53 protein-coding genes and 1 tRNA gene (1 of these 54 only partly in view) are annotated in these 57,671 nt (G+C 32.6%); 20 read left to right on the top strand and 34 right to left on the bottom strand.

All coding sequences use genetic code 11. The annotated features are described in order from the left end of the window. Positions 1-127: 127 nt before the first annotated feature. From EOV51_RS04490 to EOV51_RS04480, 3 genes are all read right to left on the bottom strand, one after another. Complete coding sequence (locus EOV51_RS04490; RefSeq protein ID WP_128150276.1) at positions 128-1,099, bottom strand: 2-hydroxyacid dehydrogenase; 972 nt, start codon at positions 1,097-1,099, stop codon at positions 128-130. A gap of 70 nt (positions 1,100-1,169) precedes the next feature. Beyond that, a complete protein-coding gene (locus EOV51_RS04485; RefSeq protein ID WP_128150274.1) occupies positions 1,170-1,889 on the bottom strand; it encodes a 3-ketoacyl-ACP reductase in 720 nt (239 codons plus the stop codon). Between the two features lie 9 nt (positions 1,890-1,898). After that, on the bottom strand, positions 1,899-2,882 hold the full coding sequence (locus EOV51_RS04480; protein WP_128150272.1) for an aldo/keto reductase: 984 nt from the start codon (positions 2,880-2,882) through the stop codon (positions 1,899-1,901). Positions 2,883-3,263: 381 nt separating this feature from the next. Between EOV51_RS04480 and EOV51_RS04475 the strand changes: the two genes are divergently transcribed. Both EOV51_RS04475 and EOV51_RS04470 read left to right on the top strand, forming a co-directional pair. Next, positions 3,264-5,456, top strand: coding sequence for a glutamine synthetase III family protein (locus EOV51_RS04475; protein ID WP_128150270.1), 2,193 nt, complete (start codon positions 3,264-3,266; stop codon positions 5,454-5,456). Positions 5,457-5,713: 257 nt separating this feature from the next. Continuing rightward, positions 5,714-7,360 (top strand): fumarate hydratase, encoded by a 1,647-nt coding sequence (locus tag EOV51_RS04470; protein ID WP_128150268.1) that lies wholly within the window; start codon positions 5,714-5,716, stop codon positions 7,358-7,360. A 161-nt stretch (positions 7,361-7,521) separates the two neighbouring features. Here EOV51_RS04470 and EOV51_RS04465 read toward each other — a convergent pair whose 3' ends face one another. The 4 genes from EOV51_RS04465 to EOV51_RS04450 all read right to left on the bottom strand — a co-directional run bounded on the left by EOV51_RS04465 (position 7,522) and on the right by EOV51_RS04450 (position 11,840). Continuing rightward, on the bottom strand, positions 7,522-8,448 hold the full coding sequence (locus tag EOV51_RS04465; RefSeq protein ID WP_128150266.1) for a carbohydrate kinase family protein: 927 nt from the start codon (positions 8,446-8,448) through the stop codon (positions 7,522-7,524). A gap of 10 nt (positions 8,449-8,458) precedes the next feature. After that, positions 8,459-9,466: a substrate-binding domain-containing protein gene (locus EOV51_RS04460; protein ID WP_128150265.1), complete on the bottom strand. Its 1,008-nt coding sequence runs from the start codon at positions 9,464-9,466 to the stop codon at positions 8,459-8,461. 35 nt (positions 9,467-9,501) lie between these two features. Further along, the gene (locus EOV51_RS04455) at positions 9,502-10,839 is read right to left on the bottom strand and encodes a sugar porter family MFS transporter (RefSeq protein WP_128150263.1); all 1,338 of its coding nucleotides are present in this window, start codon (positions 10,837-10,839) and stop codon (positions 9,502-9,504) included. 431 nt (positions 10,840-11,270) lie between these two features. Further along, complete coding sequence (locus EOV51_RS04450) at positions 11,271-11,840, bottom strand: DUF4136 domain-containing protein (protein WP_128150261.1); 570 nt, start codon at positions 11,838-11,840, stop codon at positions 11,271-11,273. Between the two features lie 164 nt (positions 11,841-12,004). Between EOV51_RS04450 and EOV51_RS04445 the strand changes: the two genes are divergently transcribed. From EOV51_RS04445 to EOV51_RS04430, 4 genes are all read left to right on the top strand, one after another. Continuing rightward, positions 12,005-12,778: a threonine/serine exporter family protein gene (locus tag EOV51_RS04445; protein WP_128150259.1), complete on the top strand. Its 774-nt coding sequence runs from the start codon at positions 12,005-12,007 to the stop codon at positions 12,776-12,778. Further along, a complete protein-coding gene (locus EOV51_RS04440) occupies positions 12,765-13,340 on the top strand; it encodes a threonine/serine exporter family protein (RefSeq protein WP_128150257.1) in 576 nt (191 codons plus the stop codon). Before EOV51_RS04445 ends, EOV51_RS04440 begins: the two co-directional genes overlap by 14 nt. Before the next feature lie 85 nt (positions 13,341-13,425). Continuing rightward, positions 13,426-14,643, top strand: coding sequence for a GNAT family N-acetyltransferase (locus EOV51_RS04435; RefSeq protein WP_128150255.1), 1,218 nt, complete (start codon positions 13,426-13,428; stop codon positions 14,641-14,643). Positions 14,644-14,848: 205 nt separating this feature from the next. Continuing rightward, entirely contained in the window at positions 14,849-15,829 is a 981-nt protein-coding gene (locus EOV51_RS04430; RefSeq protein WP_128150253.1) for an alpha/beta hydrolase, read from the top strand. A gap of 73 nt (positions 15,830-15,902) precedes the next feature. Here the strand turns inward: EOV51_RS04430 and EOV51_RS04425 are convergent, their stop codons facing one another. The 13 genes from EOV51_RS04425 to EOV51_RS04365 all read right to left on the bottom strand — a co-directional run bounded on the left by EOV51_RS04425 (position 15,903) and on the right by EOV51_RS04365 (position 25,989). After that, entirely contained in the window at positions 15,903-16,508 is a 606-nt protein-coding gene (locus EOV51_RS04425) for a DUF4352 domain-containing protein (RefSeq protein WP_128150251.1), read from the bottom strand. Then, positions 16,492-16,983: a hypothetical protein gene (locus tag EOV51_RS04420; RefSeq protein WP_228427723.1), complete on the bottom strand. Its 492-nt coding sequence runs from the start codon at positions 16,981-16,983 to the stop codon at positions 16,492-16,494. The genes EOV51_RS04425 and EOV51_RS04420 overlap by 17 nt, the downstream gene beginning before the upstream one ends. Positions 16,984-17,421: 438 nt before the next feature. Continuing rightward, positions 17,422-17,495 (bottom strand) — tRNA-Met (locus tag EOV51_RS04415). 64 nt (positions 17,496-17,559) lie between these two features. Next, entirely contained in the window at positions 17,560-18,507 is a 948-nt protein-coding gene (gene ctlX / locus EOV51_RS04410; RefSeq protein WP_128150249.1) for a citrulline utilization hydrolase CtlX, read from the bottom strand. After that, entirely contained in the window at positions 18,497-19,420 is a 924-nt protein-coding gene (locus EOV51_RS04405; protein ID WP_128150247.1) for a dimethylarginine dimethylaminohydrolase family protein, read from the bottom strand. Before EOV51_RS04405 ends, ctlX begins: the two co-directional genes overlap by 11 nt. Positions 19,421-19,426: 6 nt before the next feature. Beyond that, positions 19,427-20,542, bottom strand: a complete 1,116-nt coding sequence (locus EOV51_RS04400; RefSeq protein ID WP_128150245.1) for a glycosyltransferase — start codon at positions 20,540-20,542, stop codon at positions 19,427-19,429. Positions 20,543-20,550: 8 nt separating this feature from the next. After that, positions 20,551-21,099 (bottom strand): serine O-acetyltransferase, encoded by a 549-nt coding sequence (locus EOV51_RS04395; RefSeq protein WP_128150243.1) that lies wholly within the window; start codon positions 21,097-21,099, stop codon positions 20,551-20,553. Positions 21,100-21,105: 6 nt separating this feature from the next. Next, positions 21,106-22,260, bottom strand: coding sequence for a glycosyltransferase (locus EOV51_RS04390; protein WP_128150241.1), 1,155 nt, complete (start codon positions 22,258-22,260; stop codon positions 21,106-21,108). Further along, positions 22,260-22,658: a DapH/DapD/GlmU-related protein gene (locus EOV51_RS04385; protein ID WP_228427721.1), complete on the bottom strand. Its 399-nt coding sequence runs from the start codon at positions 22,656-22,658 to the stop codon at positions 22,260-22,262. The genes EOV51_RS04390 and EOV51_RS04385 overlap by 1 nt, the downstream gene beginning before the upstream one ends. A 147-nt stretch (positions 22,659-22,805) precedes the next feature. After that, positions 22,806-23,342 (bottom strand): serine O-acetyltransferase, encoded by a 537-nt coding sequence (locus EOV51_RS04380; RefSeq protein ID WP_128150237.1) that lies wholly within the window; start codon positions 23,340-23,342, stop codon positions 22,806-22,808. A gap of 2 nt (positions 23,343-23,344) precedes the next feature. Continuing rightward, entirely contained in the window at positions 23,345-24,268 is a 924-nt protein-coding gene (locus tag EOV51_RS04375) for a glycosyltransferase family 2 protein (protein ID WP_128150235.1), read from the bottom strand. An 18-nt stretch (positions 24,269-24,286) separates the two neighbouring features. Next, on the bottom strand, positions 24,287-25,438 hold the full coding sequence (locus EOV51_RS04370; protein ID WP_128150233.1) for a glycosyltransferase: 1,152 nt from the start codon (positions 25,436-25,438) through the stop codon (positions 24,287-24,289). After that, complete coding sequence (locus EOV51_RS04365; RefSeq protein ID WP_128150231.1) at positions 25,438-25,989, bottom strand: glycosyltransferase; 552 nt, start codon at positions 25,987-25,989, stop codon at positions 25,438-25,440. Before EOV51_RS04365 ends, EOV51_RS04370 begins: the two co-directional genes overlap by 1 nt. Before the next feature lie 119 nt (positions 25,990-26,108). Here EOV51_RS04365 and EOV51_RS04360 point away from each other — a divergent pair, with 119 nt between their 5' ends. From EOV51_RS04360 to EOV51_RS04340, 5 genes are all read left to right on the top strand, one after another. Next, positions 26,109-28,298, top strand: a complete 2,190-nt coding sequence (locus EOV51_RS04360) for a patatin-like phospholipase family protein (RefSeq protein ID WP_128150229.1) — start codon at positions 26,109-26,111, stop codon at positions 28,296-28,298. Positions 28,299-28,307: 9 nt separating this feature from the next. After that, positions 28,308-28,727, top strand: coding sequence for a pyridoxamine 5'-phosphate oxidase family protein (locus EOV51_RS04355; RefSeq protein WP_128150227.1), 420 nt, complete (start codon positions 28,308-28,310; stop codon positions 28,725-28,727). A 3-nt stretch (positions 28,728-28,730) separates the two neighbouring features. After that, positions 28,731-29,147: an rRNA maturation RNase YbeY gene (gene ybeY, locus EOV51_RS04350; RefSeq protein WP_128150225.1), complete on the top strand. Its 417-nt coding sequence runs from the start codon at positions 28,731-28,733 to the stop codon at positions 29,145-29,147. 45 nt (positions 29,148-29,192) lie between these two features. Beyond that, positions 29,193-31,061: a tRNA uridine-5-carboxymethylaminomethyl(34) synthesis enzyme MnmG gene (mnmG, locus tag EOV51_RS04345; protein WP_128150223.1), complete on the top strand. Its 1,869-nt coding sequence runs from the start codon at positions 29,193-29,195 to the stop codon at positions 31,059-31,061. A gap of 68 nt (positions 31,062-31,129) precedes the next feature. Continuing rightward, positions 31,130-31,945, top strand: coding sequence for a class I SAM-dependent methyltransferase (locus EOV51_RS04340; RefSeq protein ID WP_128150221.1), 816 nt, complete (start codon positions 31,130-31,132; stop codon positions 31,943-31,945). Between the two features lie 69 nt (positions 31,946-32,014). On the opposite strand, the gene EOV51_RS04335 is transcribed toward EOV51_RS04340, so the two are convergent. The 4 genes from EOV51_RS04335 to EOV51_RS04320 form a co-directional block, all read right to left on the bottom strand. Beyond that, positions 32,015-33,208, bottom strand: a complete 1,194-nt coding sequence (locus tag EOV51_RS04335) for a phosphoglycerate kinase (protein WP_128150219.1) — start codon at positions 33,206-33,208, stop codon at positions 32,015-32,017. A 610-nt stretch (positions 33,209-33,818) separates the two neighbouring features. After that, a complete protein-coding gene (locus EOV51_RS04330) occupies positions 33,819-34,550 on the bottom strand; it encodes a metallophosphoesterase (protein ID WP_128150217.1) in 732 nt (243 codons plus the stop codon). 61 nt (positions 34,551-34,611) lie between these two features. Continuing rightward, the gene (locus EOV51_RS04325) at positions 34,612-36,447 is read right to left on the bottom strand and encodes a GNAT family N-acyltransferase (protein ID WP_128150215.1); all 1,836 of its coding nucleotides are present in this window, start codon (positions 36,445-36,447) and stop codon (positions 34,612-34,614) included. Between the two features lies 1 nt (position 36,448). Next, positions 36,449-37,693: an aspartate kinase gene (locus EOV51_RS04320; RefSeq protein ID WP_128150213.1), complete on the bottom strand. Its 1,245-nt coding sequence runs from the start codon at positions 37,691-37,693 to the stop codon at positions 36,449-36,451. A gap of 211 nt (positions 37,694-37,904) precedes the next feature. Here EOV51_RS04320 and fbp point away from each other — a divergent pair, with 211 nt between their 5' ends. Continuing rightward, on the top strand, positions 37,905-38,912 hold the full coding sequence (gene fbp / locus EOV51_RS04315; RefSeq protein ID WP_128150211.1) for a class 1 fructose-bisphosphatase: 1,008 nt from the start codon (positions 37,905-37,907) through the stop codon (positions 38,910-38,912). Continuing rightward, complete coding sequence (locus EOV51_RS04310) at positions 38,902-39,366, top strand: GNAT family N-acetyltransferase (RefSeq protein ID WP_128150209.1); 465 nt, start codon at positions 38,902-38,904, stop codon at positions 39,364-39,366. Before fbp ends, EOV51_RS04310 begins: the two co-directional genes overlap by 11 nt. A 63-nt stretch (positions 39,367-39,429) precedes the next feature. Here EOV51_RS04310 and EOV51_RS04305 read toward each other — a convergent pair whose 3' ends face one another. The 5 genes from EOV51_RS04305 to EOV51_RS04285 form a co-directional block, all read right to left on the bottom strand. Beyond that, a complete protein-coding gene (locus tag EOV51_RS04305) occupies positions 39,430-41,958 on the bottom strand; it encodes a TonB-dependent receptor domain-containing protein (protein WP_128150207.1) in 2,529 nt (842 codons plus the stop codon). A gap of 479 nt (positions 41,959-42,437) precedes the next feature. After that, positions 42,438-43,976, bottom strand: coding sequence for a hypothetical protein (locus EOV51_RS04300; RefSeq protein ID WP_128150205.1), 1,539 nt, complete (start codon positions 43,974-43,976; stop codon positions 42,438-42,440). 496 nt (positions 43,977-44,472) lie between these two features. Then, positions 44,473-44,634 carry a hypothetical protein gene (locus tag EOV51_RS14630; RefSeq protein ID WP_164875244.1) on the bottom strand — a complete coding sequence of 54 codons (162 nt, stop codon included), beginning with the start codon at positions 44,632-44,634 and terminating at the stop codon, positions 44,473-44,475. 9 nt (positions 44,635-44,643) lie between these two features. Further along, the gene (locus EOV51_RS04295; RefSeq protein WP_128150203.1) at positions 44,644-45,162 is read right to left on the bottom strand and encodes a hypothetical protein; all 519 of its coding nucleotides are present in this window, start codon (positions 45,160-45,162) and stop codon (positions 44,644-44,646) included. Between the two features lie 305 nt (positions 45,163-45,467). Next, on the bottom strand, positions 45,468-45,962 hold the full coding sequence (locus tag EOV51_RS04285) for a metallophosphoesterase family protein (protein ID WP_128153289.1): 495 nt from the start codon (positions 45,960-45,962) through the stop codon (positions 45,468-45,470). Positions 45,963-45,989: 27 nt separating this feature from the next. Here EOV51_RS04285 and truA point away from each other — a divergent pair, with 27 nt between their 5' ends. Next, on the top strand, positions 45,990-46,745 hold the full coding sequence (truA, locus tag EOV51_RS04280) for a tRNA pseudouridine(38-40) synthase TruA (RefSeq protein ID WP_128150200.1): 756 nt from the start codon (positions 45,990-45,992) through the stop codon (positions 46,743-46,745). Here the strand turns inward: truA and EOV51_RS04275 are convergent. Next, positions 46,729-47,772: an XAC2610-related protein gene (locus EOV51_RS04275; protein ID WP_164875243.1), complete on the bottom strand. Its 1,044-nt coding sequence runs from the start codon at positions 47,770-47,772 to the stop codon at positions 46,729-46,731. The two genes, truA and EOV51_RS04275, sit on opposite strands and share 17 nt — an antisense overlap. A gap of 144 nt (positions 47,773-47,916) precedes the next feature. Here EOV51_RS04275 and EOV51_RS04270 point away from each other — a divergent pair, with 144 nt between their 5' ends. From EOV51_RS04270 to EOV51_RS04255, 4 genes are all read left to right on the top strand, one after another. Beyond that, a complete protein-coding gene (locus tag EOV51_RS04270; protein ID WP_128150196.1) occupies positions 47,917-49,692 on the top strand; it encodes an ABC transporter ATP-binding protein in 1,776 nt (591 codons plus the stop codon). Between the two features lie 219 nt (positions 49,693-49,911). Then, the gene (locus EOV51_RS04265) at positions 49,912-51,072 is read left to right on the top strand and encodes a pyridoxal-dependent decarboxylase (protein ID WP_128150194.1); all 1,161 of its coding nucleotides are present in this window, start codon (positions 49,912-49,914) and stop codon (positions 51,070-51,072) included. 274 nt (positions 51,073-51,346) lie between these two features. Further along, complete coding sequence (locus tag EOV51_RS04260) at positions 51,347-52,165, top strand: 2,3,4,5-tetrahydropyridine-2,6-dicarboxylate N-succinyltransferase (protein WP_128150192.1); 819 nt, start codon at positions 51,347-51,349, stop codon at positions 52,163-52,165. A gap of 20 nt (positions 52,166-52,185) precedes the next feature. After that, positions 52,186-53,268, top strand: coding sequence for a glycosyltransferase family 9 protein (locus tag EOV51_RS04255; RefSeq protein WP_128150190.1), 1,083 nt, complete (start codon positions 52,186-52,188; stop codon positions 53,266-53,268). Here the strand turns inward: EOV51_RS04255 and EOV51_RS04250 are convergent. From EOV51_RS04250 to EOV51_RS04240, 3 genes are all read right to left on the bottom strand, one after another. Further along, on the bottom strand, positions 53,242-53,625 hold the full coding sequence (locus EOV51_RS04250; RefSeq protein ID WP_128150188.1) for a DUF423 domain-containing protein: 384 nt from the start codon (positions 53,623-53,625) through the stop codon (positions 53,242-53,244). The genes EOV51_RS04255 and EOV51_RS04250 overlap by 27 nt on opposite strands. 34 nt (positions 53,626-53,659) lie before the next feature. Continuing rightward, positions 53,660-54,283 (bottom strand): endonuclease III, encoded by a 624-nt coding sequence (gene nth / locus EOV51_RS04245; RefSeq protein ID WP_128150186.1) that lies wholly within the window; start codon positions 54,281-54,283, stop codon positions 53,660-53,662. A 137-nt stretch (positions 54,284-54,420) separates the two neighbouring features. After that, complete coding sequence (locus tag EOV51_RS04240; protein ID WP_128150184.1) at positions 54,421-55,290, bottom strand: helix-turn-helix transcriptional regulator; 870 nt, start codon at positions 55,288-55,290, stop codon at positions 54,421-54,423. Positions 55,291-55,458: 168 nt separating this feature from the next. On the opposite strand from EOV51_RS04240, the gene hemA reads away from it, so the two are divergent. Both hemA and hemC read left to right on the top strand, forming a co-directional pair. Then, positions 55,459-56,709: a glutamyl-tRNA reductase gene (hemA, locus tag EOV51_RS04235; RefSeq protein ID WP_128150182.1), complete on the top strand. Its 1,251-nt coding sequence runs from the start codon at positions 55,459-55,461 to the stop codon at positions 56,707-56,709. Positions 56,710-56,719: 10 nt separating this feature from the next. After that, positions 56,720-57,634 (top strand): hydroxymethylbilane synthase, encoded by a 915-nt coding sequence (gene hemC, locus EOV51_RS04230; RefSeq protein ID WP_128150180.1) that lies wholly within the window; start codon positions 56,720-56,722, stop codon positions 57,632-57,634. Positions 57,635-57,642: 8 nt separating this feature from the next. On the opposite strand, the gene EOV51_RS04225 is transcribed toward hemC, so the two are convergent. Further along, positions 57,643-57,671, bottom strand: the final stretch of a protein-coding gene (locus tag EOV51_RS04225) for a YARHG domain-containing protein (RefSeq protein ID WP_128150178.1). It continues 841 nt past the right edge of the window; 29 of the gene's 870 nt are visible here — the last part of the coding sequence; its start codon lies off the right edge, out of view; it ends in the stop codon at positions 57,643-57,645.

Here is a 57,671-nt window from a genome sequence, read left to right as displayed (position 1 = left end):
TTAATAATTCATATCTTAGAAAAATAAATCTCTACCTAAAAAGAGGATTCTACTTAGAATCCTCTTTTTTATTTTTAACCAGCCGGTTAATTTCTTCTGAAACCTACTAATCAGTACGGCTGATTTTTTATTTATAAACTTCCGGATTTACGACACAGGGTAATTTTTCCCCCTTCAAACCGGCTAATATGTTTCTAGCGCACAAATCTGACATTGCATTTCTAGCTTCAACTGTTGCAGAACCGATATGAGGAGTTATCGCCACGCTTTCCATCGTTAACAGCGGATGATCTTTTGGGATAGGTTCCGGATCGGTTACATCTAGTCCTGCTCCCCAAATCTGCTGGTTCTTCAAAGCTTCAACCAAATCTTCTTCATTTACCATTGCTCCTCTGGCGGTATTTACCAGAATAGCATTGGGCTTCATTTTCTCAAATACATGTTTATTAAACAACCCTTTGTTATCGTCTGATAGCGGAGCATGTAAACTAAGTATATCAGATTGTTTCAATAATTCGTCAAAAGATACATAAACAGCTCCTAGTTCTTTTTCTGCCTGCTCGTGACGATTGCGGTTATGGTAAATTATGTTCATACCATAGGCTCCTTTGCATTTTTCTGCCATTTTAATCCCTATACGCCCCATACCAAAAATACCTAATGTTTTCCCGTTCAATTCCTGCCCTAAATGAGATACGGCATCAAAACCCTGGTTCCAGTTACCTGTACGTATTTTACTATAGTTATAAAATGCTTTTCGGGAAACATTAAGCATAAGAAGAAAAGCGACATCGGCTGTAGCATTACTAAGTACGTCAGGAGTATTTCCCACGGGAATTCCGAGTTGAGTGGCTGTAGATAAGTCTATGTGATTGAACCCTACAGAAAAAGTGGAAATTACTTTAAGGTGCGAACTTTGTTTAAGAAAATTAGCAGTTACGGGAGTCATCACGTTGATGTAGCCATCTGCATCTTTACATTTATCAATCAGTTCCTTTTCTGAGAGCTGTTTTCCAGACCAAACTTCAACTTCACAGCCTTCTTTTTTAAGCATTTCAATTCCGGATTCCGGAATCATGCCAGATATAAATATTTTCATTTTCTATTGGTTTTTAACTATTAAGTCCGGATTAACGAATTAATCCGGACTATTTCAAGGTATATTTTGCTTACGGATTTGTAGACCACAAGGATGCTGAAGCCACAAATGCTCGTTTGTTTAATTTTAAAATATCAACCACTAAGTCAGCAAAATCCTGAGGTTGCAAAACTTTTTCAGGATTTCCGTCTGTTATCTTCAATTCTTTCACAGACATATCAGAAGCAATAGTGCTCGGAGTTAACGTAGTAACCCGTACATTATGCTTTCTCATTTCAAACATCAGGGATTCTGACAGTGAAATGAGTCCTGCTTTGGATACGCTGTACGCCGAAGTTGAAGCTCCTCCCTTCAGACCTGCTGTGGAAGATACGTTGATAATATCTCCACTCTTTTTTTCTATCATCGCCGGAAGAACCGACTGGGTTACGTAATAGGCTCCGAAGAGATTGGTCTGAACAATTCTCTGCCATTCTGAGGAATCCATCTCCAGAAAACCACCGAAAGCAGCTACTCCTGCATTATTAATTAAAATATCAAAAGTACCGAATTCCTGCTGTAATTTGTCCAGAGATTGATCTACTTCTGATTTTACTGCAATGTCAAAAACAGCATAAGAGGAACCAACTCCTTTAGATGCAAGTAATTCGGTGGTTTCCTTTAATGACTGTTCATTTCTTCCTGTAATAGCTACTTCTACTCCCTCTTCTGCTAAAGCTAATGCAACTGCTTTACCTAAACCTCTACTACCTCCGGTAACTAATGCCTTTTTTCCTTTCAAATTTTCCATATATAACTTTTATAATTTTGACAATTCCGAGTTGATAAACTCAATATGCTGAGAGGTTAACTTCAACTCAGCTGCTTTTGCGTTTTGAATGGTTTGTTCTGCATTCCTAGCTCCTGCCAGGGCAATAGTAATACCCGGCTGCTCAATAGTCCACTTTAAGACCAATTGTGCCAGCGTTGCTCCTTGCTCATCAGCAATCGGTTTTATTTTTTGAAGAAATGCATTTACTTTTTCTATGCTTTCGGGCTGATATATTTTCATTTCGCTTCTGGCATCTCCTTCTGCAAAAGAATGTCCAGGCTTTATCTTTCCGGTTAACAATCCTCTTTCCATGGGACTGTATGCTAAAATTGATTTTTGGCTATTTATACAATACGGTACAAGCTCCTCTTCTATTTTACGATTCATCATACTATAGGGAACCTGATCCGATACAATTTCACAAACCAAATCTGCTTCAGATACCTGAGAAGCAGAATAATTGCATACAGCAGCATATCTTATCTTCCCCTGCTCCTTCAATCGGGCTACAGCTTCAAAAGTTTCGTGAATGGGAGTTACAGTTTCAGGCCAGTGTATCTGATATAAGTCTATATAATCTGTTCCTAATCTTTTTAAACTTTGCTCGCATTCGTATATAACACTTTCTTTACCTGCATACTTATAAATATCAATAGCTTTTCCTGAATTATCTTTGCTGTGCATAGCCAGATCTCCTTTAGTCAGATCCCAACGCATTCCAAATTTGGTCAGAATTTGAACTTTATCTCTCGGTAAATCTTTAATGGCCTCCCCTACTATTTCCTCACTGGTTCCTTGCCCGTAAATGGGAGCTGTATCTATAGATGTCATTCCTACTTCATATCCGGCCTTGATTGCTTCCACAGATTGTTTCCTTTCTGTACCTCCCCACATCCAGCCTCCGGCAGCCCAGGCTCCGAAAGTAATTACTGAAACGGATAAGTCCGATTTTCCTAGTTTTCTGTATTCCATGTTTTTTACTGTTTTATTTGGATAAATTTACTAATTAAAATTGATTTTACTGGTTAATTTTGAGTTAAAAGAAACTACCAAATCTAACTTCAGGTAACCAGCAGAATTACTGATATTACAATTTATTCTTTTAATTTATAACTTTTTGGATTTAAACTGTCTGATAAATTTTACTTTTTATTTATTTATCAATTTTGCATTAAATGAGTACTGTAGGATTATAATATTGGCAAATACCTAAAAAAAATTGTTATTATTAAGAATACACATAGAAAAACGAAATTATTTAGTATCATTTAAAAACAATCTCATAAAAAACAAGGGGGTATCGCTCATATTTTTATTTTTATTTTTATATTTGCCCTACAAAAACATACCTTTATGTCAACATTACGATTTTATGCTTTAAAAAGACTTCCTTATCTACAACCCAGACGTATTGAAGTTCCAAAAAAATTATCTGAATTATATTGTGAACATGTATTCTCTGAATCGACGATGAGAGAATATTTAACCAAAGATGCTTATCAAAGCATTTTGGATGCTATGAAATATGGTAAAAAAATAACTCGTGAAATTGCTGATCAGGTAGCTGTAGCTATGAAAGATTGGGCAATGTCTAAAGGAGTAACTCACTATACACACTGGTTTCAACCCTTAACGGGAGAAACTGCAGAAAAACATGACTCATTTTTTAATCCGATTGGTGAAGGGCGTGCTATAGAAAGATTCAGCGGTTCTTTATTAATTCAGCAGGAACCAGATGCCTCCAGTTTTCCAAATGGAGGAATACGGAATACTTTTGAAGCCAGAGGATATACCGCATGGGATCCAACATCTCCGGCATTTATTATTGATACCACTCTGTGTATTCCTTCTATATTTGTTTCCTATACAGGAGAAACTCTGGATTACAAAACTCCTCTTCTAAGAGCTCTTCAATCTGTAGATGAAGCTGCAACAGAAGTATGTCAGGCCTATTTTGACAAAAATGTTACTAAAGTATATTCTACCTTAGGATGGGAACAGGAATATTTTCTGGTAGATTCTTCCTTATTTCAAACTCGTCCGGATTTAGTTTTAACGGGTAGAACTTTATTAGGTCATGCTCCGGCTAAAGGACAACAGCTGGAAGATCATTATTTCGGATCTATTCCTACCCGGGTTCGGAATTTCATGAAAGAATTAGAAATCGATTGCATGAAACTGGGAATTCCTGTTACTACAAGACATAATGAAGTGGCTCCTAATCAGTTCGAACTTGCGCCTCTATTTGAGGAGGCAAATCTGGCAGTAGATCATAATTCTCTACTGATGGATGTGATGAAAAAAGTAAGCAGAAGACACGGACTAAGCATTCTTTTCCATGAAAAACCTTTTGATGGTGTTAATGGAAGTGGAAAACACAATAACTGGTCATTGTCTACCGATACAGGTGAAAACTTGTTGAGTCCAGGAAAAAATCCGAAGAAAAATTTACAATTTCTGACATTTTTTATCAATACTATAAAAGCGGTTCATGACTATGGCGACTTATTACGTTCTGCAATTGCTTCTGCTGGTAACGATCACAGATTAGGTGCTAATGAAGCTCCTCCTGCCATCATTTCTATTTTTATTGGTTCTCAGTTAACTCGAGTTTTAGATGAACTTGAAAAGGTGACTAAAGGAAAATTATCTCCGGATGAAAAAACCGATCTTAAACTAAATATTGTTGGAAAAATTCCTGAATTGTTATTAGATAATACTGACAGAAACAGAACTTCACCGTTTGCTTTTACAGGTAATAAATTTGAATTCCGGGCTGTAGGTTCTCAGGCTAACTGTGGTGAACCGATGACTGTTCTTAATACAATCATGGCGTATCAGCTTCAAAAATTCAAAAAAGAAGTAGATGCTTTGGTAGAAAAAGGACTTAAAAAAGACGAAGCTATTTTCAATATTTTACGTGATTATATTAAAGCATCAAGAAAAATTTTATTTGAAGGCGACGGATATAGTGATGACTGGGTTAAAGAGGCAGAAAAAAGAGGTCTGGAAAATAGAAAAACAACTCCGGAGGCACTTAAATTTGAGCTGCAAAAGAACTTAATCGAACCTTTTGAACAATTAGGTATTTTAAGTACAAAGGAAATTGAGGCTCGAAATGAAATAAAACTTGAGAAATACTCAAAAATGATTTCTATTGAAGCCAAGGTTTTAGGTGATATGGCTCGTAATCATATTGTTCCTGTAGCTGTAGATTATCAAACTAAACTTATTGAGAATGCAAAAGGGCTGAAGGAAATTTTCGGGGAAAAGGAAATGAAAACCATGTGTAAAGAACAATTGGATTTGATAAAAACCATTTCAACTCATATTACGGAAATCAAAAGTAATGTTGATAAGCTATTTAAAGAGAGAGAAAAAGCTATTGAAATCGAAGATCCTTCCAAACAAGCGGAAGCTTTCTGTAATAAAGTTAAACCTATTTTCTCTTTATTGAGAGAACATTCTGATGCATTGGAAATGCTTATAGATAATGAAATGTGGCCTTTAACTAAGTACAGAGAGTTATTATTTACCATAAGATAATTGTAACCAATTATAAATTAATGTATTATTAAAATCCGGACATTTTTCCGGATTTTTTTATTTGCAATAATTAACCGGTTAAATCATCTGTCATGTAGTACACATGAATACAGAAATGGATGGAATATTAATAAAATTCTTATTTGTAATGATTATAAATATCATACTAATAATAAAAACCGTTTAAATATCATATTTTTACATTTACCCAATACTTAATTTTGCCATCATTCACATACTACAAACTAATAAAAAATATGGCAACAACTGAATTTAAGTATCAGGCTACTTTTGAACAAGGAAAGGATTCCACTGAGTATTATTTATTAACGAAGGATTACATATCTACCTCCGAATTTGATGGAAAGGAAATTTTAAAAATTGAGCCTGAAGGGCTTACACTGCTGGCACAGCATGCATTTCACAATGTAGAATTTTTACTCCGACCTGAACATCAGCAACAAGTTGCAACAATTTTATCAGATCCCGAAGCCAGCGAAAATGATAAATTTGTGGCTTTGACTTTCTTGAGAAATTCTGAGATTTCTTCCAAGGGTATACTTCCATTCTGTCAGGACACGGGTACAGCGATAATAATGGGTAAGAAAGGTCAGTACGTTTGGACAGGCGGAAAAGATGAAGAATCACTTTCAAGAGGAGTTTATAATACTTTTACAACAGATAACCTGAGATATTCACAGAATGCTCCTCTGGATATGTATCAAGAGGTCAACACAGGAACCAATCTACCTGCTCAAATCGATTTATATGCAACAGACGGACAGGAATATAAATTTTTATTTGTGGCTAAAGGGGGAGGTTCTGCCAATAAAACTTATTTATATCAGGAAACGAAAGCTTTACTTACTCCTGAAAAGCTGTTTTCATTTTTAGTTGATAAAATGAAATCTTTGGGTACTGCTGCCTGCCCTCCTTATCATATTGCTTTTGTTATCGGAGGAACCTCTGCAGAAACTAATCTTAAAACCGTTAAGTTAGCCTCTACTAAGTATTATGATAACCTGGCCACATCCGGAAATGAAGGAGGACGTGCTTTCCGCGATTTAGAAATGGAAAAAAGATTGTTAAAAGCAGCTCAGGAATTAGGGTTAGGTGCACAGTTCGGCGGTAAATTTTTCGCCCACGACATTCGTGTAATACGCCTTCCGCGACATGGTGCTTCCTGCCCAGTGGGAATGGGAGTTTCCTGTTCTGCCGATCGAAACATTAAAGCAAAAATCAATAAGGAGGGTATCTGGCTTGAAAAACTTGAGGATAATCCTGCCAGATTGATTCCTGAAGAATATCAGAAAGCAGGTGAAGCAGGTGGAATCAAAATTAATCTTGATCAGCCTATGAGCGAAATTCTAAAAGAATTATCTCAATACCCTGTTTCTACAAGATTGTCTCTTTCCGGAACCATTATCGTGGGTAGAGATATTGCTCATGCTAAATTACAGGAAAAAATAGATAATGGTGAAGGACTACCTTCGTATATTAAAGATCATCCTATATATTACGCAGGGCCTGCAAAAACGCCTCAAGGCTACGCCTCTGGTTCCATGGGACCTACCACAGCCGGAAGAATGGATTCCTATGTAGATTCTTTTCAATCGGAAGGAGGAAGTCTTATTATGATTGCTAAGGGTAACCGAAGCAAACAAGTTACTGATGCCTGTAAGAAACACGGAGGTTTTTATCTTGGCAGTATCGGCGGGCCTGCAGCAATACTGGCTCAATCCAATATTAAAAGTTTAGAATGCCTGGAATATCCTGAACTGGGAATGGAAGCTATATGGAAAATAGAAGTTGAAAATTTTCCAGCATTTATTCTGGTAGATAATAAGGGTAATGATTTTTTTGAACAGATTAAAACGAACAATTGCTCTTCGAATTGTCAATAAATATAATTTATAATTGAAAAAAGGCTGTGGGCAATTCCACAGCCTTTTTTTATAATTTTATAGAAATACTTTTAAATTATTAATGCTACTCAATAAATGAAAAGTCTGCCCTTTCTGAATGACAGGAACAGACTTTTTAAAGTGTTAATTAAGTTAATCGTTTAAATATGTACCTCTTTTTCAGTTCTGTTTTTTATAAAATCATGAAAATCGTTTATCTCATATACCGGACAAGCTCCTTCGTGATTAGTAATAAAAGCCCCTAAAGAGATAGCTTCTTTCATAGCTTCTGACGCAGAAAATCCGTTGACTTTTTTAGAAAGAAATCCAGCTAAAAAAGAATCACCACTACCCACCGTATCTTTTACTTCTACTTTTACTGCTTCAGAGAATATATATTGTTCTTTATCACAATATACTGCTCCTTTACTACCTTTAGTTATTATCAGCCCATCCAGATTGAAGCATTTCTGAACGTATTTTACAGCTTCTTCTTCTGTAGTATATTCTTTCCCTATCCATTCCAGTAATTGCCTTAATTCGGCTTTATTCATCTTTACTAAATCCGATTGTTTGATAAATTCTATTATTGATACTTGTGAAATATATGGAGGTCTTAAATTTATATCAAAAACTTTGTAAGGTGCCAGTTTTAATAACTGTAACAACGTATTTTTTGACACATTGTTTCTAGTTCCTAAACTTCCAAAAACAAAAGCGGAAGAGTTTTTAACCAGATTCTCATAATCATCTTTCCACTGAATAAAATCCCAGGCCACTGGTTCAACTATTGTATAATGGGCTTCATTATTTTCATCAATATCTGCTATAACTGTTCCGGTATCATATTCAGCATTTACCTGACATTCCTTTGTAGATATGGATGCTTCTTTAACGCGTGAAATTAATTCTTCTCCCAGCTTATCTTTACCTATACAGCTAATCATTCTTCCATCCACTCCCATTTTATTTAAATGGTATGCAACATTGAAGGGAGCACCCCCAATTTTTTTTCCTGAAGGAAATATATCCCATAATATTTCTCCGAAGCAAATTACTGACTTTTTTGTGTTTATATCATTTCCCATTTGTATGATTTTAGGTAGATTGTTTTATTATTAATTTTGAATTATAAACTCTTGGTTTGTACTTTAAATTTTTATTTTCGATGATTCCGGTAAGAATCTCAACAGATTCTCTGGCTATATCCTGCAAAGGCTGTTTTATATGAGTTACAGGAGTTTTAAAAATTTCAAAAGCTTCTGATTCATCAAAGGTTAACAAAGCTAATTCTTCAGGAATTTTGATATTCATAGTCATTATTTTTTTTAATCCTGAAATTGCAAGTTTATTAGTGGTAAAAAATAATGCATCTATTTTATCATCTGCAGAAAATAAATTTTCCAGCGCTAGATCTACTTCTTTTTGTATTTCAATTTCATTGATATATTTTACATTATCAGGATTGTCTGAAATGCCATGATCCTGCAAGGCTCTTTTGTAACCATTAACCCTTTCGTTTAAGTGAAGCAAATTTGTATTATAAGCTAAAACACCAATATTTTTTCTTCCTCTTTTTATTAAATGTTCAGTTGCCTGATAAGCTATACCATAATTATTAGTTGTAATTACCGGAACCTTCATATTTTCAAAATATCTATCTATTAAAACTAAAGGAGCCTTAGCTTTGATTAATTCTTGTATACACTTTTCAGATCCCTGAACCGGAGCTATGATAAAACCATCTACCTGCCTGTTCATAAATAAATCTATAAGCTGCTTAAGCTTTTCTGCTTTTTCATCTGAACTTCCTATAAGAACAACATATCCTTTCTTACTGACTTCATCTTCAATAATTCTTGCAATCTGAGAAGCGAACGGATTTGCTATATCCGCTACTAAGAGTGCAATAGAATTGGTCCGGTTAGATTTAAGACTTTGAGCAATCTTACTAGGTCTATAATTTAACTCTTTAGCGGCTTTTTTTATTTTTTTAGCCGTATCCTTATTAATTCTGTCTGTATGGCGCCCATTCATTACATAAGAAACCAATGCTGTAGATACACCTACTTTTAAAGCAACATCTTTAATTGAGACTCTTTTCATAGTTAAATTATCATTAAATTTTTAGTTTATCATTACTATAATCCTAGCTCTTTTTCAATTTGTTCCAATGATTTTCCCTTAGTTTCAGGAATCCAAATTCTAACAAATATAAACGCTATTACCGTAAATATACCAAAAATTCCAAACAATGCACTGTCTCCTAAGTCTGCTCTGATTATCGGGGCAAAATAAACGGTTAAAAAAGTACATCCCCAACTTACAGCTGTTGAAAAAGACATAGCCAAACCTTTAATCCTATTAGGATAAATCTCAGATATAATTACCCACATAACAGGTGCAAAAGAAGCCGCAAAGAAAGAAATATATCCTAAAAGAGCGATTAGAACTCCCCATGTATTTTTCTCGGATTGAGAAAAAGCAAAGGTAAGATATGCCAATGATACTATCATACCGAAAGCCCCCCATAACAATAAAGTTTTACGCCCTTTGGTATCAACTAATTTTAAAGCAACAATCGTCATTAAAACATTTACTAGTCCTACAACCATAGATTGTAACAATGCTGTGTCACCTCCTACACCTGCAGAGCGAAAAATATCAGGTGCAAAAATTAATACCGCATTGATTCCCGTTATTTGCTGAAATGCAGCAATAAGAGTTCCTATCAACACTATTTTTCCTGTTTTACCTGAAAATAGTTCTTTCAAACTGACTTTATCCTTATTCAATTCTGAATTTATTGAGTTTTCCATATCAGGAAGTTCATTATCTACATAATTTTTTCCCCCGATTTTTTGAAGTACTGAAACTGCCTGTTCTTTTTTATTATTAGCAAGCAACCATCTTGGACTTTCTGGAAAAGAAGTAAGAAGAAATATTAAATACAAAACACCAAATAATGCAGGAACAGCAAGCATATACCTCCAACTGTTTTCACCCAGGTTGATCAAAAAATAATCAAATACATATGCTAAAAATATACCTATAGTTATAGCAAATTGATTGAATGATACCAAGGTTCCTCGTTTACTTGCAGGCGAAATTTCAGATATATACATAGGCCCGACAACCGATGTTGCTCCTACAGCAAAACCGGAAAGAACCCTAAAAAAGGTTAAACCTGCAAAACCTTCTGCAAATGCACATCCTAAAGAAGAAATAACGTAAAGCAAAGCAGTCACCAACATTACTTTTTTTCTTCCGTATTTTTCAGCAAACTTTCCTGTAAAAAGTGCTCCTATTAAGCAACCAATCATTAAAAAACTAGCAACAGTACCCAGACCCGAATCACTTAAACTAAAGTCATTTTTTATTAAGTCATTAGCACCCGCTATACCTGCCATATTCAATCCGAATAACAGTCCCCCATTAACCGCTATAAAAGTAATCCAGTATAGATATTTGGTATTCATATTAAAAAAATTTAGTTAGACTTTTGTGGTTTATTTCGCAAATTTATTTTATTTAACCGTTTAAACAAAGAATTAAATAATGAATTTTATCATATTTTAACCTGTTACTAATTATAACGATATTTCTTATTAAAAAAATTATATGAAAGTACTTTATACAAAGCTATTTAAATAAAAAAAATCAATGAAAAATAATTTAGAAATTGTTAAGATAAATTAATTCGTTTTTCAGTTTAATATTAAACACTCTATAGTACTTATATTCTGTGAGTTTAATAAAATATACTATTTAGTAAACAAATATATTTTACTAAAAACGCTAAAAATTTAAACTGTTAAATAAAGAATGTAAAAAAAAATTTACTGCTTAGTATAAGAAAAAAGCTCTATCCTTAAGGATAGAGCTTTATGTTTATCTATTAAATTGCAAATCAATTGTAATAATTACTTTTCTTAGACTTAGTCTTTTTACTATTCATTTGAGGGGGATATTTTTTTAATAGTGATTGTATATTGGATGTATAAAAAGAGTTTTTAGCTTCTGATGTAGCATTATACGAAATTGTATTTACCGTCTGTCCTGTCCATATCAGCTTTTTGGTTATAGCATCATCAAAATCTATTTGAAAAGAATAATTCATTACTTTCTTACGAATTGGTATACCTACACTCGTACCAAGTCCAAACCACCTGCTACCACCCCCTAATCCAATGCTAGCAATGTTCGAAGTCCTATTCTCTGCCTGATTATAAACCTGAACAGCTATCAATATATCTGGATTGTTTATATCTTTTACCAAACCTTTGGAGTATAAAGCCTGATCTAAATTCCTTATAAAGTTTGCACTATCTATTTGATTAACCTTTAAATTATTATCGTTGTAATAATTATAGGTTTTAACATTATTAAAGTTAAACGACTGGTCATAATCAACTGCCAGGTTATTGGTCTGACAGCTTATTAATAAATAAAGTAATGAAACTAATGCAATATTTTTCATAATCTAATTCTTTAGGTTGTAAACAAATTTAATAATAACCATTAACGTAATCTATTACAATGCAAAAACTGTACAAATTTTGTGATTGTTATCATGTTTATCGTTTTTATATGAAAACTAGTCGTTGTTGTTATTAATTTTGCATTTCTATATCTTAATTATATATGAATAATTCCTCAATAGAAATAAAATTTGTTGGAGAATTCTTATCTGAAGTAGCGATAACGCTAATGATGAATGGAGCCAACACCTCCCGAACGTTGAAAAATACCCAAAGAATTGCACAAGGTCTGGGCTATGAAGCCGACTTTTTCTTTTCTCTTTCCGGGGTAGTCTTAAGCGTGAGAAATAAAGAAACCAACGAAATGCATACAATAGTAAGGGCTATTCCAAATATAGGAGTCAATTTTGAAATTATATCTGAGATAAGCATTTTATCATGGAGAGTAGTTAATGAAAAACTGGATGCATACCAGGTAAATGAACATTTTAACCGAATAAAAAAAATCCGACACTACTCAAAACCTAGCATATGGTTATTTGTAGGTTTAGCGGGTGCCAGCCTTAGCCGTATTTTGGGTGGAAGCTGGCCAGAATTTTTAATTACTTTTCTGGCAACTGTACTAGGGCTTATTATCCGGCAATTTTTCACAGAAAAAAAATTTAATATATTTATAGTATTTGCTTTAGCTTCTTTTACAGCAGTATCAACTGTAAACATTTTCAGAATTTTAACCGGATTAGATCTTAATAGTGCTTTTGCAGCCAGTGTGCTTTTTTTAATTCCGGGAGTTCCTCTTATCAATTCTTTTATTGATATTTTAGAAGGTTATGTAGCCCAAGGTATAGCCAGAGGGGTGCATGGATCTGTACTTATATTTGTTATTGCAATGGGCTTATTTTTATCATTATTTCTATTTGGTTATGGATTTCATTAATTTATTTACTTCACTTGAAGTATCTGTATGGGAAAAAATATTCTGGTCAATGTGGGTATCTCTCGGTTTTGCAGTGATATTTACGACACCCAGACGATCTATGTGGGTAGTTGCTGTTTTAGGTGGACTGGGATTTAGCTGCAGAGCTTTTTTACTACATTGGTTTGACGACCAAATTGTATTTGCCAGTTTTATTTCGGCAAGTCTTGTAGGAGTTTTAGGTGTCTATTTTGCGCATAAAGTACACACACCCCCTATTGTTTTCACGATACCTGCAGTTATTAATATTATTCCTGGAAAACCCGGATATGAATTTATGATTTCATTAATTGAAGTAATGACATTAAAAGAAGGAGAACCTCTACAGTTTAATTATTTGGTAGAAATGCTCGAAAAAGTTACCAGAACCGGTTTTACTTTGCTATCTCTTGCTTTTGGTGTTGTTTTTCCCCTACTTATTTTTAAAACCAGATCTGTTAAAAAAACTCATCTTGATCAATTATTTTTCTCAAAACTTAATGTTCTTAAAAAGAAAAAAAATTCAGAAACTTCGGAACACTAATTTTTGACACTAACAGAGGAATAGTAAAATTTGTATATTTACCGTAAACTAGCTTTTTCGTATCTACTGCCTGAATTATACTTATATGGCTAACAAAAAACTTAGGAAAGAATTGCAATTTCGTGAAATTGGAGTGCAGCATTTAGACCAATACAACGAATTATTGCGCTACGTATTTCAGGTAACCAATAAAATTTTAGAAGATAGCGGGTATGAAGAAGGTGAAATTATGCGATCTAAAAGACCAATTTTACAACGAGCTGATGCTATAGGCTGGTTTAATGATGAGCATCTGGTGTCTCAATTGTGTATTTACCCTTGCAGGGTAAATATTCACGGAAAAATTGTAAAAATGGGAGGTTTAACCGGCGTAGGTACTTATCCTGAATATGCCAATATGGGCTTAATGAACAATTTGATTATTACGGGGCTGGAACGAATGAAAGAAAAAGGACAAACTATATCCTATTTATATCCTTATTCAGTTCCTTATTATAGAAGAAAAGGATGGGAAATCATGTCTGATCATATGACTTTTACTATCAAAGACTCTCAGCTTCCTAAACATATAGATCTGCCGGGATATGTGGAAAGAAAGCCTGTTGATGACATAGATGTAATAAACACATATAACAGATTCGCACAGACTAACCACGGAGCTTTGATACGAGGACAATATGAATGGGAAGAATATTGGAGGTGGGAAAATGAAGATGAAAGATATGCGGCTGTTTATTATAATAACCATGATGAACCTATGGGATATGTTATGTATTGGATAAGTGGTGATGTTTTCAATATTAAAGAACTTATATATCTTGATATGGAATCACAAAAAGGTCTTTGGAATTTTATTTCAGCGCATTTCTCGATGGTGAACAGCGTTAAAGGAAATATATATAAGAATGACCCTATTGCATTTTTGCTTGATGATAGTCAGATTATGCAAACTATAAAGCCTTATTATATGGCAAGAATAGTAGATGTGGAAGCATTTTTAGAAAAGTATCCTTTTTTATTCAGTTCCCGCCCTTTTCATTTTCTTATTTCCGATCCGATTGCAAAATGGAATAATGGTCCTTTTGGACTTCATTGGTCAAAAAAAGGAAAAATTGAAATTATAAAAGAGCCCATTGGCCCGTCCGTAGAACTTGATATCTGTACTTTAACAGCTATGCTAATGAGTTACCGAAGTCCTTCTTACTTTTATAAAATTGAACGTTTGAAAACCAGCTTTAAAATGCTGAGGACACTTGAGAATATAATTCCTAAAGAACAACCTTACTTTTCTGACTATTTTTGAATTCTTTATCTTTTATTTAAACAACAATTTATCAGATAAAAATATTTTATTTGGCATGATTATTTATATAATTATTGTAAAGAATATAATTTTATAAAATTTATATTTAAACTTTTAATTAACACTAATCCGTTTTCTGCCCTTACAGCTCATCAATAAGCTAAATCATCATTTTACTAACACATAATTAACTAAAAAATTTTATATGGATAATGCTAGAAAGGCTCCAGATTATTTAAAAGATCCGCACCTTAGTGTAGGTACTAAAGAATATTTAAAAGTGTTAAATTCCAGCGACACACCTGTTGAATCGTTACCACCCGCTGAAGCCAGAAAAGTTTTGGAAGGCGCACAATCTTCGGAAAATGTTAATGTTTCCGGTATAGAAGAAACTTATAAGACCATTAACTCAAACGATTTATCTATTGACCTTGTTGTTGTACGTCCTGAAGGATCTAAGGAAAAATTACCCGTTTTTATATTTATACACGGAGGAGGATGGGTACTTGGAGATTATCCTACTCATAAGCGTCTGGTGCGCGATTTAGTCGTTGAATCTGGTTTTGCGTGTGTTTTTGTTGAGTATTCCAGATCGCCAGAAGCTCACTACCCAACAGCATTAAATCAATGTTATGAAACAGCTCTATGGATTTCTTTACATGGAGACGAAATTAATGTTGACGGAACTAAACTTGCTATAATGGGTAATAGTGCTGGGGGAAACATGGCTATAGGAACTAGCTTAAAAGCTAAAAAGAATAATGGTCCTGAAATTAAATGCCAAATACTTTTATGGCCTTATGCAGATGCTGAAACAAATACTGATTCATATATAAAGTACGGAGAACAAAGATTTTTAACAACTTCCCTTATGACATGGATGAGAGATAATTATCTTTCAGGAAAAGAGGAGTTTGATGATATTTATGTTTCTCCTTTGAGAGCTACCCACGAACAATTAAAGGGATTACCACCCACTTTAATTGAAGTTGCGGAAAATGATATTTTAAGGGATGCAGGTGAAGCTTTGGGTCGTAAGCTGGACGAAGCAGGTGTATATACTACCACTGTACGTTTCAACGGAGTAATTCATGATTGGGGACTGTTAAACGGCTTTGCTGAGTTATCTCCGGTAAGAAGCTTAATAACCTTTTCAGCTGCAACATTACAAAAATATCTTAAGTAATTTTTAAGATATATTATACTAGTCATTAAAAAAAGAAACACAAATATTTTATTTGTGTTTCTTTTTTTAATTTTTATTTAATCTCACCCAAGTCAATTAAATCATCTTTACCAGAACGACCCGGTCTGTAAAATGCTTGTCCTTTAATTTCCGCAGGAATTTTAAATACTAAATTAGTAGTTTTAGTAGTTAATGGGTTTATCTGCTCAAGCAAAACTCCCCAGCCTTCAGACATTACTGTCTCTGATCTGTCAAATTTATATTCTTTTCCATTATAATTTATTATTACTTCACCTTCACTCAACATTCTGCTTTCATCACTAATATTTTTAATCGCCATATTTAAAATTAAATATCGATTTCCTTCTTCTTTTTTAAGGTCTGCAAATTCATTTCCGGTTTTTACTCTGTCTTCAATCCTCATTTTTTTAACTGTTACCTCAAAATACTTTGTTTTTAAAGGTTCTCCTAATTTTGTGAAATTAGATGAAGTTTCCGGTTTAGAAGGACTTTCCGTAGTTGAAGGATTTTCTGCAGGTGGAGCAGTTTCGGTAGAAGCCTTTTCTGTAGTTGATGAAGATTCCTGTTTTTTCTTATCGTCATCCAGACTCCCAAAAGCAATAAATGCAAAGAATGCTACAGTTAAAGCCGAAACCAAGGTTTTAAAATGTTTGTTCATAATTTTGATTTTTGAATTTATATTTAATTGATTTTTTAAAAATAATAAAAGGTAAGCTAAATCCTATTAAATAGAATAACAAATCAGTAATATCAAAAGTACCGGGTAGCAACTGAAATAATTGTAATATTTCTGATCCTATGGCAATAAAAGGGACAATAATGAACCAGACTATATTATTTACAGTTATAAAACCTTTCCAAATGTAAAGCGTAAAACAGATGTAAGAAAAAATCCAGAGACCATCTGGAAGAGAGAATAATATCCAATCAGGAACATATTTAATATAAGAAACGGAATATTCTCTTGATTTATTTAAAAGTTCCCGTATTCCTACTAGTTCACTCCAAGAAAAAATTCTTAGTGAAGTAGTTCTAAATAAAACATAAATCAAAGTACCTGCCAGTAAACTAACACCACTTCCTAATAATAAGATTATACTTTGTTTACTAAAAAAATTATTGATTGATTTCAATAAAATTCTAATTTTAGTTTATGCTTTCAATTCCTAAAAGCTGAAATTATTTAAATAATAAGCGAGGGAATTGACTATACTGACAACTTAATCTACCAAAATAAAAACACTTAAAATACATGAAAAGGTTGCTTATAAATATATAGTCTGCTACAATGTAAATATAAGTATTTGGCAGTGAGTAAAATAATTAAAAATTTACAATTTTATGGTTATCATTATGGTCTACGCTTAATCATTCTTATCTCGATATTTAATTTTCAAATAACATTTATTATTATAAAATTTATCCTTTACAAATGTAAAATATATTATCAATATAAAACCCTTTTTATAAAAAATTTTATTTATTAATAATTTTTGGTAATAGTAAATTTTCAGAAAATAAGGATAAAAAAACCCATAAAACATTATTAAAATGCAATATGGGTTATTTTGTAGCGAGGAGCAGACTTGAACTGCCGACCTCTGGGTTATGAATCCAGTGCTCTAACCAGCTGAGCTACCTCGCCTTAATTATTAGAGGTGCAAATATAACAGGATTTGATTAATATACAAAATTATTCTTTCAAAAATTTATATTTCATCTTTTTCTAAAAATACTTCAGCCATCATGCAACGGGCACTTCCTCCTCCGTAAGTTTCAATTACAGATATGTCCACCACCAGAATATCACAGTATTTAGTAATAACATCTAACTGTCCTCTGTTCAATGAATGATATGCTGTATCGGACATTATAAGGTATTTGGTTCCATCTTCTGCTTCTACTTCTAAAACATTTCCAGCGAAGTGATTCATCTGCTCTTCTGTAATTGCAATCACTTCTTTCTGAGATGTGTGTAAAAAATCTGAAACAAATTTTCTTTCTTTCAAGTCTTTAATGACGTCAAAACAGATAATGGCAAAGTTATCTGCAACACTCATCATCACATTGGTATGATACACAGGATATTCTATTCCCTCAATTTTCTGAGTAGCATGAAATACTACAGGTGTAAATTCAAAATCTTCACAATATTCAATAAACAAATCTTCATTAGTACGCTCGGATACTGCTGCATAGGCAATATTGTTTTTACGATCTAAAACCATGCTTCCTGTTCCTTCAAGAAAGACATCTTCTTCCTCTGCCTGGCTATAATCTGTTATTTCGTTGATCTGAAAACCTTGTTCTTCCAGATAATCCAGAATATTTTCTCTGCGTTCTTCTCTTCTGTTAGGCGCATACATTGGATATATAGCCACAGCTCCATTAGAATGAAAAGAAACCCAGTTATTCGGAAATATTGAATCTGGTGTATAGGGTTCTAATGTATCTTTGACAACATATACTGAAATTCCATGCTTTCTTAACTTTTCAACCATATTTGTAAACTGGTCGAGAGCTTTTCTTTGTATAGATTTACTGTCTATGCTCAGATCGTTTGATTGAAATTTATTATCGTTTGCTGTTTCCTCATTAAATCCAAAAGAAACCGGCTCAATCATCAATATGGATTGTGTATTTTGTTTATTTTTCATCTTGTCTAATTAAAGGTAAAGTGGAACATCGTAAAAGTCCTCCCATTTTTGATATTTCGTAGTAAGGAATTTTTTCAACCTGAATACCCCAATTTGTTTCAAGGAAATGGTTCAATCGGGTAAACCTTTCTTCTGATACGACTAATTGAGGTGAAATAGAAAATATATTAGTGTTCATATAATACATTTCTTCTGGTGTTATTTCAAAAATATTGGATTTCCCAAAAAAATCAACCAGAAAGTGAAAATCTTTTTCGTTTTTAAATCCGTCTTTATATACAATCGCTTTTTTATCTCCTACCGGCATAAATGTACAATCCAGGTGTAGAATTCCTTTATAAGGGTCTTTATCGTCTTTTTTTAATTCAATATCTACAAATGTTTTATCTGGATATAATTCATTTAAAAATTCAATTGCATATATATTGGTTCTTGCCGTTTTTAAATTTGAATAATCGTTTCCTTTATAAACTCCACAAAATACAATATCATCAAAAACAATAATGTCTCCTCCTTCAACGTGTGCTTTCTCCGGTAAGTTATATATTTTCTGATAGTATATGGTATCAAAAATTTCTTTGTAGGCTTCCTGTTCATCAGAACGATCTGGAATTATATTAGATATTATAATTTTATCGTCAATAACAAAAGCAACGTCTCTGGCAAAAACCTGATTGCAATTTTCTAAAATTCTGGGACGTAAAACTTCCACTCCATGCTTAGATAAAATATTTTCAAAGCATGTCATTTCATTAATTATGTCTAGTTCCTGAGGATATGTGCCTTGTGAAACACTTTCATAAGATTTGGCATCGTAAGTGTCTTTTATTTGGGGTGTTTTACCTACTGATACCGGTTGCCCCAGAACCACTGTTTTTAATTGCGATGTTTCATTTTTTATGTTTAATTGCATATAATTTTAATTTATTACTTCTTGAATCAAATTATCGAAGGCTTCTGTATCATTCCTGGATTCAAAAAATTTTGATCTTTCCATCGTTTTTTGTTTGTAGTTAGATAACTTATTTTCATCTGTTAAAAGATCTTTTAATCCTAAGTACAACGATTTTTCATCATTGTCAACTATGATTCCACACTTTCCTTCATCGAGAATTTCTGACATTCCTGAACAATTTGTGGTTATAACTGGTGTTCCTAAAATTACCGATTCTGTAACTACGGTACTGTATCCTTCTTTATATGAAGAGCATACAAAAAGATCTGATGATTTTATATAAGAATATGGGTTTGATTGATATCCCAGTAATACGACCGTATCTGAAAGATTATTATCATTTATGAACTTTTTGAATTCATCTTCTAAGGGGCCTAAGCCTAAAATTAATAATTCAAAATTAAGTTTATCTTCGTTTTTAAGCTTGGATATAATCCGTAAAAGCCTGTCATAGCCTTTTTGCGGATTTAGTCTTCCTACGGTACACAATCTAAGTCTATTTTTTTTTAATGCTGGATTTAGGTTTGCAATTCCCTTTGTTTTGATATCATTCAAATCAAGCATATTGTATATTACTTCAAGACTTTTTGAAGGAATATTACTACTTTTTTGAAAGCAGTTTTTGACAGATTCAGCTACACAAACGATTTTATTAAATTTATTGTAAACTTTAAGTGCTTCTTTGTAATTTCTGAATTCATAGGATATTGTATCTTTATAAAGTTCCAAATGAATCCAGCTAATTAATTTCGTTTTTTTATTTGTACATCCGGATACAATTCTTGAAGGAAATCCTTCCAAATAAGATATAACTACATCGTAATCATCTTTAATAAAGGTTCTGTATAAAAACTCAGGTGAAAAAAGTAATGCTAGCCTCGAGTACCCTTTAAATGGCTTTTCAAAATACCATTTTTGTTTTATTTCCGGGCTTAAATCTTTTCTGTTAACTCCTTCTTTGAATATTGTAAATAATGTTATATCGTATTTTGAATTATCAAGATTGTTTACCAGATTAACTAAAACCTTTTCTGCTCCTCCTCCACGAAGATCTGTATTTACAATTAATAATTTAATCATGGTTGCTCTTACACTTTATTTTCAATATAACCAACCGTTGCTTCTTCATTTTGTATAATACGTGCTAAATTTCCAACAACTACAGAATTGTCTGGAACGTCTCGTGTAACATAGGCATTGGGAGCAATCAAAACATTATTTCCTATATTTATATTACCTACAATAACGGCATTTGTACCTATCCATACTTCGTTACCTAAAACAGGTACTCCTTCTTTATCTCCTCTGTTTGTTTGTCCAATAGTCACTCCAGGTGCTACATTGCAATTTTTACCAATTTTAACTTTAGGATTAATAATTACAGTTCCCCAATGTCCCAGATAAAAACCTTCTCCAATATCTGTCCCGGGATAAATTTGATATCCAAACCGAACTTGTAACTGATGTAGCACCATTCTGTAAAAAATACCTTTTAATGATTTTTTACTGTGTCTGGAAGCTTTCCTAAAAAAATATATATATCTGAAGTTAGGATCAACCATGCTTTTAAAAATGATTTTACCCGGCCATCTACCATGTATCCTATAATAATCTTTTTCAATCAGTGTTTTAGTCATAAGTAATTACAGATTATCAAAAATATTTGTTAACGAATTTACAGCATTTTTTAATGAAAAAGGCAATTTTTTGTCATTCATTTCTTTGCTATAAGCCAAAGGCACTTCAGGACTTTCAAGAAATTTTTTAATTCCATTATATATTCCTTCTTCCGAATTTTCAACAACCATACCTAATTTTCCATTTTCAAGAATTTCAGCAGCTCCAGATACATCGGTTGCTATCAAAGGTTTTCCAAGAGTAAGTGCTTCAAATAAAACGGTAGGATATCCTTCGTAACGTGAGGATAGTATATAATAATCGGCGTTTTTAATCAATGGATATGGATTTTCTTTAAATCCTACCAGTTTAACTGTGTTTTCAACATCTAAATTTTTTATTTGACTGGCAATTTTACCTAAATCATGGCCATCTCCTACTATTAAAATATTATGGTAAAATCCTTCATCTATTAATTTTTTATGAACATTAATTAATCTGTCGAATCCTTTTGCTGGATATACTGTGCCTACAGAAACAAATGTTTTTAGCTTGCAGTTCGAAAATAAATGTTCCGTGTCAATATTTTCTAAAGAAAGATTTATTATCTCATTCGAATCTATTGGATTAAATATTTTCACTATTTTATTTTTATCCGATTCATTTCTAGATATTTTATTAAATTCTTCCTTGATTTTATCTGAGATGACTAATATTTTATCTGCTTCAAAATAGTTCTGTAAATCGGACTCTAATACTTCATCATTGTTGAATATGTCACTATGTATCCATACTACTTTTTTAGAGCTATGTAATGGACTTTTAAGCATTTCATTTAGCAAACTATGATTAGCTATAAGTTCAATATCATACTTTTTATTTTTGAGAATAAATGCATAAAGCAATTTTGGAAATATTTTTAAAATTTTTTGATATACTTTCCTGTAGATCTTTACCGGGATTTCTAATGGTCTGTTGGTTGTTATCATTTCCCCTTTGTTCAGATAATATATAGTTATCCAATCAGGAATATCTTTTAAATATTTACCAAATTTCAGATTTAATAATAAATCTATTTCATACTTATCTGGAGGAATGTTTTTCAAAAGAGTTGTTAAGACTTTTTCAGCACCACCGTGTCTTAAAGAACCAATTCTTATTAAAATTTTCTTTTTAGCCATTAGACAGGATTAATAATATAATCTTTAACTGCATTTTCATCCGGTAAAATTTGGGGCGGATTACCAAAAACTCTTGAATTGTCTGGTACATCAATATTAATATAGCTATTTGGACCTATCCAAACATTATTTCCAATTTTTATTTTACCAACTATCATACTATAAGGTCCTATCCATACATTGTCTCCTATTACGGGACAACCTTTACGTTTACCTCTGTTAGCCACACCAATAGTAACACCTTGAGATAAGGTGCAATTTTCACCTACTTCGGCTCCTGCATTTATAATAATAAGAGACGTATTCAGAACTTTTAATCCTGGCCCAACTTGACCTCCACTTTCTAGAAAAAAACCATATTTGGAAATTAATCGGTGATTAATTAACTTTAATATCATTCGTAAAATGATATTATTTTTCTCACAACTTTTTCTAAAATAAAACTGATACCTGAACGCTTTTATTTTAAAAAAATTTAAAAAAACGGAACTGTTATCTTTTCCTGTATATCTGTATAAATCTGATTTTATTAAATTCATTATAATCTAAATAACGTTATTTATATAATCTTGAGTAGCATGAGTTCTCGAAAGTATCTTTGCAGGATTTCCTATTACTAAAGAATTATCAGGAACATCGAAATTTACATATGTAAGAGGAGCTATTAAAACATTATTCCCAATTTTTATATTTCCTTCCAAAACACAAAATGTACCAACCCACACATTATCTCCTATTGAAGGATGTCCTATCTCTTTTGTTTGTCCTATAGTTGTGCAATGAGAAAAATTACAATTTTTTCCAATTTTAACTTTTGGACCAATAAATATTCTGTGTGCATGAATAACATAAAATCCTTCATCTATATTTGCAGATGGGTCAATATAATAATTAATCTGATCTGACAAATACTTGTAATATAATTTATAAAAAAAATTGGTAATGCGATAGGTTTTTTTATCCGTTATTTTTCTGAAGAAATATATATATCTAAAGTCTATATTAAAGATGGTTTTAATTAGCGGATATTTTATCCAAACTCCTGCATGTCTGAAATAATCTTTCTGTATAATTGACTTCATTTCTAATCTTTAATGTCCTTATTTTTAAACAAAAAAACGATTGGGTAAAATAACAATACAAAAAACTTTAGAGCTAAACCGTTTAGCTTGAGTAATTCAGAAAATGATCTTTTATCTTTTAAACCGAAAAGAATATAAGCAATGAAATTTCTGAAATAGACTAAAGGATATTGAATAAATTTATCTTTATAACAAGTTATAAAAGTTTTATAATTTTCACATAATCCAAAAGAGTTTTCAGATGAATAAAAATTATTAGATAAAGACTTGCTATCATTCTCATCGGAAACATATATCAACGATGTAATATTAACATATCGGGTTTTATATTCTTGTTTATCAAATAAATATAAAAGTACAGTTTCAGGAATAAATCCTTTTTCTTCGTATGGTGATGTATCAAATTTTATTTCCTGATAAGCTTTTTTAATTGACAAACCCCATTTATCTCCATGAACTTTATACTTATATCTCATTTCAAATATAGAAGTATCAAGTGGTGAAACTGGAAATTTATCTCCAGCAATTTCCCCGTTTTCATAACTGCATAAGCCTATGACTCCATAGTATTTTTCATTTTCAGGTAATTTAATTATTTCTTTATAAAAAGTTTCAAATGCATGTGGCAATAATTTATCATCTGAATCTATAAAGGCAATATACTCTCCTTTAGCTAATTCTAAACCTTTAAAGAGAGATAAAAATTTGTGCTTATTTTCCTGTTTGTAATAGTTGATTGGAAAAATATTTTTTTGAATAAATTCATTTACAGTATCTTTTGTATTATCTGTTGAGCCGTCATCAATTATAATCCACTCAAAATTTTGTAAGGTCTGATTTTTAAGAGAATCAAAAACTCTATATAATGTATGTGCCCTATTATATGAAGGAGTTATTACAGATATATTTATTGATTGAGATGTCATGGAAATATATAATTATATTTAATTGCTTACTTTTTGAGAATTTAATAACTTTTTATATGAATTATAAATTATGTTTTGATCGTATTCTTTATAATGTTTTTGATTAACTAATTGGAGTTTATTTCTAAACTCTTTATCTGTAATCATTTTTTTCATAGCATTGTAAAGCTGGTTTTCATCATAATCGATAATAATAGCATTGCTTTCGTCTACAATTTCTGTTACTCCTCCAACATTAGTAACAATCATAGGTTTTCCTAATAATAAAGCCTCTTTAACTGCTAAAGGATACCCTTCACTTTTAGAGTTTAACAAATATATATCAGAAGCTTTTAAATATGGAAAGGGATTTTGCTTATGACCTAAGAGATGAAATGTTTCTTTTATTTTATATTTTTCTATTGTACTTCTTACAATACTTTCATCTTCTCCTTTACCAATAATAATGACATGGTGTCTAAATCCATCCTTAATGAGTCTTTGATGCACTTTTAAAACATTGTCATATCCTTTAATGCCACTTAATCTACCAACACATATAAATGTTATTTCATCATAATTAAAATCAATTTTTTTTAAAGATTTACTCAAAATATTTTCTTTGTCTATAGGATTATAAATTACAATTGCATTACTTGAAATTTTTGGATTCCATAAAATACCATTTTCTAAGGCTTTATTGGAAACATAAACAACTTTATCTAAATTTAATGAAGAAGATAGTATTTCCTTTTTCATATTCAAATCACTACGACTCGCATATATATCACCATGAACCCATCCTATAGTAAAAGAATCAGCTCTTTTAATTTTATCAAGTATTGGGATCAAATCTCCTAAAAATGCTATTTCAACATCGTTGAACTCAGAAATAAAAAACTTTCTTATAAAGTAAGGATTTTTTAGTAATATTTTTAGTTTTACTTTCCTGTATATTTTTTGTAATATGTTTATAAATTTGAGATTGGATAAAAATTCATTACCCAAAGCTAAATATTTAATTTGTACATTCTTTGGAATCTGGGAAAAAAAGTCTCCTTCTTTTCTAATTAACAATAATGTAAATTGAAAATTTGTTTTTTCAAAATTATTAAATATGTTCAACAAAACATTTTCTACACCTCCTCCCCTCATGGTATGCAGAAAAAATAAAATTTTCTTTTTTTCCATTACATTTTAATCATTAATATGGGAATTATTTCATTAATTTTATTTGATTCTTTTATTATTGTTGAAATAGATATCCAAATTTGCTTAGTTTTATTTGAATACCGAAGAAACGTATTTCTTTTAATAAAATAAATGATTGATCTTAGCAGTGAATATTCTTCTTCATATTTAAAAGCTGTTAATTGAGTTTCTCTATTTTCAAATTTTGATCGACAACCTAAAATATCAATTTCTTGATGATATTTCATATAATTGATACAATCATCAATTGCATGATCTTTAATAATGGTATCAGAATTTAACAGTAAATAATAATCACCTGCTGATTGTTTCATACCAATATTATTAGCCCTTCCAAATCCAACATTTTGGTCTAACTCAATGAGCTTAATATCTTTAAATATATCTAAAAATTCTTTAGGATCTTTCTCTTTTGATGCATTATCAATCAAAATTATTTCGTAATTGGTACTCGTTGATTTTTTTATAGAATTAATACATTCGACCGTGAGCTGAAATGTGTTATAATTAATAATTATAATCGATAACATAGAATATAGATAAATAAAGTTTGCTTACAAAAGTAGTAAATTACATTTAGTAATAGGATTTAATTCATTCAATATTAATAAATTTATAATGAATAAGTATTATTTATATATTTGCTATTATGAATTATTGTAAGAAATATTTTTTCTTTTTTATTCTTACTTACTTTACTAGTAACATTGCCATTGCTCAATCCTTAGTAACCAACGAGAAACAGCCTAAAGTAGGACTTGTTCTTAGCGGTGGTGGTGCAAAAGGATTTGCTCATGTTGAAGTTATTGAAGCTATTGAAAAAGCAGGGATAAAAATCGATTACATCAGTGGCACCAGTATGGGAGCTATTGTAGGTGCTTTATACGCTTCTGGTTATTCACCGGATGAGATTAAAAAGGCAATTGGAAATGTTGATTTTATGGAACTATTTTTGCAAGAAAAAGACCGTAATTTCATTCCTTTTTTTGATAAATCATACAGAGAAAAATACATACTTACTCTTCCTATAAATAACTTTAAACTTTCTTTACCATCAGCTATTAGCAAAGGCCAGGGTCCACTTTTACTTTTGACTGATTTATTAAGTCACGTACATCAGATAAATGATTACTCTAAACTCCCTATTCCTTTTCTTTGTATTGCAACCAATTTGGAAACCGGAGATGAAGAACAGATTGAATCCGGATTTTTACCGTTAAGCGTATTAGCAAGTGGTGCATACCCTTCACTTATAGAACCGGTTAAAATAGATAATAAAGTTTTAATTGATGGAGGAATTGTTAATAACTTTCCTGCAAGAGCACTTAAGAATAAAGGAATGGATATTGTAATAGGTGTCGATCTAGGTGCTGGATTACAAAAATCTGAAGATATAAATTCTATATTAAGCATTATAAATCAGATAATTAGCTATAGAATTAATATTAAAACAGATTTCGAAAGGAGCTATGTTGATTTAATCATTAAACCTGATTTAAAAAATTATACAGTAACCGATTTTGATAAAAAAGATTCTATTTTATATAAAGGAAAACTTGCTGCTGAAAAAGTTTATCCTCAATTGGTGGACATAGCTAAAGCTCAGGGTTATGATACTTTAAACAGACCAAGAGTCAAGGAATTGCCTTACAACAGGCATCTTTTTATAACTCAATTTAACGTGCAAGGTACTAAATCTATGGATTCTGTATTTGTGAAACGTAAAATGGGTATTCAAATTCCTCAAAATACCACTGTGATAAAATTAGACAAAGGAGTATCGAGCTTATATTCCACAGGTAACTTCAATCGTGTTTATTACCAGATTAAAAATGATTCTGCAAATGAAAGTCAAAAATTAACTCTTCATTTAGATGAAAAAAAGAATAATTCAGTACGTTTCGGTTTACATTATGATGATGTTTATAAAGCATCTTTATTAACTAATATAACATTAAATAAATTACTTTTAAATAACTCTACGATATCTTTAGATGTTATTTTCAGTAATAATTTCCGAACAAATCTTAATTATTTTATAGATAACGGAATATATCCAAGCATTGGTTCAAATACTTCTTTCAATGTATTTAATTTTAATTTTTCTGAAGTTAAAGAAAATTTATATAAATTAAAAAGACTACGAAATTTTAATCAACAAATCTATTTTCAATCTACCTTAGTTGAAAAATATGCTATTGGCGCAGGAATGGAATATAATTATACAACTTTTTCACCTTACGGTGATTTGGAAAGAAAAGATGGTAGTTATTTTTTAAGTCCTTATTTTTTTCTTAAAGCAGATACCAGAGATAATGCAAATTTCCCTTTCAGAGGATTTAAACTTGACGCTTCGGCAAAACATGTAATTTTATCAAATTCTGAAAATGATAAATTTACAATGATTAAAGGAGATATTAGTTATTCTATACCCATTGGAAAGCGATTTGCCATCGAAAATCAAGGTTTTTACGGAGTTTCTTTTGAAACACCTGCCTTGCAATATAAATATTTTTTAGGTGGCTATTTCGAGCAGGAATTAACTAATTTTAAGAAATTTTTAGGCCTGCCTTTTGCATATACTAACGGTAATCAAATTATTTCTTTTTATTCTTCTTTAAATTATAGAATTTTAAAAAATCATTATGTAAAAACATATGTAAACTTTGCTAATGTTGAGAATAATTTTAAAGATTTAAAATATTTTGATTATAAATATTCGAGTTATGGATTAGGATATGGTTACGACAGCCCTTTTGGTCCCATAAATTTAATGTATACCTATTCTGTAAATCAAAAAAAAGGAGTATTTAGTGTAGGATTAGGATATTGGTTTTAAGAGTATTTTATGAATGATATTGAAAAATTAATAGGAGATTTAATTGATCATGAAACTTTGGCTTTCATTGGTTCAATCGATGATGAAGGTTATCCGAACATAAAAGCGATGTTAGCACCTAGAAAAAGAGAAAAATTAAAAATATTTTATTTTACAACCACTTCTTCTTCTATAAAAATGGATCACTACAAAGAAAATCCTAAATCATCTATATATTTTTGTAATCATAACTCTTTTACAGGAATTATGTTTAAAGGAAAAATGGAGATTTTAACTGATTATGAAACAAAAAAAATGATTTGGAGAGAAGGAGATCAGGAATATTTTCTAAGAGGAATAGATGATCCCGATTTTTCAGTTTTAAAATTTACAGCTGAATCGGGAAGATATTACAGCAATTTTAAATCAGAAAGCTTTGAAATAGATTAAAAAATGATACATTATTTTTCGAACAACAACTTCAAATTAAAAGAAAAATTAAAGAGAAAAAAATGGCTAAAACAAGCTATTATAAACGAAAATAAAAAAGTAGGAGATATTAATTATATTTTCTGTTCAGATGAACAACTTTTAGACATTAATATTAAATATTTACAACATAATTATTATACAGATATAATTACTTTTGACTACAGAGAAAACGACTTAATATCTGGGGATATTTATATATCTACAGATAGAATTCAAGAAAATGCTGAAAATCTTAATGAATCATTTGAAGATGAATTAAACAGAGTATTAATTCATGGAGTATTACACATCATAGGTTATAAAGATAAGAGTACAGATGATTCATTGCTCATGAGAACAAAAGAAAATTACTATATTAATATATTTAAAAATACATAATAATAACTTTTTAACACATATGTTTCACGTGAAACATTTAAAATAATGATACTAGAGAAATACGATGTAATAGTAGTTGGGGCAGGACATGCAGGTTCCGAAGCAGCAGCTGCTGCAGCTAATTTAGGCTCAAAAACTTTACTTATAACCATGAATTTGCAAAATATTGGTCAAATGTCTTGCAATCCAGCCATGGGGGGAATTGCTAAAGGTCAAATTGTAAGAGAAATTGATGCTTTAGGAGGATTATCAGGTATTGTAACTGATAAAACCATGATACAATTTAAAATGCTAAATTTGTCTAAAGGACCAGCTATGTGGAGTCCAAGAGCACAATCAGACAGAATGAAATTCGCTGAAGAGTGGAGATTTCAATTAGAAAATATTCCAAATTTGGATTTCTTTCAAGATATGGTTATTGGTTTAATTACAGACAATAATAAAATAATGGGAGTTAAAACTTCAATGGGAGTAACTATTTATTCCAAATCAGTAGTTTTAACCAACGGAACGTTTCTAAATGGACTTATTCATATAGGTGATAAACAATTTGGAGGTGGTAGAATGGCAGAAAAAGCAGCTTATGGAATTACTGAAAATTTAATCGATCTTGGTTTTGAATCCGGAAGAATGAAAACAGGTACTCCTCCACGGGTAGATGGAAGAAGTATTGATTTTAGTAAAATGGAAGAACAAAAAGGTGATGAAAATCCACGTAAATTTTCTTATACAAAAACTCCAAAATTAGAAAGTCAAAGAAGCTGTTATATAACATACACCAATTTAAAAGTACACGAAACATTACGCGAAGGTTTTGAAAGATCACCACTGTTTAATGGAACAATAAAAAGCACAGGTCCTAGATATTGTCCGTCAATTGAAGATAAAATTAACAGATTTGCAGAAAGAGAAAGACATCAGATATTTGCAGAACCAGAAGGGTGGAAAACTATTGAATATTATATTAATGGATTTAGCACTTCATTACCTGATGATGTTCAAATTAAAGCCTTACAACTAATTCCTGGTTTTGAAAAAGCTAAATTATTCAGACCTGGCTATGCAATTGAATATGATTACTTCCCTCCTACCCAACTTAAAAATACCTTAGAAACAAAGATTATTGAAAATCTATTTTTTGCAGGACAAATTAATGGTACTACAGGCTATGAAGAAGCTGCTGCTCAAGGATTAATTGCAGGTATAAATGCTGCACTTAAAGTTCAGGATAGAGAAGCATTTACTTTGAAACGTAATGAAGCTTATATAGGCGTTTTAATAGACGATCTAATAACAAAAGGTACAGAAGAACCTTATCGGATGTTTACGTCACGTGCTGAATACAGAATGAGCCTACGTCAAGATAATGCAGACGAACGTTTAACTCCATTAGGTTTTAAAATAGGATTAGCATCTAAAGAAAGAATGAAAGAATTAGAGCTTAAAAAAGTAAGCACAGAAGAATGTATCACTTTTATCAAAAATCTTTCTATCAAACAAGAAGAAACCAATCCTATATTAGAAGAAAAAAAATCTACACCTATTAGTCAAACGGTAAAAGCAGAAAGTATTCTTTTAAGACCTAATATTATTTTAAATGATTTAAAAAATATTCAATCAATTAATGAATTTTTAAATTCAAAAAATTATGCTGATGAAATTTTAGAACAGGTAGAAATTAAAATTAAATATAAAGGATATATAGATAAAGAACTTGAAAATGTAGAAAAACTTAACAGACTCGAAAATATAAAAATTCCTGAAAATTTTGATTATTCAAAACTTAATAGTATTTCTACAGAGGCTAAACAAAAATTTATCAAATTTAAGCCCGAAACTATTGGTCAGGCAAGTAGAATTAGTGGGGTATCACCTTCTGATATAAATGTATTGTTAATATACATGGGTAGATAAAAAATATTTTTCATTACATTAAATGTTCCACGTGGAACATTTAATGTAAAAATAATAGTAATAAATATATGAAAGTAAAAGATCATTTTCTAACAAAAGAAATTTTCGAAATAAATAAATCAGAAAAATATAAAGGAGTATTACAAACTAAAAATATTCCTGACAATTTAGATAAATACTACGATAGTGACGAATACTTATCACACTCGAAAAAAAATAATTTAAAATCTAAAATTTATCAATTTATACAAAAATTAAATGAAAATTATAAATTAAAAATTATATCAAAATATAAATCAAAAGGTAAAATATTAGATTACGGTTGTGGAGATGGTTCATTTTTAAATTTCATAAAAAAGAATAACTTTAAAGTTGAAGGATATGAACCTAATGCAAAAGCTAAATTAAATGCTGAAATAAAAATTGGTAAACAATATATTTTCGATAATATTGATTCAATCAATTCAAACTCTTACGACATTATAACTTTATGGCATGTTCTTGAACATATACCAAATCCTGAAGAAATTATTCTAAAACTAAAAAGTAAACTAAATAAAGAAGGTATTTTAATAATAGCTGTACCTAATTTTGAATCTTATGATGCAAAATTTTATAAAGAAAATTGGGCAGCCTGGGATGTTCCCAGACATTTATTTCATTATGGAAAAAAAGGTGCCATTAATTTCTTTACTCAAAACGGTTTAAATGTTCTTCACACATACCCCCTACCCTTTGATAGTTTTTATATTTCACTGATTAGTGAAAATTATGCCCAAAATCCATTAGGAATACTAAGGTTTCCTTTTATAGGAACAATATCAAATTTAAAAGGTATGAAAGATGGAAATTATTCTTCAGTAATATATATATTAAGAAATTAAAATTACAATAAATTACAAAAAAAGGGATACATATATAAGCATCCCTTTTAAAATATATTAAATTAAATATTAATCATTTAAAACAGCAGCAACGCCAGGAAGTTCTTTTCCCTCAAGAGACTCAAGCATAGCACCTCCACCGGTTGAAACATAACTTACTTTATCGGTGTAATTATTTTGCTTTACAAAAGCAACACTATCACCACCACCCACTAAAGAAAAAGCTCCATTTTTAGTAGCTTCACCAATAGCATCTCCAATAGCTTTAGTACCTTTCGCAAAATTAGGCATTTCAAACACACCTAAAGGACCATTCCATAAAATGGTTTTCGAAGCCTTAATTACTTCAGAAAAAGTTTTAACCGTTTTAGGTCCAACATCCAGACCTTCCCATCCATCTGGGATAGATTTTGTATCAACTATCTGAATATCAGCGTCATTGGAAAAATCATTAGCAACTACTGAATCTTCAGGAATATAAACTTTAACATTTTGTTCCTGAGCTTTATTAAGAATATCCAAAGCAAGATCTAATTTATCATCTTCGCAAATAGAGTTTCCAATACTTCCTCCTTGAGCTTTTATAAAAGTGTAAGTCATTCCTCCCCCGATAATCAAATTATCTACAACAGGAAGAATATTTTCAATAATAGTAATCTTTGAAGAAACCTTTGAACCACCCAAAATAGCAGTAACCGGTTTTTCACCAGTTTTTAGGACTTTTTGGATAGCTTCCAGCTCTTTTGCCATAAGAAGTCCAAAACACTTATTTGAAGGGAAATATTGAGCTATTACAGCCGTAGAAGCATGAGCTCTGTGAGCAGTTCCAAAAGCATCATTCACATAGATATCACCTAATTTAGATAAATCTTTAGCAAATTCCGCATCTCCTTTTTCCTCTTCATTATGAAAACGAAGATTTTCAAGTAATAAAACTTCTCCTGGTTTTAATTCAGAAGCAGCCTGTTCTGCCTTAGGGCCGACACATTCATCAACAAATTTTACCGGAACACCTAAAACTTTTGAAACTTCATCAACGATATGTTTTAAAGAATATTTATCACTAACTTCCCCTTTAGGTCTTCCCAGGTGAGTCATTAATATAGCAGAACCACCGTCCTTTAATATTTTATCAATTGTAGGCTTAGCAGACACTATCCTTGTATTATCAGTAACCTTAAGATTTTCATCCTGAGGAACATTAAAATCCACGCGAATCAATGCCTTCTTTCCATTAAAATTAAAATCATTTACTGTTTTCATAATCTTTTACGTATGTATTATTTCTTACAAAGATAACTTCATAAAAAGTAAAACAGAAATTTTGCAGACTGAAATTTATCCACACTTAACAATTATATAGTATTTATTTTTTTTAAAAGAAAGAAAAGAATAATAATGATAGTAATAGCCCTGTTAGTATGTTGATAACTGTTAAATTTTGATTTATCAGATTTTATTGTAATACTTATTAACAAGAATCAATCATTATATAGAACTGATAATTAGAAAAATATACAGTTATTAACTATAAAATTAAAATATTAATAACTTCAATGTTTAAAAAGAAATTGTTAATAGAATGTAAGAACACTGAAAAAAATTCGACAGTAAAAAACTTCAATTTTATTTGGATTTTAAATGATAATTTTCAATAGATATTTATAATTGATTCAACAAATTATTTTTTTGATAATTCTTAACAATATTGAAATTATATTGTTAATATTTTATTAAATACTACAATTGTAGTAAGTTAAATTAAATAAAAAATTTAAGATAAAATAGAACTACTTGATTTTATATAAATTAGCTTTTTCATATATTTTAAGTTGAGAAAAGGTTATTAACAAAGTAATTATCAATCTCATTATCAAGTATTTCTACCTTTTTCATTAGGGTATAAGCTTGATAATGAATCACTTTGCCAAAACTCTTTAGAAACAATATCAAGAATCGATAATTTGCCTAAAAAACCTGCACCCGTATCCATATTACAAACATTTGCCTTAACAGTAGGAATTGACGAATTAATATGTAGCGTAAGCGTATGGCCGATATATATTTCATGGTAAAGCGTTAATCTCTTAGGATAAAGTACAGAATTGGTTTTTAATGTAGGATCCAAACACACTGCAGTTTCCCATAAAGTTCGATCCCAACAAAAATTTTCAGGGTTATCTTCATGATCAACTCCTCGCATATGAGTAAAACCAGCATGGATAAAAAGGCGGTTACTTTCATCTATATGCAAAAGATTTAAGCTTTCTAAAAATTTGATATGCAGGAGTATAGTTTGTTGATCTATACCCTGATAATTTTTCACACTAATAGAACCTCCATGGAGAAGCCATTTAGGATTTGAAATTTTATTTTTTAAGTAATCTAATAGATAAGCATCATGGTTACCTTTAATAAAAATGCAAGGAGAAAATTTTTGAAGTTCTATTAAATAATCAATAAGAAAAGGTGTATCACTCCAACCATCAACATAATCACCCAAGAAAATAAGCGTATCTCCTGAAGAATATCCTGAACGTTCCAATACCTGTTTTAATGCCTTTAAACCTCCGTGAATATCACCGATAACTAAAGTTCTTCCCATAGTATGAATTGCTGTTATTAGTTTTAGCAATACATAAAGTTAGCAAAATAAAAACAAAAAATTATTTTTCTTTGGAAGCTGAGTGAGTTTTCTGTTCCATTTCTTTTTGAAGTTCTTCCAATACGGGTCTGATAGTATTTTCCGGCAAATCACTGATTCTAATGTACATTAAACCATCAATAGCATCATTAAATTTAGGATCAACATTAAAAGCGATAACTCGTGCATTCTGTTTAAAATATTTCTTTATAAGAACAGGAAGTCGAAGAGCTGGTTCCAGTTCATCAATAAGTTTATCAAACTTATTCAGATCATTATCAGCAGCTTCGAAAAAAAGATCCTTTTCATTTTCGTTCAAACGTACTTTAAATTCATTTTTAGGATGTACATATTGAGCAACATAAGAGTCAAAGTAATGCGATCTCATAAATTCCACCATAATGGATTTGGAAAAATTAGAAAACTGATTACTTATGCTTACCCCTCCTACCAGATATTTATAATAAGGATTTCTGAGACATACGTGAACAATACCTCTCCATAATAGAAATAAAGGTAGTGGTTTTTGCTGGAATTCACTGATAATAAAAGCTCTGCCCATTTCGATAGTACGGCGGAAAAAAGGATATAATTCCGAATCAAATTCAAAAAGTGAAGCCGTATAAAAACCATTGATGCCATAGTTTTCATAAATAGACTGGCCCATACCCATACGATAAGCACCCACTAAAAGTTCTTTTTCATTATCCCATAAAAATAAATGATCATAGAACTGATCAAATTCATCTAAATCAAAAGGTTCATTAGTCCCCTCTCCTACTTTTCTGAAAGTGATTTCACGTAACCGTCCGATTTCTCTTAAAATGCTGGGGATACGTTCTGCTTTAGTAAAAAATACTTCGTATTGATAATTGGTAAATAACTGACAATCAAACTCTCTTAAAAGTTCAATTTCTTTAAGTATAAGATCTTTCGAAGTTTCACTGATAATAGGCTTTGCCTCTCCGAAATTGGCAGATTTAGCCATAGCAGAAACGGAAAGGAATTTTACATTTTTAAACGGGTTTTTAGGAATTGTATAAAACGATCTCAGCATATATACTTTGTTCCTTAAAAAATTACCGAGGCTTTTGTAATCGGCATATTCTTCCTGTTGTTTCACAGAAATAGGCTTACCTATTCTTATTTTAATTGGTTTGGTACGTTTCCTTACCATTTCTGTAGGAAGCATAGCTGTCTGTAAATCAGGATGTATTCGGTACATCTTATAAAAAAGCCGGCTGTTTTTTGCATGAAAATACATGGGAATTACAGGAACTTTAGCTTTCTGAATAAAACGAAGTCCACCTTCAGTCCATTCCCTGTCTTCATATTCGTGAGTTTCTGCGTTATAATGAGAAACCTCTCCGGCTGGAAACATAACCATGCAATGACCCTCTTTAAGATGGCGGTAGGCTTCAACAATTCCTTTTTTACTGTCAAAACTGTCTTTTCTTGTTTCAAATGGATTAACCGGAACAACCACTTCTTTTAAAGGAGCTATTCTTTGAATTAAAAAATTAGACATCATTTTAAAATCCGGACGAATATCCGAAAGAATTTTCATTACGATTATTCCGTCCAGTGCACCCAGCGGATGATTACATACCAGAATAAAAGGTCCTTTTTCAGGTATTCTTTTCAGATCTTCTTCATGAATATTATACCGGATACCTAGTTTTTCCAAAGCCTGTGTTAAAAATTCTCCCGTAGGTAAATCTTTAACTTGATCGTATAAATTATTGATTTTATCAAGTTTCAGCATTCTCATAAGAATCCAAGAAACCGATTTCCCTATAAAACCAAATTTATTAAGTTTTAAAACACTTTGTATATCCTGAATAGAAAATAGACTCATTTTATTCTTTTACAACTACCTGATAGGTGTCTTTTACTATTTGTTCTGATAATATAACTTTTCCTTTTATAAAATTATTGTTAATATCTGCATCAGAATGTCTAATCGTATATAAAGTTACATTACGGGTAACAGCTAAAGTAAAGAATTCTTTCAAATTATCTACTAGCTGATCCAGCGTAAGAAACTTATCTTCAATACATAAACAAACTGATATAGCCGAAACGCTAATCATATTCACTTTAATATTTAAAGCAGAAAGACGGGCAAAGATATAACTTAAATTTTCTTCCTGCATAAAAGAAAAATCTTTTGATGAAATATTTACAATATGCTGTTGGTTTTTAACTATGTAGCAAGGGACTAAAGGATCTATCGCTACTCCCTTTTTAATTGAGGTACCAGGCTTTTCCGGTTCCATAAAAGAACGTACAAAAAAAGGTATTTCTTTTCTTCTGAGAGGTTGCAGGGTTTTAGGATGAATGACCGATGCTCCATAAAAAGCCAGCTCAATAGCTTCTTCATATGAGAGAGAATTCAGAAGACAGGCTTCCTTGAATAATCGAGGATCTGCATTCATCACTCCCGGAACATCTTTCCAGATGGTCATACTTTCTGCATTTAGGCAATAAGCTAGTATAGCTGCCGTATAATCCGAACCTTCCCTTCCCAACGTAGTTGTAAAATAATTAGGATCAGCAGCAATAAAACCCTGTGTAATATAAAGCCCGGAAAAGTCTAAACTTTCAAACTGTTTCAATGTGGATTCCCAATCTACGCGGGCTTCCCGGTATGTACTATCCGATTTAATATAATCCCGGATATCCAGCCACACAGCGTTCATGCCTGAAAAATTCAGAAAAGCACTGATAATTTTGGTAGAAATTAATTCGCCGCAGCTTACAACCTGATCGTATACAAAATTATAATTCGGAGATTTATTCCTGCGCAAAAACGAAATTATATCTGAAAAAAACAGTTGAATTTCCTTAAATATAGGATGAGAACTTTCAAAAAGTTCACGGCAGATATTCAAGTGATTATTTTCAACAACTTGGATTTGTGTTAGGTAATCTTTAGAATCGAAATATTGTTTAACCGCTTCTTCCAAAGCATTCGTTGTTTTACCCATGGCTGAAACCACTACCACTGTATTCTCATATCCGGCAGTAAGAAGCACTTTTACGGCATTTCTAACATTCTCTGCATCCTTCACCGAAGCACCTCCGAACTTATAAACTTTCATACTCGTAACATTCTTGTTTAAAGGAAATATTCAGATAAAAATCTGAAATCTATATGCCATGCATAGGACCAACTACAATAGTGTGAATCAATAAAATAATAATAAGAGTTAAAAAGTAAATAACAAAGATATAATAAAAAAGACACATTCGATGTGCATAAAGATAAAAATCAATATATTTGAGATAACAAAACCATCAAAATAGTTAAAAATGAAATCCATTAATCCTCAGACACTGGGAGAATTTATCATTGAAAAACAAGCGGACTTTCAGTACTCCTCAGGAGAATTATCCAGACTGTTAAGTTCTATACGGCTGGCAGCCAAAGTAGTCAATCAGGAAGTAAATAAAGCCGGTTTGGTTGACATTATCGGGGCTATGGGCAATCAGAATGTCCAGGGCGAAGAACAACAAAAGCTTGATGTTTTTGCTAATGAAGTGTTCATTGCGGCATTAAATAACCGGGAGGTTGTTTGCGGAGTAGCCTCTGAAGAAAATGAAGATTTTATCAATGTTAAGCCGGGAACCAATTCACACAAAAGCAAATATGTGGTTCTCATAGATCCCCTCGACGGATCATCCAACATAGATGTCAATGTAAACGTTGGAACCATCTTTTCCATTTACCGTAGAGTTTCGGAGGAAGGACCCGTACAGCTGGAAGATTTTTTACAGCCGGGCAACAAGCAGGTAGCTGCCGGATATGTAGTTTACGGATCATCCACCATGTTGGTATATACCACAGGTAATGGAGTAAACGGATTTACCCTTGATCCGGCATTAGGTGTTTTTTATCTCTCACATCCGGATATTAAAATCCCCGAAACAGGCAAAATTTATTCCGTTAACGAAGGAAACTATATTAAATTTCCGCAAGGAATAAAAGATTATATAAAATACTGCCAGGAAGAAAATGAGGATCGTCCTTATACCTCCCGTTACATTGGTTCATTAGTAGCCGATTTTCACAGGAATATGCTCAAAGGAGGTATCTATCTGTATCCCTCGTATTCGCATGCACCCAAAGGAAAATTGAGATTGTTATATGAATGCAACCCCATGGCTTATTTAGCAGAACAGGCCGGAGGAAAAGCAAGTGACGGTTTTACACGTATTATGGATCTTACTCCTACAGAACTGCATGAAAGAACCCCTTTTGTTTGCGGTTCCAAAAATATGGTTGATAAAGTAGAAGAATTTATGAAAAATGCAAAATAGTACAAGACCTCTTACCTTTATTTTAAAAGAATTCAATCAGTTAGATTTATGCGAATTGTACAGTTTACTGCAATTACGCAATGAAGTTTTTGTTGTAGAGCAAAATTGCCCGTATCAGGATTTGGATAATAAAGACTTCGTTGCTCATCATCTTTTAATATACTCGCAAGAAGAACTGGTTGCCTATGCTCGATTGTTTCGTTCCGGAATATCCTTTGCAGAAGCCTCTATAGGCAGGATAATCACCAGCAAAAAAGTGCGTTCCAGCGGAATGGGAAAAATTCTGATGGAAAAGTCTATTCAATCTTTATATGAGCTTTACGGGGTTCAGCCTATCCGTATCGGGGCTCAATGTTACGCCATACCTTTTTATCAAAAATTCGGATTTGAAACCAATGGAGATATGTATCTGGAAGATGGAATCGAACATATAGAAATGTGTAAGAAAAACTAAACAAAAATTGCGGTTATTCATAGTGAAATAACCGCAATTTTATTATAATTGATTTAGGCAATCTTATTTTAATTCCGGAACACTAAGTAAAGAATTAGGATCTGTAGTTTTATCCTGGTTTATCAAAGTATTCTCCTTTTTCAAATGACGCATCTTTCCGAAATTGTAGGATATTTTTAGATAGTATATACGATAATCATCCCGCTGATAAAAATGGGTGTTCAGATTGGTACTCGCTATGGTTGAGCTGATTCGGCTTGTATTAAACAGATTGTCTACTCCTACCGAGGCCTTCACGGTCTTGTTGTAAAACGGACGAGAAAGTTCAATATTCGAATAGTTGAATGGCTTATTGGCCTTATATATTCTAAAATATCCCTTGTCCGTGCTAGACATATAAAATGCAGTTAATTTCAGATCCAACGGTAAAACAATCTGCGAATACAAGGCAAAAAACCAGAGCGGTTTCACCTTATCCAGATAAGGATAATCGTTTATTTTGTAATAGTTATACATACCATATAAATAAACAAAGCTCATTTTGTCAATATTCATTGGCTGTTTAAAGAAATCTTTGCCTTTGGAAATTAAACCGAACGGAACGGGAACTCCCAAAGAAACATTATAATTATTCATTCCCTTATAAGTGCGGGTTGTCTGATTAACCGTCAGCGAATTATCTTCCGTTTCATACGAAAGCATGTTAATCTGTTTAGAATACGTATACTGGAAACTAAGTTTCAGGTAATTAAAGGCACTTACGGAAACTTCGTAGTTATCGTAGTAATCTGGTTGCAGATACTGGTTTCCGGTAGAAGTGTTGAACTCATCAAAATACCCGCTGATATTCGGATCCAGGCTGGAATACGAAGGAAGAGAAATACTCTTACGATACGAAGCATTTAAATTAACCACAGGGGAAAGTTTATATAATAAACCTATAGAAGGATAGAGCTGTTCCAGACTGTTTTTAGTATGCTGGTTATATTCACGTACCCAGGTTTTATATTCCAGGTTTTCATATCGTAAGCCCGCAGTAACGCTAAAATCACCTATACTTTTATTGGCTTCTGCATACAAAGCATATTGGGAATCATCATATTTAAATCGAAGACCGGACGTATATACCGGAGGATTCATAATTGCTGCTGAGCTGTTCAGAAGGTTGTATTTCCCTCGACTGGTAGAATTGGCTACTGAGTACTTACCTCCAATATTCAGTTTGGTATCCAGAGAAGCTAAAGGAATTTCCAGATTAGCCTTCGCATAAAAATTAGAATAATCCATAGCAATATCACTCACAGAATATAAATACGATCCCAGATTGTTCTGGATACTTTTATTCTGGGTAGATTTATCAAAATAAGAATAATAGGCAGTAACTTCCAGGTTTTTACCCAGACTGTCAAGTTCCGTACGGTATTTAACTATAATTTCATGATTGGTATTCTCATTTTTTATCCGCGAATCGTTAAATAGATTTACCGCTTGAAGGCTGTTATTGGAAGAAGTAGACAATGCAGAATTAAAATTTGAAATATCGTTGTAATTAAAATTATAATTAATCAGTAAATTACTTTTTTTATTAAAACGAATATTTGCGGATGGTCGGAAAAAATAAAAACGGTTATAACTTTGATCATTATTTTCCTGATTATATAAAACGGAAGGTGTAAAATACGTAAACTCTCGGTTGTAAGTAGATAAGCGTTTACCTTCCCGGTAGTTAAAACCGGTGTTTAGTTGAAGGCTTACCTTGTTGATACGGGTATTTAAACTTAGAGAAGGCGAAACCCGCTGGGTTTTATTGGCGCGGTAATTCAAGGAAGCAGTTCCATTAATACCTTTGAGAGCCCTGCCGTTGGTAACAATATTGATTATTCCTCCGGAAGTATTGGCCTCATACGCTGCTCCCGGATTGTTGATGATTTCAATTTTCTCAATGGAAGTTGCCGGAATTCCCTGTAAAAGATTTTCCAGGTCGTCTCCGGATAATCCGGTAGGCGAATTATCAATATAAATAGCCATGGACTTTCCGTTTACCGTAAGTTCCCCTCCATAACCCTTAATTACTCCCGGAAGCTTCCGAAGGGCATCTTCCGTGCTGCCTCCCGACAACATATCGTTGTTTTTTACCGAATAAGTCGTCTTATTAGCTTCAACGGAAACATATTTTTCCCTAACGCCTGATACGGTTATTGTACCTAGTTCTTTTTCACCCCCCGAGGCGGAAAGCCGGGGCTCTTTTTTCCGGAACAGGAAATATTCTCCTAAATCCAGCGTATCACGTGATTGTTCCGTGATCAGAAAGCTGAAGCTTTGAGGTTCAAACCCCTCGGAACTTACCGATATGCGGAACTTTCCCGGAATTTTTGATATATGGTAAAGATTATAACATTTACGGGATATAAAACTCTTTACGTCCTGGTATCCGGTAGGTTCTTCGTATTGAAAGAGTATGTTTTTTTGTGTGCTGTCACTCTCACAAGCCTTTTCTGCATCCATGATACGGAATCCCAAAGCTATTTTCGACTGTGCGAAAACAGTTCCCGGTAGAAGCATTATAAAGCATGAGGAAATAAATAATCTCATAGTATATATTTCTAAAATTTTTATTATAATGTAGGTTTATTAAAAATAAAACCGTTTATCCAGATAAGTAGTTTTATTTTATCAAATGTTACTATAGATTGCTATCTTAATGTTACAAATATAAGTGAATGGCTCACGTAAAAAAATATAAATTAGGTGGATTAAATCTTTTTCCGTAATTGCTAAAGTAAGCTATTATGGTAAAACTGCGGTTAAATGCTTCTTTAAAACCCTAAAACTTAGCTTATTTATGAGAATCATAATAACTCAGAAATAAAAACTTATATCTGTACTTGAGTGTATCGAGTGTTTTTATAAAAAATTTAAAGGCAAAATATGTTCAAATACGGAAATTTGCTGTAATAAGCCCTAAAAGACTTCAAATCTATGATTTATGATAAGCGGGCAAAAGAAGAAAATGTTTAGTGTCATTAATTCTATCCGTCCCGCCTTTCATAAATGTCTTTTTGGTAATGGTTCTATTTATAGGTATTTAATCTATATAGAAGAACATTTAATAAATCTTGGTAATTTTTGTATTCTTCGTCAGATAATAATCTTTTATTATTGATTTCAGCCAAAACATTGATCGAATTTTTAAATTCAAAATAAGCCCGATCCTTATAAGTAGGAATTTTTTTAGCTTTATCTTCTATATATACATCTAATTCTTTTTCTTTTTCTATTCTTTGATTTTCGTAAAAATTATCATAAACCAATTTTCTTAATTGAACTATTGAATTTATATCTACCGTATTGTTAAAGGCTCGTGTCAAATTCTCGTTTTTGGTTTCAAAATAGGAATTTACAGCCATATTTATGGAAGGAATAAATTGAAAAAAGTCATTTAAGTTATAGTTAGCGGATACATACTCCCTGGCTTTTAATAACGTATTTTTTTTAGAATCCGAAAATTTAAATATATGTTTGTTCTTATACTCTGCATTTAAATTTTCTGCAAATGCGATAAATGGTTCCATCTCTTTTTTAGATTTTGATGGCAGCGGTTTGGTATTATTTTTAATGTTTATCATATACCAAAGTATTTCATCCATCAAAAAATTTTGGTATTTTAAAAACAAAGTACTCTCATCTTTCAAAATGGTTAGTTGGTACTTAAAATTGTTTAGATTAAGAATTGGGTTATAATCCCACGTGTCATAGGGTTTGAGTTTGTTGATTTTTGCATAAGATTCATTCGTAGAATTTGAATTAGACGAAGTAAAAAGATTATTATTGGATTCTGGTATACTTATGTGATTAGGTAAAGCAGAATAGCTAAACTCTTTAATTTGTTGGTTATTAGATGTGAAGTTGTTTTTTTGTTTTACATAGAAGAAAAGAACGTCATTCTTACTATCTAAATTTTTTAGTTCGTTTGCAATTTCCTCTGAGTTAACATATTCATCAATAATATAAGAAGCATTTAATATATTTTCTAAAATAGCAATTTTATATTTCTTTTTTATTTTGTCATTAATATCTGTAATTTTAGTATTCTCAGTTTTCCAACTTGCAATTGCGCTAAGAATTTTTGTTTCATTAATGGGGTTAATATGGTTTTTCAGTTCGGAATAGGCATTATCAAAATCTACAGATGTAAAGGTATCTCCCGGTTTCAGATATTTAAATTCTAATCTGTTTTTTACCGTTTGTTCTGTCATATCAGCTCTGATGGTTTGATAGGCTTGAATCGTGATTCGTGCAATCTGTTTTTTATCGATTTCATAAATAATTTCCGGTTTAATCTGTCCGTTTAGCAAATATTTACTTGCATCTGCATCCGGTAATGTCTTTTTTAATACAGTAGTGATTCCCGATGCAGGAATTCTCGATTCTTCCCATTTCCAGTTATCTTGTGAGTTATTGGCTAACTCTATTTGTTCTTGATAAAAAACTCCGTTTTCTCTTGACATCAAATATAAAATGGCATCAATATTAGATTTTACATAAATTTCATTTAAGGTAGCACCCAGCTTACCTAGCTTAGTCGTAGCAGGTTTATAATTAAAGTCCAATACGGCTATGTATTTCGGAGTACTGGTATTGTTTGTGATATAGCTGGGAATAGTTATATAGCTATTAATTAAATTATAGTCTTTTAATTGTTCTGAAGAGGAGGTTTTAACTAGAGTAATGTCTATGGGGCTCTCAGTTTTAATTAGTTTAGGTTGGATAGTTTTTGTAAATTCTATATTTTCTGTTTTAATTTTTTGAGCACTTAAAAAACTAAAAAAACCTAAAATTAAGAGTAAAAATTTTTTTTCATTTATATATATATTTGTTAATATCCGTTTTTGGATTAGCCTGAATGAGAATAAAAATATGTAAGTAGTAATCAGTGAAATAGGGTTTTATGAGATAAAAGATATGAAAGATAAAGCTTTCAACCAGGCTGCAAATATAACGAAATCCTTTTTTTTATTGTTATAACGATAAGTAATGCCAAAATATTAACACAGTTAGCATATAAAATGCACAAATGCTAATTATTTTTATTATTCGATTAAGAGACTAAGTACATGTTTCAGGGACTGATTCTTGTTGTAATTTTTCAACAATATTTTTAGCATTAATTTCGGGATTTTGAGTAGTCATGGGTTCTTCTTTTTTTTGTGAGCAGGTAGCCAGAGTAAAAAATACGGCTCCCAGCATGGCGATGAGTTTACGTTTCATATTTCAGGGTTAAGGGTTAGGGTCAAATAAATATATTTTACAGAGGCTGTATTCTTTTGCCTCAAACATGATAAATGGAATAGGTTCTCCCTTATTTGGAGAATAATCAATATTGAGAATTTCCCATCTAGATTTAGATTTTAAATTTCCAGAAAAGGTTTCTTTAATCCCGGAAAATATCAGGATCAACTCCATAAACAAGCCCTTCTGGGGGCTGGTGCCGTATCGAAGTTTCAGCCCGGCTTCCTCATTTAAATCAAAATCTACTTTACCTTCTATACTATTTTGTATTTTTAGAAAATTAAATTCCTTATTAAATTCTCCATTAATCATAATTTTCAGATCAATTTTACCATCTACCAGCCGTTCGTTATGGCCGAGGGTAAAGAGGTGAAGCATTCTTTCTCCTGCGGAATATTTGTTGGTCAGCAGATGGTAGCGCAGGCTATCTTCAAAAGCCAAGATTCCGTCAGCATCAAAGTTTCCTTTCACGGTGGTAAAACCGGCCTTTTTCAGCAGGTCGGCCACTTGGGCATTTCCTTCTTTTCCGCCGTTTTTTCCCGGGGTTCATAAAGGATATAGTTGATCTTTGGAGTCAGTTCCCTGCCGATCAGCTGACATAGTTCGCAATGCAGGTTATGGTAATTCCGAAGCTCGAAAATCGTAAGGCCCAGCCGGTTCGCAACCGTTTCCAACGTATCACCCTTTTGTACGCGGTATGTTAACATACAATGAGTTTTATTCGGACAAAGGTAGGAAAAACGGATAATAAATATACACAAAATGTGTATGTTTTTTATCTGGATGAGAGTAAAGTGAAATAAAAAATGAATCTACCTCTGAAACTCAACCACTTCCAGATTTTGAATCTGGCTGCCGTCAATTTCGAAACGAAGCATGGTACGAACCTTATGAAAACCGTAAATGCCTATTGCTCCCGGATTCATATGAAGCAGGTGTAATTTTTTATCGTTCATCACTTTTAGTATATGTGAGTGGCCGCAGATAAAAAGCCGGGGCGGATTTTTCTGAATGAGTTCCCGAATGCTTGGCGCATAACGCCCCGGATAGCCCCCGATGTGGGTCATCCAGACGGTTACCTTTTCACAGTAAAAACGCTGATGTAAAGGAAATTCCTTGCGTATTTCGGTGCCGTCGATATTTCCGTAGACGGCACGGAATACAGGAGACGCTCCTTTTAAAGCATCCGAAACTTTAGGATCTCCGATATCTCCTGCATGCCACACTTCATCGGCCTGAGAAGCATAGTCCAGTATTCTTTCATCCATATATGAATGCGTATCGGAGAGTAATAGAATTTTTCTCACTATTTTTGCAGTAAAATTACGATAAAATTGCGGTATTTCATTCAATTTTCTTACGACGGAACCGGGTATTCGGGCTATCAGATTCAACCCCGCCAGCTTACGGTTCAGGAAGTGCTCGAAAAATCACTTTCCACTCTGTTGCGGCAGCCGGTGAAAACTATTGGTGCCGGAAGAACCGACGCTGGCGTACATGCTTCAGATATGTATGCCCATTTCAATTTTCCGAATCCTTTTCCGCCTAATTTTCTGAAAAGGCTGAACTCTTTCCTGCCCGACGATATTGCGGTACGCCGCATAGTTCCGGTGGCTGATCAGGCTCATGCCCGATTTGATGCGCTCAGGCGTACCTACCGGTATTTTATTTCCACACGTAAAAACCCTTTTAAACAAAAGTTTCATGCCCAGTTTCTCTACTATGATCTGGAGGTGCAGAAAATGAATGAGGCGGCTCGTATTTTATTTGAATATACCGATTTTACCAGCTTTTCCAAGCTTCATGCGGACAATAAGACCAATGATTGTACTATTTTTGAAGCCCGTTGGGAACAAAATGAAGACGAACTGGTCTTTATCATTACTGCCAATCGCTTTTTACGAAATATGGTACGGGCCATAACGGGAACTTTGATCGATGTAGGAAGAGGCAAACGAACGCTGGAAGATTTTAGGGAAATAATTGAGAAAAAAGACAGGGCTTTTGCTTCTACTTCCGCTCCTGCCCAGGGATTGGTACTGGTAAAAGTAGAATATCCGGAAGAGGTCTTTCTTACTTCTGGGAACTAGCCATCAAAACTAAATTTTCCGCATCTCCCCTTTTCAGGTTTTTTAAAGATCCTTTCCAGCTCTGCTTCTTCGCTTTCCAGAAATAGTCTTTTCCTTTTAGCTGAATACGGATTCCGGAATTTGTATCAGATTCACAGATTGTGTAGGTTACGCTTCCGCTGGAGAAGCTAAGGCTGTGTAACTGAGGACCCTGTTGCAGGGTGAATTTTTGCTGTATAACCTTATTCTCTCCTGCCGGATAGGAAAAATCTACTTGTGATTCGGGATTCAGAAAGCTATAATAAAGAGAATTTTTATAAATAAACAGGACTACCCTGCCTTTCCCGTTTTCCACTTCAAAAGAAAGACAAGCGGTATAGTTTTCTGCATTTTCTTCCAACGAGCGATAGGTATATTCTTTCCATCCGGATCCGGTCAGCCTTTTTTCATCGATTTTGTAAAAAGTATACTCATCTAAAGAGTAAAGCACCGTTTTTACTTTTTTCAACTTTTTATTTTCCCATACATACTCTTCATCTATAGCCTCCCTATAGGAATATTTATTGCGGGTGATTAAAGTCTGGGTAACTGGATCCACCGTTAGATACCCCGACCGGTAACAATAAGCTTCCGAATAGAACTCGCTTAACTCTTCATTTTTAGTCCAGGAATGGTTATCCCAAAGATAAACCGTTCCCCCGTCATGATAGCAACCTTCTTCAGACTGGTGATCGTCAAAAGCCACTAAATCCGGATACCCGTCAAAATTAAAATCTTCCTGAATACTCAGGGGCAGCCGGATATTATTTTTTGAAATTTCATGCAAATTCGTAGTATACCGGGATGTAAATTTCTCCATTAGGGTTTTATCTCCGGTTTGAAAAAGTTTTTTACCCGAAGCTTTTGAAAATATTTCCCAATAAAAATCCGTACGATAGCTTGTAGTGTCCAAAGAAATTCCTTCGACATAAAAATCTTCCGAAAAATCCTGAATACGATACCCCTGCTGGGCAATGGCCAGAGAATTTACAGCAGGTAAAATGAGCACATAAAATAGAAATAAAGGGGTTGGCAGATGAAAGAAATTAGAAACATAAATCAGCATGAGGAATTGAGCATAGGGTCAGAACAAATATAATTATTTTAGAATAAAAGAATCTATTTCAAAAAAATAGTAATTTTGTAGACTTCAATGAAAAATAATAAAAAGAACGAAACCATCGGAACCGGTGAAGCGCTACGTCGCCTTATGAAGCTGGGAAGCGGTTATCCGCTATGGTTTTATTCTACCCTGTTGATAGCCTTGGTTCTGGCTTTTGTGTCCTCATATCGTCCGGTATTAATCAGCCGGGCTATAGACAGCGACATACTCACCCATAAGAGCTTTCCAGATTTGTATGAGTCTCTGTTGTTCATTTTCTTATTACTTTTGGCTGAGGTCGTTTTGCAATATCTTTTGGTCTATGCGTCTAATTATGTTGCACAAAATGTAATTCGGGGTTTACGGATTAAACTGTATAAAAAACTGATATATTTTAAGTCGGCGTTTTTTGATCGTACCCCCCTCGGGGTTTTGGTTACCCGTTCGGTATCAGATATTGAAACTATTTCAACCATATTTACCGATGGTATTCTTATGGTTCTGGGAGATATCCTTCGCATCATTTTCGTGGTGGTGGTTATGTATTGGATCAACTGGGAACTGGCAACTATCGCCCTTTTTATCTTTCCTGTTATGCTTATCATTACCCGTACGTTTCAAAAGGCTATTAAAAAGGCTTTTTCGGAGGAGCGTAACCAGACAGCCAATCAGAACAGCTTTGTTCAGGAAAGGCTTTCAGGCATGAATATCGTTCAGGTCTTTAATCAGCAGAAAAAAGAATACAATAATTTTTTCAGGATTAACACCCAGCTGGAAAAAGCATATTTAAAAACGGTTTTTTATTTCTCACTGTTTTTTCCAGTGGTGGATATTATCACCGGAGTAGCTGTGGGTATCATGATTTGGTATGCCGGGAGAAATGCACTGACAGCCCATGATATATCTCCGGGTGTAGTCATTGCTTTCACCACTTCCTATATCAATATGCTGGTACGGCCTATGCGTCAGATAGCCGATCGGTTTAATACCATACAAAGGGGAATTGTGGGTGCAGAGAGAGTATTTACCGTGCTGGATTCTCAACATGAAATTCCGGATAACGGAACGGTAAAAAAAGAAACGATTCTGGGAAATATTGTTTTTGATAAGGTATATTTTTCTTATGTGGAAGGTGAAAATGTGTTGAAAGATCTTTCCTTTACTGTAAATCCCGGAGAACGGGTGGCTATCGTAGGAGCAACCGGTGCAGGAAAGTCGACCATCATCAATTTATTAAGCCGTTTTTACGATATATCGGGGGGGCATATTTATATAGACGGAGTGAATATTCAAAACTATGAACTGCATAATCTTCGTTCGCATATTGCCGTGGTTTTACAGGATGTTTTCCTTTTCAACGAAACTTTGATGGAAAATATAATGTTAGGAAACAAAAATATAACCTATGAGCAGGTACGGCAGGCTGCCAGGGAAATTGAAATTGACGATTTCATTATGAGCCTTCCCAATGGCTACGAATATGAGGTCAGCGAAAGGGGTTCTTCCATATCCTTAGGACAAAGACAGCTGATATCCTTCCTGCGGGCTTATTTGTATAATCCTTCCATTCTGGTATTGGATGAGGCTACTTCTTCCATAGATACTCAGTCGGAAGCACTTATTCAAAAAGCGACAGATAAGATTACCCGCAATCGTACCTCCATAATTATTGCGCACCGGCTGGCAACCATCCAGAATGCAGATACGATCATTGTACTGGATCATGGACGAATTGTAGAGAAAGGAAATCATAAGTTCCTGCTGGAAAAAGGAGGCTATTATAAGAAATTATACGATGCTCAGTTTAATGAAAAAACACTTAGCTAAACGTTTATTTTTTTATTAAAAAAACTTCTGATTACGCAAATATTTATCTCAATCATTTATTATTTTCATTTTTTAAAATGTATACATTTAACGTATTAAGTGTTTAATTGATTAAATTTTATTAAAAAATTAAATAAAGGTATAGTTTTTGTGCATTATAAGGGTTTTTGCACTTGGCATAGATTAATTAACACAAATAAAACACTAAAAAACGTAAGAATGGAAAACGGGTTAAAAAACAAGTATTATTTAGGTATACAGGTAAATTTATCTGAAATTCATGTATCTGAAAGAATACTATCCAGGCTTAACCACCTGACCAATAACCTTGGAGATTGTTATCTAGAAGAAAATTGCCCTTTACCCAATACCATGGAAGAAGAACGGGAAGCCGTTGAACTTATGGGAAACATACTGGATTTACCAAAAGACGATTGCTGGGGATATGTGGGAGAAGGTTCTTCTTTAGGTAATTTACAGGGAATGTGGATGGGGTCTTTGTTACTAAGTGATGCTACTCTGGTATTTAGTGAAAGTGCACACTACAGCATCTACAAGTTTGCAGCCTGTCTGAAATTTAAAAAGATTAAAATAATCAAGAGCCAGGTAAATGGTGAAATGGATCTTCATGATCTTTATGACAAAATAGAGGAAAATGAAAAAGTGGTTATAATTCTAACAGCCGGAACTACCATGACTTCAGCTTATGATCCGGTAGAAGATTGTATGGATATTCTTAAATCAAAGTCCTGTGAATTTTATTTTCACCTTGATGCTGCATTGGGAGGAATGATTATTCCTTTTCTATCTCAGGAACAGTTTCCTTCTAAAAACGATTTTACATTCAGAAATAAAGATATTTCGTCTATGACGGTGAGCATGCATAAGGTGCTGGGGTCTCCAATGCCGGCAAATATATTTCTGGCTCGCCAGCAGGTGGTAAAAGATTTTAAAAACAAAGCCAACTCTATTTCTTATTTTAATAATATGAATGATATAACGGTTTATGGAAGCCGGGATGGTTTCAGAGCAACAGTTATCTGCGAATTGATGAAAGATTTGGATGCCACACTGATGAAAAATCGTTTAACGGCTAATATAGGAAAAGTTGAAAAAATCGTTTTTGAATTACAGTGTATGGGAGTTGAAAATGCTTTTTCTCAGCAAGGAGGGTTAGCCGTGGTTATTCCTTTACATTCATTTAATGAGGTATTAACTGAAGAACAACAGTTTTGGCTGCAAAAAAAATATAGTTTGATTAAAAGTTCTACGGTAGTTCATATTTATATCATGGATCATGTTTCTGATTCGATTTGTGATGAATTAATTTCCGATTTTAAAATGCTGAAAGAGCAAAATGATTACGTGGAAGTAGTCTGAAAGGCAGGTAGTTTTTAAAGCCGAGTAAAACGGCGCTGTATTTTTTATAGTTGAAATACTTCATTAGTGGTATTTTACACCCATAATTTTCTTTAAATAAGTAAGGCAGGCGTACTGTTTACAATTTAATTAAGTATTCATTTCCATTGATTGCTGGAAATTGAAGTAAGTATGCAGGTACTATCGAAAATTATAATCGCTGAAAAGTTTATATAGATAATTAATCCGAAAGAACTAAAGTAAAATTAGTAAATTTGTTTTTTAAATTAAGAATATGAAAGATTTACAGCATACCATAGAGAAGGTTTGGGATGACCGGGCACTTCTTTCTCAAGGTGATTATCAGAAAGCAATCAGAGAAGTTATCAATCTGTTGGATAGTGGTAAGTTAAGGGTAGCACAACCCTTAGGTGAAGGTAAATGGCAGGTAAATGAGTGGATAAAAAAAGCAGTGGTTTTATATTTTCCTATTCAGAATATGGAAACGGTAGAAGTAGGTGTTTTTGAATACCATGATAAAATGCCTTTGAAAACGGATTATGCCTCTCAGGGAGTTCGTGTGGTTCCGGGTGCTTCAGCAAGAAAAGGATCTTTTCTTTCAGAAGGAGTTATCATGATGCCTTCTTATGTAAACATTGGAGCTTACGTTGGTGAAGGTACTATGGTAGATACCTGGGCAACGGTTGGAAGTTGTGCGCAAATCGGTAAAAATGTACACCTTAGCGGAGGTGTAGGTATTGGGGGTGTATTGGAACCTTTGCAGGCAGCTCCCGTTATTATTGGTGACAATTGTTTTATCGGTTCCCGATGTATTGTGGTAGAAGGGGTTCATGTAGATGATGAAGCTGTTTTAGGAGCTAATGTTACTCTTACATCGTCAACTAAAATTATAGATGTTTCCGGTAGTGAACCTAAAGAGTATAAAGGATACGTTCCTCCTCGCTCAGTGGTTATTCCGGGGTCCATTACCAAAAAATTTCCCGCAGGTGACTATGGGGTTAGCTGTGCACTTATAATCGGAACCCGTAAAGAAAGTACCGATAAAAAAACGTCTCTTAATGATGCCTTGAGAGAACACAGCGTTTCTGTTTAAAAACAACTAAAAGGATAGATGTGAAAGCATTAATTATACAATATAGTTCTATCGGTGATGTACTTATTTCTACCGTTGTGGCTAATAATCTGAAGAAAATCTATCCGGATATAAAAATAGATTTTCTGTGTTACAGAAAATATAAGGGGGTTCTGCAAAAGAACCCCCAAATTGATAGAATTATCGCAGTGGACAGTAATCGTATTTATTCACTTTTGTTTATGTATAAATACATACGACTGGTAAGAAGTGAAAAATATGATATACTTATTGATATGTCTGTTGATTTTAAAAGTGTGTTTACTACTTTTTTTTCAAAGGCAAAAAAGAAATATGGTTTTCATAAACCCCCGACCGATATTTTTTACCATTCAGTTATACATCCTGTCTCAGAGCCGTTGATGCAGACCTGTAACCTGTTGGAAAACCGATTGGTTGTTTTAGAAGAATTTCTAAAAGATCATACCGTGCCTATAGACCCTCAGGTGAAAATATATCTTACGGATGAAGAAAGGTCTGAAGCAAGGGAAATTATGCTGAATGCGGGTATAAAATTTACCCGGCCAGTAATTATGCTTGGAATTTTCGGCTCAAATAAACACAATACCTGGACACTGGGAAGCATGGCAAAATTAATTGATTATCTCTGGACAAATTACAGAGCCGATTTATTATTCAATTATTTGCCTTCACAGTACAAGCAGGTAAATGAATTATTATCCTTGCTTAATTCTAATACCAAAGTTTTTGTTCAGCCCGTAGGTAAATCTGTACGGGAGTATCTGGCATTTATGGATAATTGTACTCTTTTTATTGGTAACGACAGCCGTTCCGTAATCACGGCAAAAGCGTTGCAAAAGCCTACATTTACTATTTATCCTCCATATGTTTACAGGAAAGACGTCGCTTGCTACGAAAACACCAGTTTGCACCAAAGTGTTCATCTGCATGATTTTTTGCCCGGACTTTATGAAGATTTTTATCCCAGCGAACTATGTAAGGATTCTTCCAAGTTTTATCTTATGCTCTCCAGTGAATTTGTCATTCTTAAAATCAGACCTTTTTTAAAGGAGCATCTATCTACCTTTAATAAAATAAAATAATAAACAACCCCATCCTACAATCATAAAAAGTCCTCCCAATGGAGTTATAGGCCCCAAAAATTTAAGATTTACATTCCAGTATTCTGAAAATGACAGGAAATAAATACTAACGGAAAACAAGAAGGTTCCGACAATCATTCCCCAACCGGCGCATTTTTCCAATCCCGTAGTAAAAGAAAGAGAAAAGCCTATTAGTAAAAGTGCCAGAGCATGATACATCTGGTATTTAACACCGGTTTCAAAACTGGCAATCCTGTCAGGAGATAATATTTTTTTAAATGCATGGGCTCCGAATGCACCCAAAATCACAGAAGTCATTCCGTAGATGGCTCCAAAGATAAGTACGATATTTTTCATTGAATTTTATATGTAAGTATAAAAATAAGAAAAATTAATTTTCTAAGATATGTCTGGTAATAAAATCTTTTTCAATTTTCCATCCGCGGGCAGGAGAATATTCTCTACCATAATATATAATTTGAATGTGTAGTTTATTCCAGAGTTCTTTTGGAAATAATCTCTTGGCGTCTTTTTCCGTTTCTTCCACATTTTTGCCTTTAGTGAGCTTCCATAGTTTCATGAGTCGGTGTATATGAGTATCTACCGGAAAGGCAGGATGTCCAAAGCCCTGGCTCATGACTACTGAGGCTGTTTTGTGTCCCACGCCGGGTAAGGCTTCCAGCTCTTCAAAGCTTTCAGGAACTTCACCGTTATATTTTTGAACTAATATCTGGGAAAGATTGTGTACATTTTTGGATTTGGTATTGGATAAACCTATTTCTTTTATATATTCTTTGATCTCCCAATCTGGCAATTCCGCCATTTTAAATGCATTGGGAGCAATTTTATATAGAGCAGGAGTAACCTCGTTAACTTTTTTATCCGTTGTTTGAGCTGACAGCAAAACAGAAATTAATAGTGTAAAAACATTTTGGTAGTCTAAGGGAGCTACAGGGTTAGGGTAAAGTCTGTTTAATTCGGTTATAATATAATTTACTTTATCTTTTTGCTTCATATAAGTAGTTTTGTCGGCTAAAAGTAATAAATTATCATTTGGAAAAGGAGAACTTTAAAAAAAATATTTTAATCTCAAGAATGGTTTGTAGATTATAAATCAATATTTAATTATTTTAATCTCAAGCAATTTATCTGTTATTTCATCATCCATTGTTTGGGTGTAATTCCGTACTTTTTTTTAAATGCTTCAATGAAGTGGCTGGGATTCTCATAGCCTAAATCGTGAGCTATTTCCTGCACCTGTTTTACTTTTAAATCCAGTTTTTCCTTTCCTATTTCCATTTTAGTATCTAAAAGAAAATGGGATAGAGTTTTTCCATAATATTTTTTAAAGCCTTCTTTAATCTTATATTCACTTAAATTAAACTGTAAGGAAAGGTCATTTAAGGTGGGCGGATGTGTAATATTTTCCAGTAATAGTTCTTTTATTTCCTGAAGTTGTTCTAAAAATTTTTCATCCTTAAGCGTTTTGTTTTTTTCAGTAATTGGATCTGTAACTGAGAAATAATGTAGCAATAATTCATGAAGTTTTAATGAAAGATACATATTTTCAAAATCCGAGTCCAGAGAGAAATTTTCCAATTGGGTAATGATTAGTTTTTCAGGTACGCTGAGAAGTTTTTCTTTATATAAAGTTCGAGCGGTTAGTGATTCATGGAAAGGTAATTTATCTTCGAAACCCGTAAATATTTCTTCCATTTTATTTAAGGTGATAACAAAAATGATCAATTTAGATTTTTTTGCCAGGCTAATATTTATGGGAATATCAATTTCAGAATTAAAAAGAAGTAGAGAATATCCTTCTTTCATAAGATATTGATCTTTGTTTTCAAAATGAAAGGTAGCCCTTCCTTTGGTGCAAAAATAAAATTGTATGAACCTTTTACCCACCGGTTTGGATATGGTATCGGTAAAAATGGTATAGTTGTCAATCTGTGCAAGATAAATATCTTTGCCAATTTTATTCTCTCGTATTCTACTTTTAAAGGTATTTTTTAAATCCATTTGCTACTCTTTGTAAAAACACTATATTTTAGAGTTTCATGATTTTTATCATAGTTATACTACTATTTAGAATCATTCCAAAATTCAAAAATACGACTTTCAGAGGTATTTTTTTATAAAAACAGGTATTTTCTATGTATTCACATTGATAAATTTGTTTCACGAATTATGAAAAGGTTTTCATCTGATACAATCCATCGTTTTTACAGCGTAAGTTTAAGTTACGAAAAGGCTGATACCAAAATAAGAGGAAAGTTTAGTTTTTTTCCTGAATTGGTGGAATCTTTTTGTGAAAAGATAAAACAAGTTACGGATACTAAAGTTTTTATACTTTCCACTTGTAATCGTACAGAGCTTTATACTCACACTAGCGATATAAATTCAGTGATAGAACTATTTTGTGAAGAAATTGGTGTTTCTTCTGAAGAGTTTACTTCTTATATAAACATCTACAATAGTTATGATGCCTTAACACATTTCTTAAGAGTTTCCGCAGGTTTGGAAAGCCAGATTCTAGGTGATTTTGAAATCATATCCCAGGTAAAAACATGGTTTAAAAGATTTAAGAAATATCAGGCTACGGATGCTTTTCTTGAAAGACTTATCAATACGGGGATACAAACTTCTAAAAAAATAAAAAGTTCGACAGCCATAAGCAACGGTGCTACCTCTATGTCGTATGCTGCGGTTCATTATATACTGAACAATTGCAATGATCTTTCCAATAAAAATATTACGCTGGTTGGCACGGGTAAAATTGGCAGAAATACGTGTGAAAACCTGGTAAAACATATCAAAGAACCAAAGGTAACTCTTATAAACCGGACAATTTCCAAAGCAAAAGATATTGCAGACTCTTTAAATCTTAATGTTAAAGAATACTCAGGCCTGAAAGAACAACTTAATCAATCAGATATTGTAATTGTTGCTACAGGAGCTTCTCAGCCGGTTATTACCAAAAAAGATCTGATTTCCGAAAACCCCGTTTTGCTTATTGATCTTTCTGTTCCAGTAAATATATCGTTGGATTTGAAAGAGTACGATCATGTAACTCTTTTAAATGTAGATGATTTATCACGAACTATCAATCATACATTGGAAGCTCGTAATAAAGAAATACCTAAGGCTGAAAGTATTGTAAGAGAAATGCAGGAAGAGTTTATTTTATGGTTTGAAAACCGAAAGTATGTACCTGTAATTTATGCATTTAAATCAGATTTAGACAGAATTAAGGAATATCAGATTAAAACATTAAAAAAAGATCAGATTAATGTGTCACAAGAAGAAACACAATTATCGGATCGTATTGTACAAAAAATTACTAACAGGCTTGCTGACTACTTAATTAAAAATCCTGAAAAAGCGGAGGATACCATAGGATTATTTAAAGAGATGTTTCAGTTGGAAGTCTCAAAATAAATATAATACCATGGATCTTATTCGCATAGGTACACGCAACAGCCCTTTGGCCATGTGGCAGGCTCTGGAAGTAGAACAACAATTAAATAAGTTAGGACATACTACACAGATTATTCCTATCGCTTCCTTAGGGGATAAAAATCTGACACAGCCCCTTTATCAAATGAATGTAGTAGGAGTCTTTACCAGAGATTTAGATATAGCATTGTTAAATAATGAGATTGATATTGCGGTTCACAGCTTAAAAGATGTTCCTACCCTATTGCCGGAAGGCATTATATTATCTTCTGTTTTAAAGCGCGATTATGAATCGGATATCCTTATTCGTAACCCAAAGAAAAATCTTCAGGCAGGCAACTTTGAAAATCTGTATATCGGTACAGGAAGTTTACGACGTAGGGCTTTCTGGAAAGCAGCCTATCCACAAGTAAAATTTAGTAATATCAGGGGAAATGTGCAAACCCGGTTACTTAAGTTAGAAACAGAAAACTTTGATGGAACTATATTTTCTTTAGCTGGAATTAAACGACTGGATTTACAGATGGATTATGAAGTGCTTGATTTTATAATTCCCGCTCCAGCACAGGGAGTTGTTGGGATAACATCTTTGGAAAATAATGTTCCAGTAAACGAAATTCTCAAGAAAATCAATCATAAAGAAACTCAACAATGTGTTACTGCTGAAAGAGAATTTCTGAATGTATTGGAAGGAGGATGTACTGCACCTATCGGAGCCCATGCTAAAATTAAAAATGACCAATTGATTTTCCAGGGAGGAATCGTTTCATTAGATGGAAAGAAAAAGGTAATTATTCAGGATGAATTTTCCATACAAAGCTATAGTTCTATCGGTAAAATAATGGCAAATAAAGCAAAAGAATTAGGAGCTCAAGATATAATTGATGAAATCAAGAGTTATATATAGTTTAAAAACTACCTTCCGAATTCTTGAAACGTATCTT

The sequence above is a fragment of the Apibacter raozihei genome (genome assembly GCF_004014855.1).
Taxonomy (GTDB): domain Bacteria; phylum Bacteroidota; class Bacteroidia; order Flavobacteriales; family Weeksellaceae; genus Apibacter; species Apibacter raozihei.
The sequence above is the reverse complement of the archived record's forward strand: the minus strand, read 5'-3'. Positions and strand labels throughout refer to the sequence as shown.

Excerpts from the sequence above, each read along its gene's own strand:
- EOV51_RS04490 (WP_128150276.1), bottom strand. The coding sequence starts at position 1,099 with ATGAAAATATTTATATCTGGCATGATTCCGGAATCCGGAATTGAAATG.
- EOV51_RS04485 (WP_128150274.1), bottom strand. The coding sequence starts at position 1,889 with ATGGAAAATTTGAAAGGAAAAAAGGCATTAGTTACCGGAGGTAGTAGA.
- EOV51_RS04480 (WP_128150272.1), bottom strand. The coding sequence starts at position 2,882 with ATGGAATACAGAAAACTAGGAAAATCGGACTTATCCGTTTCAGTAATT.
- EOV51_RS04475 (WP_128150270.1), top strand. The coding sequence starts at position 3,264 with ATGTCAACATTACGATTTTATGCTTTAAAAAGACTTCCTTATCTACAA.
- EOV51_RS04470 (WP_128150268.1), top strand. The coding sequence starts at position 5,714 with ATGGCAACAACTGAATTTAAGTATCAGGCTACTTTTGAACAAGGAAAG.
- EOV51_RS04465 (WP_128150266.1), bottom strand. The coding sequence starts at position 8,448 with ATGGGAAATGATATAAACACAAAAAAGTCAGTAATTTGCTTCGGAGAA.
- EOV51_RS04460 (WP_128150265.1), bottom strand. The coding sequence starts at position 9,466 with ATGAAAAGAGTCTCAATTAAAGATGTTGCTTTAAAAGTAGGTGTATCT.
- EOV51_RS04455 (WP_128150263.1), bottom strand. The coding sequence starts at position 10,839 with ATGAATACCAAATATCTATACTGGATTACTTTTATAGCGGTTAATGGG.
- EOV51_RS04450 (WP_128150261.1), bottom strand. The coding sequence starts at position 11,840 with ATGAAAAATATTGCATTAGTTTCATTACTTTATTTATTAATAAGCTGT.
- EOV51_RS04445 (WP_128150259.1), top strand. The coding sequence starts at position 12,005 with ATGAATAATTCCTCAATAGAAATAAAATTTGTTGGAGAATTCTTATCT.
- EOV51_RS04440 (WP_128150257.1), top strand. The coding sequence starts at position 12,765 with ATGGATTTCATTAATTTATTTACTTCACTTGAAGTATCTGTATGGGAA.
- EOV51_RS04435 (WP_128150255.1), top strand. The coding sequence starts at position 13,426 with ATGGCTAACAAAAAACTTAGGAAAGAATTGCAATTTCGTGAAATTGGA.
- EOV51_RS04430 (WP_128150253.1), top strand. The coding sequence starts at position 14,849 with ATGGATAATGCTAGAAAGGCTCCAGATTATTTAAAAGATCCGCACCTT.
- EOV51_RS04425 (WP_128150251.1), bottom strand. The coding sequence starts at position 16,508 with ATGAACAAACATTTTAAAACCTTGGTTTCGGCTTTAACTGTAGCATTC.
- ctlX (WP_128150249.1), bottom strand. The coding sequence starts at position 18,507 with ATGAAAAATAAACAAAATACACAATCCATATTGATGATTGAGCCGGTT.
- EOV51_RS04405 (WP_128150247.1), bottom strand. The coding sequence starts at position 19,420 with ATGCAATTAAACATAAAAAATGAAACATCGCAATTAAAAACAGTGGTT.
- EOV51_RS04400 (WP_128150245.1), bottom strand. The coding sequence starts at position 20,542 with ATGATTAAATTATTAATTGTAAATACAGATCTTCGTGGAGGAGGAGCA.
- EOV51_RS04395 (WP_128150243.1), bottom strand. The coding sequence starts at position 21,099 with ATGACTAAAACACTGATTGAAAAAGATTATTATAGGATACATGGTAGA.
- EOV51_RS04390 (WP_128150241.1), bottom strand. The coding sequence starts at position 22,260 with ATGGCTAAAAAGAAAATTTTAATAAGAATTGGTTCTTTAAGACACGGT.
- EOV51_RS04385 (WP_228427721.1), bottom strand. The coding sequence starts at position 22,658 with ATGATATTAAAGTTAATTAATCACCGATTAATTTCCAAATATGGTTTT.
- EOV51_RS04380 (WP_128150237.1), bottom strand. The coding sequence starts at position 23,342 with ATGAAGTCAATTATACAGAAAGATTATTTCAGACATGCAGGAGTTTGG.
- EOV51_RS04375 (WP_128150235.1), bottom strand. The coding sequence starts at position 24,268 with ATGACATCTCAATCAATAAATATATCTGTAATAACTCCTTCATATAAT.
- EOV51_RS04370 (WP_128150233.1), bottom strand. The coding sequence starts at position 25,438 with ATGGAAAAAAAGAAAATTTTATTTTTTCTGCATACCATGAGGGGAGGA.
- EOV51_RS04365 (WP_128150231.1), bottom strand. The coding sequence starts at position 25,989 with ATGTTATCGATTATAATTATTAATTATAACACATTTCAGCTCACGGTC.
- EOV51_RS04360 (WP_128150229.1), top strand. The coding sequence starts at position 26,109 with ATGAATTATTGTAAGAAATATTTTTTCTTTTTTATTCTTACTTACTTT.
- EOV51_RS04355 (WP_128150227.1), top strand. The coding sequence starts at position 28,308 with ATGAATGATATTGAAAAATTAATAGGAGATTTAATTGATCATGAAACT.
- ybeY (WP_128150225.1), top strand. The coding sequence starts at position 28,731 with ATGATACATTATTTTTCGAACAACAACTTCAAATTAAAAGAAAAATTA.
- mnmG (WP_128150223.1), top strand. The coding sequence starts at position 29,193 with ATGATACTAGAGAAATACGATGTAATAGTAGTTGGGGCAGGACATGCA.
- EOV51_RS04340 (WP_128150221.1), top strand. The coding sequence starts at position 31,130 with ATGAAAGTAAAAGATCATTTTCTAACAAAAGAAATTTTCGAAATAAAT.
- EOV51_RS04335 (WP_128150219.1), bottom strand. The coding sequence starts at position 33,208 with ATGAAAACAGTAAATGATTTTAATTTTAATGGAAAGAAGGCATTGATT.
- EOV51_RS04330 (WP_128150217.1), bottom strand. The coding sequence starts at position 34,550 with ATGGGAAGAACTTTAGTTATCGGTGATATTCACGGAGGTTTAAAGGCA.
- EOV51_RS04325 (WP_128150215.1), bottom strand. The coding sequence starts at position 36,447 with ATGAGTCTATTTTCTATTCAGGATATACAAAGTGTTTTAAAACTTAAT.
- EOV51_RS04320 (WP_128150213.1), bottom strand. The coding sequence starts at position 37,693 with ATGAAAGTTTATAAGTTCGGAGGTGCTTCGGTGAAGGATGCAGAGAAT.
- fbp (WP_128150211.1), top strand. The coding sequence starts at position 37,905 with ATGAAATCCATTAATCCTCAGACACTGGGAGAATTTATCATTGAAAAA.
- EOV51_RS04310 (WP_128150209.1), top strand. The coding sequence starts at position 38,902 with ATGCAAAATAGTACAAGACCTCTTACCTTTATTTTAAAAGAATTCAAT.
- EOV51_RS04305 (WP_128150207.1), bottom strand. The coding sequence starts at position 41,958 with ATGAGATTATTTATTTCCTCATGCTTTATAATGCTTCTACCGGGAACT.
- EOV51_RS14630 (WP_164875244.1), bottom strand. The coding sequence starts at position 44,634 with ATGAAACGTAAACTCATCGCCATGCTGGGAGCCGTATTTTTTACTCTG.
- EOV51_RS04270 (WP_128150196.1), top strand. The coding sequence starts at position 47,917 with ATGAAAAATAATAAAAAGAACGAAACCATCGGAACCGGTGAAGCGCTA.
- EOV51_RS04265 (WP_128150194.1), top strand. The coding sequence starts at position 49,912 with ATGGAAAACGGGTTAAAAAACAAGTATTATTTAGGTATACAGGTAAAT.
- EOV51_RS04260 (WP_128150192.1), top strand. The coding sequence starts at position 51,347 with ATGAAAGATTTACAGCATACCATAGAGAAGGTTTGGGATGACCGGGCA.
- EOV51_RS04250 (WP_128150188.1), bottom strand. The coding sequence starts at position 53,625 with ATGAAAAATATCGTACTTATCTTTGGAGCCATCTACGGAATGACTTCT.
- nth (WP_128150186.1), bottom strand. The coding sequence starts at position 54,283 with ATGAAGCAAAAAGATAAAGTAAATTATATTATAACCGAATTAAACAGA.
- EOV51_RS04240 (WP_128150184.1), bottom strand. The coding sequence starts at position 55,290 with ATGGATTTAAAAAATACCTTTAAAAGTAGAATACGAGAGAATAAAATT.
- hemA (WP_128150182.1), top strand. The coding sequence starts at position 55,459 with ATGAAAAGGTTTTCATCTGATACAATCCATCGTTTTTACAGCGTAAGT.
- hemC (WP_128150180.1), top strand. The coding sequence starts at position 56,720 with ATGGATCTTATTCGCATAGGTACACGCAACAGCCCTTTGGCCATGTGG.